At 75.8% G+C, this 41,800-nt stretch carries 32 protein-coding genes (1 of these 32 cut by a window edge); 17 read left to right on the top strand and 15 right to left on the bottom strand.

Going from position 1 to position 41,800, the window contains the following annotated elements:
- Positions 1–333 precede the first annotated feature (333 nt).
- Positions 334–780 (bottom strand): anthrone oxygenase family protein, encoded by a 447-nt coding sequence (locus tag ACFVVL_RS12690; RefSeq protein ID WP_380288198.1) that lies wholly within the window; start codon positions 778–780, stop codon positions 334–336.
- A gap of 92 nt (positions 781–872) precedes the next feature.
- Here ACFVVL_RS12690 and ACFVVL_RS12685 point away from each other — a divergent pair, with 92 nt between their 5' ends.
- From ACFVVL_RS12685 to ACFVVL_RS12670, 4 genes are all read left to right on the top strand, one after another.
- Positions 873–1,451 (top strand): TetR/AcrR family transcriptional regulator, encoded by a 579-nt coding sequence (locus tag ACFVVL_RS12685; protein ID WP_380288196.1) that lies wholly within the window; start codon positions 873–875, stop codon positions 1,449–1,451.
- Between the two features lie 385 nt (positions 1,452–1,836).
- Positions 1,837–2,679, top strand: coding sequence for an alpha/beta fold hydrolase (locus ACFVVL_RS12680; RefSeq protein WP_387674041.1), 843 nt, complete (start codon positions 1,837–1,839; stop codon positions 2,677–2,679).
- Between the two features lie 143 nt (positions 2,680–2,822).
- Complete coding sequence (locus ACFVVL_RS12675; protein WP_380422438.1) at positions 2,823–5,957, top strand: AMP-binding protein; 3,135 nt, start codon at positions 2,823–2,825, stop codon at positions 5,955–5,957.
- Positions 5,958–6,048: 91 nt separating this feature from the next.
- Positions 6,049–6,492: a DUF4259 domain-containing protein gene (locus ACFVVL_RS12670; RefSeq protein ID WP_387674038.1), complete on the top strand. Its 444-nt coding sequence runs from the start codon at positions 6,049–6,051 to the stop codon at positions 6,490–6,492.
- Between the two features lie 229 nt (positions 6,493–6,721).
- On the opposite strand, the gene ACFVVL_RS12665 is transcribed toward ACFVVL_RS12670, so the two are convergent.
- The 3 genes from ACFVVL_RS12665 to ACFVVL_RS12655 form a co-directional block, all read right to left on the bottom strand.
- Entirely contained in the window at positions 6,722–6,850 is a 129-nt protein-coding gene (locus tag ACFVVL_RS12665; RefSeq protein ID WP_387674035.1) for a hypothetical protein, read from the bottom strand.
- A 58-nt stretch (positions 6,851–6,908) separates the two neighbouring features.
- Positions 6,909–7,274: a hypothetical protein gene (locus tag ACFVVL_RS12660; RefSeq protein ID WP_387674032.1), complete on the bottom strand. Its 366-nt coding sequence runs from the start codon at positions 7,272–7,274 to the stop codon at positions 6,909–6,911.
- 79 nt (positions 7,275–7,353) lie between these two features.
- A complete protein-coding gene (locus ACFVVL_RS12655; protein WP_387674029.1) occupies positions 7,354–8,271 on the bottom strand; it encodes an NmrA family NAD(P)-binding protein in 918 nt (305 codons plus the stop codon).
- A gap of 111 nt (positions 8,272–8,382) precedes the next feature.
- On the opposite strand from ACFVVL_RS12655, the gene ACFVVL_RS12650 reads away from it, so the two are divergent.
- A complete protein-coding gene (locus ACFVVL_RS12650; protein WP_387674026.1) occupies positions 8,383–9,102 on the top strand; it encodes a TetR/AcrR family transcriptional regulator in 720 nt (239 codons plus the stop codon).
- A 140-nt stretch (positions 9,103–9,242) separates the two neighbouring features.
- Positions 9,243–9,506 carry a hypothetical protein gene (locus ACFVVL_RS12645; protein WP_387674023.1) on the top strand — a complete coding sequence of 88 codons (264 nt, stop codon included), beginning with the start codon at positions 9,243–9,245 and terminating at the stop codon, positions 9,504–9,506.
- A gap of 42 nt (positions 9,507–9,548) precedes the next feature.
- On the opposite strand, the gene ACFVVL_RS12640 is transcribed toward ACFVVL_RS12645, so the two are convergent.
- Positions 9,549–10,295: a hypothetical protein gene (locus tag ACFVVL_RS12640; protein ID WP_387674020.1), complete on the bottom strand. Its 747-nt coding sequence runs from the start codon at positions 10,293–10,295 to the stop codon at positions 9,549–9,551.
- Positions 10,296–10,461: 166 nt separating this feature from the next.
- The gene (locus tag ACFVVL_RS12635; protein ID WP_387674017.1) at positions 10,462–11,109 is read right to left on the bottom strand and encodes a TetR/AcrR family transcriptional regulator; all 648 of its coding nucleotides are present in this window, start codon (positions 11,107–11,109) and stop codon (positions 10,462–10,464) included.
- Positions 11,110–11,201: 92 nt separating this feature from the next.
- Between ACFVVL_RS12635 and ACFVVL_RS12630 the strand changes: the two genes are divergently transcribed.
- On the top strand, positions 11,202–11,828 hold the full coding sequence (locus ACFVVL_RS12630) for an SRPBCC family protein (protein WP_387674014.1): 627 nt from the start codon (positions 11,202–11,204) through the stop codon (positions 11,826–11,828).
- Here ACFVVL_RS12630 and ACFVVL_RS12625 read toward each other — a convergent pair whose 3' ends face one another.
- The 3 genes from ACFVVL_RS12625 to ACFVVL_RS12615 all read right to left on the bottom strand — a co-directional run bounded on the left by ACFVVL_RS12625 (position 11,829) and on the right by ACFVVL_RS12615 (position 24,040).
- On the bottom strand, positions 11,829–14,993 hold the full coding sequence (locus tag ACFVVL_RS12625) for an amino acid adenylation domain-containing protein (RefSeq protein WP_387674011.1): 3,165 nt from the start codon (positions 14,991–14,993) through the stop codon (positions 11,829–11,831).
- Positions 14,990–20,674 carry an amino acid adenylation domain-containing protein gene (locus ACFVVL_RS12620; protein WP_387674008.1) on the bottom strand — a complete coding sequence of 1,895 codons (5,685 nt, stop codon included), beginning with the start codon at positions 20,672–20,674 and terminating at the stop codon, positions 14,990–14,992. The genes ACFVVL_RS12625 and ACFVVL_RS12620 overlap by 4 nt, the downstream gene beginning before the upstream one ends.
- 150 nt (positions 20,675–20,824) lie before the next feature.
- Positions 20,825–24,040 carry an amino acid adenylation domain-containing protein gene (locus ACFVVL_RS12615; RefSeq protein ID WP_387674005.1) on the bottom strand — a complete coding sequence of 1,072 codons (3,216 nt, stop codon included), beginning with the start codon at positions 24,038–24,040 and terminating at the stop codon, positions 20,825–20,827.
- Positions 24,041–24,593: 553 nt separating this feature from the next.
- Here ACFVVL_RS12615 and ACFVVL_RS12610 point away from each other — a divergent pair.
- From ACFVVL_RS12610 to ACFVVL_RS12585, 6 genes are all read left to right on the top strand, one after another.
- The gene (locus tag ACFVVL_RS12610) at positions 24,594–27,716 is read left to right on the top strand and encodes a phosphocholine-specific phospholipase C (RefSeq protein ID WP_387674002.1); all 3,123 of its coding nucleotides are present in this window, start codon (positions 24,594–24,596) and stop codon (positions 27,714–27,716) included.
- A gap of 186 nt (positions 27,717–27,902) precedes the next feature.
- A complete protein-coding gene (locus ACFVVL_RS12605; protein ID WP_387673999.1) occupies positions 27,903–28,268 on the top strand; it encodes a hypothetical protein in 366 nt (121 codons plus the stop codon).
- 250 nt (positions 28,269–28,518) lie between these two features.
- Positions 28,519–28,884, top strand: a complete 366-nt coding sequence (locus ACFVVL_RS12600) for a hypothetical protein (RefSeq protein ID WP_387673996.1) — start codon at positions 28,519–28,521, stop codon at positions 28,882–28,884.
- A gap of 132 nt (positions 28,885–29,016) precedes the next feature.
- Positions 29,017–29,409, top strand: a complete 393-nt coding sequence (locus ACFVVL_RS12595) for a hypothetical protein (protein ID WP_380288164.1) — start codon at positions 29,017–29,019, stop codon at positions 29,407–29,409.
- 61 nt (positions 29,410–29,470) lie between these two features.
- Positions 29,471–31,648, top strand: coding sequence for an MMPL family transporter (locus ACFVVL_RS12590; protein WP_387673993.1), 2,178 nt, complete (start codon positions 29,471–29,473; stop codon positions 31,646–31,648).
- A gap of 114 nt (positions 31,649–31,762) precedes the next feature.
- The gene (locus tag ACFVVL_RS12585; RefSeq protein WP_380288160.1) at positions 31,763–32,248 is read left to right on the top strand and encodes a MarR family winged helix-turn-helix transcriptional regulator; all 486 of its coding nucleotides are present in this window, start codon (positions 31,763–31,765) and stop codon (positions 32,246–32,248) included.
- On the opposite strand, the gene ACFVVL_RS12580 is transcribed toward ACFVVL_RS12585, so the two are convergent.
- A complete protein-coding gene (locus ACFVVL_RS12580; RefSeq protein WP_387673989.1) occupies positions 32,240–33,772 on the bottom strand; it encodes an SDR family oxidoreductase in 1,533 nt (510 codons plus the stop codon). The genes ACFVVL_RS12585 and ACFVVL_RS12580 overlap by 9 nt on opposite strands.
- A 624-nt stretch (positions 33,773–34,396) precedes the next feature.
- Between ACFVVL_RS12580 and ACFVVL_RS12575 the strand changes: the two genes are divergently transcribed.
- Together ACFVVL_RS12575 and ACFVVL_RS12570 are read left to right on the top strand one after the other, a co-directional pair.
- Positions 34,397–35,149 (top strand): CBS domain-containing protein, encoded by a 753-nt coding sequence (locus ACFVVL_RS12575; protein WP_387673986.1) that lies wholly within the window; start codon positions 34,397–34,399, stop codon positions 35,147–35,149.
- 190 nt (positions 35,150–35,339) lie between these two features.
- Positions 35,340–36,023, top strand: coding sequence for a beta-glucanase (locus ACFVVL_RS12570; RefSeq protein WP_387673983.1), 684 nt, complete (start codon positions 35,340–35,342; stop codon positions 36,021–36,023).
- A gap of 29 nt (positions 36,024–36,052) precedes the next feature.
- Here ACFVVL_RS12570 and ACFVVL_RS12565 read toward each other — a convergent pair whose 3' ends face one another.
- Complete coding sequence (locus tag ACFVVL_RS12565) at positions 36,053–36,424, bottom strand: hypothetical protein (RefSeq protein ID WP_380288152.1); 372 nt, start codon at positions 36,422–36,424, stop codon at positions 36,053–36,055.
- Positions 36,425–36,704: 280 nt separating this feature from the next.
- On the opposite strand from ACFVVL_RS12565, the gene ACFVVL_RS12560 reads away from it, so the two are divergent.
- The gene (locus ACFVVL_RS12560) at positions 36,705–37,109 is read left to right on the top strand and encodes an SHOCT domain-containing protein (protein WP_387673980.1); all 405 of its coding nucleotides are present in this window, start codon (positions 36,705–36,707) and stop codon (positions 37,107–37,109) included.
- Positions 37,110–37,212: 103 nt separating this feature from the next.
- Here ACFVVL_RS12560 and ACFVVL_RS12555 read toward each other — a convergent pair whose 3' ends face one another.
- Entirely contained in the window at positions 37,213–37,623 is a 411-nt protein-coding gene (locus ACFVVL_RS12555; protein WP_387673977.1) for an organic hydroperoxide resistance protein, read from the bottom strand.
- Between the two features lie 133 nt (positions 37,624–37,756).
- On the opposite strand from ACFVVL_RS12555, the gene ACFVVL_RS12550 reads away from it, so the two are divergent.
- Positions 37,757–38,257 (top strand): MarR family winged helix-turn-helix transcriptional regulator, encoded by a 501-nt coding sequence (locus tag ACFVVL_RS12550; RefSeq protein ID WP_387673974.1) that lies wholly within the window; start codon positions 37,757–37,759, stop codon positions 38,255–38,257.
- 99 nt (positions 38,258–38,356) lie between these two features.
- Here ACFVVL_RS12550 and ACFVVL_RS12545 read toward each other — a convergent pair whose 3' ends face one another.
- The 3 genes from ACFVVL_RS12545 to ACFVVL_RS12535 form a co-directional block, all read right to left on the bottom strand.
- On the bottom strand, positions 38,357–40,399 hold the full coding sequence (locus ACFVVL_RS12545) for a hypothetical protein (RefSeq protein ID WP_387673971.1): 2,043 nt from the start codon (positions 40,397–40,399) through the stop codon (positions 38,357–38,359).
- A gap of 422 nt (positions 40,400–40,821) precedes the next feature.
- Complete coding sequence (locus ACFVVL_RS12540; protein ID WP_380288143.1) at positions 40,822–41,205, bottom strand: VOC family protein; 384 nt, start codon at positions 41,203–41,205, stop codon at positions 40,822–40,824.
- A gap of 221 nt (positions 41,206–41,426) precedes the next feature.
- Positions 41,427–41,800: the 3' end of a DUF6183 family protein gene (locus ACFVVL_RS12535; protein WP_387673968.1), read on the bottom strand. The gene runs 745 nt beyond the window's last position; 374 of the gene's 1,119 nt are visible here — the last part of the coding sequence; the start codon falls outside the window, past its right edge — the gene reads right to left on this strand; it ends in the stop codon at positions 41,427–41,429.

Here is a 41,800-nt window from a genome sequence, read left to right as displayed (position 1 = left end):
GCGGGGGGGGCGGCTGGGGGCGGGTGAGCGCCCTGCGGTCCGCCGCCCCGCCCGCCACCGGTGTCAGTGCCGAGCCGGAGCTCCTACCAGCACCACTCGAACCAGAGCCGGCGGGCATCGCCGGTCAGGGCGACGGTGCCGGACTTACGGATCGTCATCTTCCGCATGTCTGTCTCCTTCGGTGTGCGTGGGGGACGGTCGGCCGGGAGTTGCGGCGACCAGTGCTCATGGTGGTGATAATTCGTATGAACTGTCAAGGAATTGGATCCTCCGCTCATCGGCCCGGGCCGGCCTGCACCGCCCGGCGTCGGGTGGGCGGGCCGGCGGCCGGACTCAGGTGAGAGCAGTGGCCAGCAGCGCGAAGGCGGCGATGAGGACGGCGACGCGGGCGTAGTGGAAGCGGTCCCAGCGGTTCGCCTGCTGCTTCCAGTCGGCGGGCCGGTTCTCCGGGGTCCAGGTCTTGCCCCGGTTGTTGATCGGGACGAGCAGCAGGACCGACATGATCACGCTGAGCAGCAGCAGTGCGCCGGAGGCGGCGAGGATGCCGGTGTCGTGCTGGTGGCGTCCGGCGACGGCGAGGGCCGTGACGAGGGCGAGCGAGGTGAGGTACCAGACCGGCATCACGGCGCCGAGCATCCGGCCCCCGTGGGCGCGACCGCTCAGGGTGCTGTCGTCCGGGAGGGCGTTGAGGATCGGATTGATGACGAAGGCGACCGAGAACTCCACCCCCACCATCACGCCGACGACCACGGTGGTGCAGATGTCGAGTGCGTTGAGCATGATGACCCCTTCCGGGACCTAGCGCTGCTAGATGTCGCTGCCGATGCTAGTTCTGCTGTCGCTCGATTGTCTAGCAGTGCTAGGGTTCGGTTATGTCGGTACAACAGCGCAAAGAACGCGAACGGATGGACCGCGAGCGCCTCATCGTGGCCACGGCCCGTGAACTCGCCGAGCAACAGGGCTGGGACGCGGTCACCACCCGGCGGCTCGCCGAGCGCATCGAATACAGCCAGCCCGTCCTCTACAGCCACTTCCGCGGCAAGCGCGAGATCATCGGCGCCGTCGCCCTCGAAGGCGCCGCCGAGATGGCCGTGTTGCTGCGGGCCGCGGCCTCCGCCGCGGACGGCCCGCGCGCCCGGGTCACCGCGCTCGCCCGCGCCTACCTCGACTTCGCCGCGCGCAACCCGGCGGTCTACGACGCCATGTTCCAGCTCGACGGCGGACTGGCGTTCGCGCAGGAGGACACCCCGGAGCCCCTGAAGGACGCCTTCGCCGCCCTGCTGGAGAACCTCGGAGAGGTCGCCGGTGACGGCGTCCACCCCGGGCTGTTCACCGAGCTGTTCTGGTCGGCCCTGCACGGGCTGGCGACCCTGACCAGGGCGGGGAGGCTGCCGCCGGAGCACACCGAGTGGCGGGTGGAGACGCTGGTGGACCGCCTCGCCATGTTCTGACGCCGCGGGCGTTCCCGACGTCGGCGCAGGGGACCGGCCGGGAGGGCGCGCAGGCGTTCGCCCCTTCGGCGCCCTCGGCCTCGATGCCCTGGCGCACGATCCTGCGGTCGCCCCCGGCGAGGTCGGCCACGCGGCCGCGCCGGGGGGGGGGGGGGCGTCCACGGCGGCGGGACCGAGCGCGTCCCGGGCGTCGCCGCCGCCCGGGCGGTGGAGCGGCCCACGGGCGCGAGCCCGGCAGGTGCCGCTGCTCGCCGCCGCACCGGCGCCGCCGTCCGCCCCGGAATCCGCCGGGCACGCCCCGCTTCCGCCACCGCGGCGGCGCTGCGCGGCGTAGGGTCGGCATCGACCGCCACGCACCTGACCTACGACGCCTTCCGGTGAGCCGATGACCACTGTCAACGCCCAGGGGACCGCCCTGGGCATCGAGTCGTTCGGGGACGACGACGCGCCGCTCGTCCTGCTCGCGGGAGGGACCACGATGCTCTCCTGGCCCGACGCCCTGTGCGAGCGGCTGGCCGCCGGCGGACGCCGGGTGGTGCGCTACGACCTGCGCGACAGCGGGGAGTCGACGACGATCGACCCGCAGGCGCCCGCCTACACCCTGCGCGACCTCGCCGCCGACGCCGCGGCCCTGGTCGGCGTGCTCGGCGGGGGACCCGCGCACCTCGCGGGGATCGGCGTGGGCGGGATGGTCGCCCAGGTGGCCGCGCTCGACCATCCGGACGCGTTCTCGGCACTCACCCTGGTCGGCACCCGCGCGGTCGCCCCCGGCCCCGTCGACGACGACCTCCCGGACCACGACGGGGCGGCGATGGGCCGGCTGTTCGCGCGGCCGCTGCCCGACTGGGCCGACCGGGAGGCGGTCGCGGAGTTCGCCGCCGCCGGCGCCGAGATCCTCGGCGACGACCCCGCCACCGCCCGCACCCTCGCCGCGCGCATCTGGGACCGCACGCCCGGCACCGCGCCCCCGGTCCACCTGGCCAACGAGCTGGGCACGGTGTTCGCCGGGCTCGACTGCGCACCCCGCTGGCGCGAGCGCCTGGCCACGATCGGACTCCCCACGCTGGTCGTCCACGGCCGCCGCAACCGGTTCTTCCCCGTCGGCAACGGCGAGGCCGTCGCACGCGCGATCCCCGGAGCACGCCTGCTCGTCCTCGAAGCGGCCGCGACCGCGATCCCCGACGCGGCGGCCGCCGAGGTCGCCGAGGCGATGCTCGCCCTCGGCTGACGAGCGCCCACCCGGCCGGGCCGGCGGACCGCCGCGGCCACGGCCCGTCGTCGGCCCGGTGGCCGGACGACTCTGGCGGGCGACGGCGCGGAGCCGCTACGGTCTGGACCAGCCACCCGCCCTGGCCTCTACCGGGAGTCGTCATCAGCACCCGAACCACCGTCAGCGCCGTTCCCGCCAACGCCGTTTCGGCGCCGGACGCCGCGCCCGCGCTCACCCTGACCGATCTGCTCGACGACCGGGCGCGGCGCCACCCCGACCGCCCCGCCCTGCTCGTCCCCGGCCGCCCCGTGCTCGACTACCGCACGTGGCGCGCGCGGGCGGTGCGGGCCGCCCACGGGCTGGCCCGGGCCGGGGTGCGGCCGGGGGACCGGGTGCTGCTGCTCTTCCCCAACCGGGCCTGGGACGACTACGCGGTGGCGTTCCTCGCCGCGCACTACGCGGGCGCGGCGGGCGTCGTCGTCCGCGAGGACCTCGGTGCCGAGGACACCGCGCGGCTGGCCGGCGACAGCGCGGCGGCCCTGGCCGTCGCCCGGTCCGCCGAGGACGCGCGCGCGAGCGCCGCCGGACTGCGCACCCTGCCGCTCGCGGACCTGGAGGCGGACGGCGGCCACCACGACGCCGACGGGGAGCCGCCGCACCGCCCCGCCCCCGGCGACCTCGCCCAGGTCATCGGCACCTCCGGCACCACCGGCACGCCCAAGGGCGTGCACGCCGCCCACGCCAGCCTCACCGCCGGTCAGCGGCTCGACCCGCGCCCGCGCCCCTACGCCCACTCCGCGTACGCGGTGCACGCCTTCCCGATCGGCACCAACGCCGCCCAGGTGGTGCTGGTCAACGCCCTGGTCGCCGCGCCCGCCACGATCTGCCTGCCGCGCTTCGACGCCGAGGAGTTCGGCGCGGCCGTCGCCGAGCACCGCGCGGGCACCGTCTTCCTGGTGCCGTCGATGGCCGTCGAACTGCTCAACTCGGGCGTCGCCGCACGGCACGACCTCAGCAGCGTGCTGCTGATCAGCTCCTCCGCCGCCGCGCTGCCCGCCCCCGTCGCCGCCGCCCTGCGCGCGGCCCTGCCGACCGCGACCCTGGTCAACACCTACACCTCCGCCGAGGCGTCCCCCGCCCAGATATCCGCCGTCGTCGACGCCCGCCGCCCCGGCTCCGTCGGCCGTCCCGCCAACCCCGCCGACCTGCGGCTGCTCGGCGAGGACGGGCGCCCCGTCGAGCCGGGCGCCGTCGGCGAGGTCTGGCTGCGCCAGCCCGGCCCGCCGCGCGGCTACACCGCCGGAGCCGACGCCTCGGCCGCCGTCTTCCGGGACGGCTGGGTGCGGATGGGCGACCTCGGCCGGCTCGACGCCGACGGCTACCTGTACCTGGTCGACCGGGAGAGCGACGTCATCAAGTCCGGCGCCCTCAAGGTCTCCACCCTGCGCATCGAGGACGTCCTGCACGCCCACCCGCGGGTCGCCGACGCCGCCGCGCTCGGCCTGCCGCACCCCGTCATGGGCGCCGTCCCGGTGGCCGCCGTCGTCCCCGCCGCCGACGGCCTGGACCTCGACGAACTGCGGCTCTTCCTCGCCGAACGGCTCGGCCGGGCCGAACTCCCGGTCCGCATCCTGGTCACCGACCGGCTGCCCCGCAACCCCAGCGGCAAGGTCGTCAAACACCAGCTACGCGCCCGCTTCGAGGTGCCCGCCGACGACGCGGCCCCCGGCACCCCGCCCGCCACCGCACCGGAACTCGCCCTCGCCGCCCTGTGGCGCAGGATCCTCGGCCGGCCCGTCCGCGCGGTCGAGGACGAGTTCTTCGCCCTCGGCGGCGACTCCTTCCGCGCCGTCCAGCTCGCCGCCGCCGTCTCCGCCGAGTTCGGCGTCACCGCCGGCACCGCCCTCGTCTTCGAACGCCCCTCGCTGCGCGCCCAGGCCGCCTGGCTCGCCGACGCCCCGAGGACGGCCGGCGACCCGCTCCCCGCCGCCGACTCCGAACTCTCCCCCTTCCTGCGCGAACTGCGCGCCCAGCCGCACGACATCCCGCTCACCTCCCAGCAGGAGAACTTCCTGCGCTGGATGGCCGAGGCCGAGGGTCGCAACGTCGGCTCGGTCGCCGTCATGTTCCGCGTCACCGAGGCGCTGCGCCCCGACCTGCTGACCGAGGCCCTCCACGAGGCGGTGCGCCGCCACCCGGCGCTGCGCACCCGGTTCGTGCCGGTGCCCGGCGCCGCCCCGGGGATCCGGCGCGCCGTGGTCGACGCGGAGCCGGAGGTCGAGGCGATCCTGGTCGACGCCCCCGGCGAGAGCGACGACCAGGTGTCGGCTCGGCTGATCGCCGTCCGGGACCGGCTCACCGACGTCGGCAAGGGCCCGATGACCGGGCTCGCCGTGGTCAGCCGCGGCGCCGACGACCACGCCGTCCTGCTGGCCGTCCACCACATCGTCGGTGACGGCTGGTCGGTCGGCGTGCTGCTGCGCGACCTCGGCGTCATCTACTCGGCGCTGCGCCGGGGCCGCCCCGCGCCGCCGCCCCGGCCGATGCCGACGCTCGGCGAACTGGTCACCCGCGCCAACGCCCACTGGCCGGTCTCCCGCGCCCACTTCGCCCGCACCCTGGCCGGCGCGCCCGAGGCCGTGCACCCCTTCCCCGGGCGCGCCGACACCGAGACGGTCCTCAGCGCCGCCCACCGCCTCACCGTCCCCGCCGCCCGCGCCGCCGCGCTGCGCGAACGGGCCGCCGAGGCCGGGGCGACCCCGTTCCAGGCCCTCGCCACCGTCTGGCTGGGCCTGCTGGCGGAGCGCAGCGGCCAGGACGACCTCGTCCTGATGACCCCCGTGCCCGGCCGCACCACCCCCGAGGCCGAACAGGCCGTCGGCTGCTTCGTGCAGTCGCTGCTGCTGCGGGTCGACGCCTCCGGTTCGCCCGGCTTCGCCGAACTCCTCGCCCGGGTGCGCGACACCGCCACCGCGGCGCTGGACCACCAGCTGTACCCCTTCGCGGAGTTCAGTCCGCTGGCACCGTTCGCCGCGTGGCTGCGCTACGAGAGCTGGAACGCGCCCGCCCAGCTTCCCGGCCTCAGCTGCACGGCCTGGGAGGTGCCGCGCAGCGCCACCGTCCCCTACCCGCTGCCCGGCGGCGACCGGCACGTCCCCGAGCTCGCCGCCACCGAACAGCCGGACGGCTCCCTGGTCTGCTGGCTGCGCTACAACGAGCACGCCTTCACCCCGGCCGCCGTCGAGTCGCTGGCCGCCGCCCTGGCGGCGCGGATCGCCGGGGCCGCCGGGGGCTGACCGGGGCGGCCGGGCACCCGGCCGGGGCCGCGGGTGCCCGATTGTCAGTGGCCGATGCCAGGATCCTCCTGACCGACTTGAGGAGAGCACTGTGGGTACCTGGGACATCGGCCACTTCGACAACGACACCGCCGCGGACTTCTCCGGCACGCTGGACGAGGCGGCACCGGAAGAGCGGGAGGGGCTGGTCCGCAGCGTCCTGACCGCCGCCGCCGAGACCGCGGCCGAGGACTACCTCGACTCCTACGAGGCGGCGCAGGCCGTGGCCGCCGCCGCGCTCGTCGCCGCCCAGTGCCCCGGCGGCGAGCCGGTCACCACCGCCTACGGCCCCGACGAGCCGCTCCCGGTCTTCCCCGCCGACCTCCGTCCGCTCGCCGTCCGGGCGCTCGACCGCGTGGTCGCCGACGAGTCCGAGCTCGCCGAGCTCTGGGACGAGTCCGAGGAGAGCCCGGACTGGCGTCGCGCCGTCAAGACCCTCCGTGCCGTCCTCGACCCCGAGCCGGAGCCGGCCGCGGAGGCACGGTCCGAGGTCTAGACACGCCCCGGGCCCGAGGGTCGTCGGCAACGGTGTCGAGGAGGACGCGGCCGGGGCCGGCGACCGGCCGGTGCCGGTCGCCGGCCCCCGGGTGTCAGAGGGTTCCGGTGATGCCGGCGGCGTAGTGGTTGCCGACGACGCCGGTCAGGTCGATCGGGGGTGGCGTGCTGCCAGCTGCCGTCGGTGCGGCGGATGGCGTGCAGGATGCGGTCGTCCGTCGTTACGAACGTCAGTTGCGGCTGATCCCGTAGTACCGGCAGGTCTGCGAGACATTCCCGCTGGCCTCCTCGGCGTGTCTCAGGACCGCCAGGCGCCGCTGGGCCTGGCGGTCCTGCTGCTGTTGCTGCGAAGGGGGCATGACAGGACTCCGTCGTAGTCGGAGATCCATGTGTCACCAACGTCCGGCAGTTCTCTACCTAGCCCGGGGTCAGCCGGTCCTCGTCGAGACCGTCGAGGACGAACCCGTTGTCGAAGCGCACCTTGTACGTGCTGCGGGCGCCGGCCCCGGGGCCGTGCGCGCTCATCCGGATGACCTGCTGGCGGAGGTCGTCGACCAGACCGGCGGCGAAGCCCGAGAGGTGGCTGCCGCGCACCTGGTGGTCGAAGGCGGCGAGATGGTCCTGGGCGACGCCGCCGACCCCCTTCCCGACCTCGATGACGACGCCCGTCAGCCCCTCGGCCAGGAACAGGGCCCCCGGGAAACCGCCCGCGGTCGCCGTGCCGTGGGCGGTGAGCTGCACCTCCCTGGTCAACTTCACCCGTGCGCCGGTGTCGTACGGCATGGCGGTACCCCCTGGTTCGATCCTGCCCCGACCCGGCCGAGCGTAGCCGAGGGGCCCGCGGAGCGACGAGGCCAGGGGGCTACGGGGCGCCGAGCACCTGGGCGCGGATGGCTGCGGCGCCGCCCTGCGCGAGCCAGTCCGCCAGGGTGCGCAGTCCGGGGTGGATCACCCGCAGCGCCTCGATGTCGGCGCGCCAGCGGTGGCCGTCGTCCCACTGCTGCCGGACCTCGGCGAACTCCGGGTTCAGCGCGGCCGCCTGGTCGTGGGTCACCTGCTCGTAGCGCACCGTCGTTCCGGTCGCGGCGCTGATCGCGGCGGCGGCCTCGACCGGGGTCAGGTCGTCACCGGCCAGCTCCAGGGTCCGTCCGGCGAACCGTTCCGGCTGCTCGAAGGCCAGGGCCGCGAACTCGGCGATGTCCTCCAGTGCGATGACCTGGAGCGGCGCGTCCGGGGTGAACAGGTGCCGGTGGACGCCGTCGACGATCCCGTCCAGGCCGATGCCGTTCGTCCCGAGGTAGTTCGTCATGAACCGCACCGGGCGCAGCACGGTCACGAGCGGGAACCAGTCGTGCAGGTACTGTTCGGTGCGCCGCTTTCCCGGGGCCGCGAACGCCCGGCCGGTGGTCGAGGCGACGCCGGTGAACACCACCTGGCGGATCCCTGTGGCGGCTGCCGCGTCGGCCAGGGCCCGGCCGCGGGTGAACTCCAGCTCCGCGCCGCTGTTCGTCGGCCCGTAGGCGACCGGCGGCACGGCGAACAGGGCGGTGGCGCCGGCCAGCGCCGGTTCGAGGCTCGCCGGGTCGTCGAAGTCCGCGACGGCCAGCTCGGCCCCGGCGGCCGCGAGTGCCGCGGCGGCGGGGGTGGTCGTGTCCCGGACCAGTGCGCGCACGCGCCGGCCTCCGGCCAGCAGCCGGCGGGCCGTCGCACCGCCCTGCTTGCCGGTGGCGCCGGTCACGGCGATGGTCGCGGACCAGGCGGTGTCCTTGCCGGTGGTCATGACGGTTCCTCCTTCTCCCCGGGCTCCAGGGGGCATCGGACTGATGCGGTGGACCCGGGGTATCTGGAACACTGCAACCCGGTTGAGTCGAGGCACAAGGGGTTTCGTGACATGACGACAGCGATGGCCGGAGACCGGGCCGACGCCCGCCGCAACCGGGCGAAGGTGCTGGCCGCCGCCGCCGACGCGATGGCGGAGCAGGGGCTCGACGTCCCGCTCGGGGAGATCGCGCGCCGGGCGGGTGTCGGTGCCGGCACCGTGTACCGGCACTTCCCGAGCAAGCAGGCGCTCCTGGAGGCGGTGTTCGCCCGGCACCTGGAGGACCTGGTCGCCTCCGGTGAGCGTCTGGCCGCCCGGTGCGCGCCGACCGAGGCCTTCTTCGGGTTCCTGCTGGACATCGTCGAACTGTCCAGCAGGCGCGGGCACATCTGCGACGTGGTGGTCGCCGACACCAGCTGGCCGCGGCCGGGGCTCACCGCCGCCCGGCTGCGCTTCCGCCAGGTGCTGGCCGCGCTGCTCCAAGCCGCGCAGCGGGCCGGCGGGGTGCGTGCCGATGTCGCTCCGGAGGACGTCGCGGCCCTCGCTGCCGGGTGCGTCTCGATGCTCGGCGCCCGCCGTGACCGCCCGGCCGGCCTCAAGCTCGTCCGGCTGACCCTGGACGGGCTGCGCCCTTCCGCGTCCGTCACGGAAGGGCGTTCCTTCCGTGACAGCCCGGACGTCCGCTGCGAGGAGTGCGGGAGCGCGCTCACCGTCCGTCCCACCGGCCGCCCGGTCCGCTACTGCGGTGCCACCTGCCGTCAGCGGGCCCACCGCCGGCGGCTCGCGGGCTGAGCCCCGGCCGGAGGAGCCCCGGCAGGACGGGCCCCGGCCGGACGGGCTACTCCGCCGGGTGCGGGCCGCCGGGGGCCTCGATACTGACGGTCCCGGGCCCCGACGGCGGGGCGCCGCGGCGAAGACGAAGGAGTGCGGACATGAACGCTCCACCGACCGAGGAGTCCGGCTGCGAGCTGCTGAAGCGCACCGCTCGGGACCTCAGGAAGGACATCGACCGGAGCGTGCAACGCGCGGCGGAGATCAGGGCCAGGATCACCGCGCTCCAGGCGCAGGCCGATCCGGACCAGGCCCAGATCGACACCCTCCGGCAGGCGCTGGAGGTCCTGGAGAAGAAGATCGAGGACGAGCGCGCGTCCCTGTCGAACCTGAACGACGTGATCAGCGAGAACTGCGGGCCGTGAGAGCCGGCCGGCCGGTGTGATCCGGCGCGGGCCGGCGCCGGGTCAGCTCGCGGAGCGCCGCCGCGTCGTGGCGCCGAAGTCGGGGCGGGCCGCTCCCGTGCGCAAGGGAAGCGGGTCGCGCAGCCGGGCCGTCTGGCGCCGGTACGCCCGGGCCTCGGGGGTGGCGGCGTCGACGCCGGTGAGGTGGTCGGGGAACAGCACTCCTCCGGCGTGGAGCAGGGCGTGCGTCCCGAACCGGTTGCCGTGCAGCCGCCCGGTGATCAGCCGGCCCCGGGCGCCGGGGACCGGCCGGGACCGGCCGGACGCCACCGGAGCGCGGTTGGCCTGGAACCAGATCTCGCGCCGGTTGCCGAACAGCACGATGCTCTCGCGCAGATCGCGCACGTCGGTGTACACGTCGAAGTCCCAGTCGCCCGGCGCTCCGTCCGAGCCGTAGCGGCCGCGGAGGTGGTGCAGGAACCGGGGCAGGGCGATGGGGGCGCCGAACGGGATCACCGCGTCGGCGTAGCGCTCACCGGCGATGAAGTGGAACCGGAACTCCAGGCCGTACAGCCGCCCGTGGACCTTCCTCCGGACGGAGAGCGAGAACGTGTCCGCGTCGTCGTGGCTGGAGCGGTCCTCGGCGCGGACGTGCCGGCTCAGGTGCTCGAACGACAGCGCCTCCGGACCGGCGGCCAGACCGGGGATCCGTTCGACCGAGCCGTGCAGCAGGTAGCGGCACATCAGGTCCACCGGATGGGTGTCGTGGGCCAGCCGCGTGAGGAATCCGTCGGAGAAGCCGTCCCGCAAGGTACCTCCAGCCGTCGAGCCCTCCAGCCGTCCCGCCCCGCGCCGCATCATCGGCGCGGGCACCGGTGCGGGCGCGGGTACGGGTACGGGCGCGGGTGCGGGGTCAATCTACGGGAGCCGGGTCCACGACAGCACGGGCGCAGCGGTAGCGGGCCGGGGGACTGCCTCAGGGGAGCAGGGTGGCGAGTTCGGCGTCGAATAGGGTCCCGGGGTCGAACTGCATGCCGGTGAAGTGGCCGGAGAGCTCCAGGGACAGGACGCCGTGGAGGCGGGTCCAGAGGGTGAGGAAGAGGGCGAGGGCCTCGGGCGGGGCGGGGTGGCCGGCGGCCCAGGTGCGGTGGGCGGCGAGGTGGGTGCCGAGGGGGGAGGCGGGGGTGGCCGGGGGGAGGGCGGCGGCGCAGGCGTCCAGGAGGGTGGTGGCGATCTCCTGGGAGATGGCGGTGGTGTCCTCCGGGGCCCGGTAGCCGGGGACCGGGGTGCCGTAGACCAGCAGGTAGCGCTGGGGGTCGGCGAGGGCCCAGGTGCGCAGGGCGCGGGCGAGGCCGGCCAGGTCGGCGCCGTCGGCGGCGGCCGCCGCGAGGGTGTCGGCGAGGCTGCGGTAGGCCTCGCGGACGAGTTCGGTGATCAGCTCGTCGCGGTTGGCGAAGTAGCGGTAGAGGGCCGGGCCGCTCATGCCCATCTGCTTGGCGATCGCGTTGAGGGAGAGCGCGGAGGCGCCGGCGGTGGCGATCTGCTCCCAGGCGCGTTCCATGACCTCGGCGCGGACCTGGGTGCGGTAGCGCTCGCGGGGGGTGGTGGGGTCGCTCTTCGCCATGGTGAGAACCTATCACGGTAGCTATTGACTGTCGGGACAGTGAGGGGTTAGAACTTCTAACGAAAGGGATGGCCTCTAGGGAAGGAAATGCCATGGTGGGAATCCGGGCCGCTGTGATCACGATTCCGCTGGTCGTCGGGGTGCTCGGCGCGCCCGCGGTGCCCGCGGTGCCCGCGGCGGCCGAGGGGCTGACCTGCCGGGGTGCGGGTGTCGACCCCGCCGCGCAGGTGCGGTACCGGACGGAGACCGTGATCGACGCACCGCTGGGCGTGATCTGGAGGCTCCAGACCGACGTGGACCGCTGGCCGTCCTGGCAGCAGCCCGTCACCAGTGCCGAGCGCCTCGACCACGGCCGCTTCCGCGCCGGGTCGGCGTTCCGCTGGACGACGCCGGTGCCGCCCGGGACCGGGATCCCGGCGACCGCTCTGGACATCACCTCGACCGTGCGGCAGGTCGAGCAGGGCGCCTGCATCCGCTGGACCGGTCCGGCGGTGGGGGAGGGCGTGCACATCGACGGCGTGCACGTCTGGCGCTTCGCCGCGGTCAAGGGGGGAGGGGTGAAGGTCAGCACCGAGGAGACCCACACCGGCCCGCAGGTGGACGCCGACGTGCCGGTGGCGACCGCGATCCTCAAGGCGGGCCTGGACGGCTGGCTGACCGCCCTCAAGGCCGCCGCCGAGGCGCAGGCGTCCGGGCGGACGCCTGCGCCCCGGTCGTGATCAGTCGGACAGCCGCTCCGCCGCCTCGTCCTCGCTCAGGGCCTCGATCTCCGCGACAAGGAGTTCCTCGACGCGGGCCGCGAGCGCGGCGGCGGTGGAGAGTTCGAAGGCGTCCCGGATCGGAACCTCCAGACCGACGCCCGCCCGGATCCGGGCGACGACCCGGGTGACCAGCAGTGAGTCCCCGCCGAGTTCGAAGAAGTCGTCGAGGGCCCCCACCCGGGGCACCCCCAGGACCTCCTGCCACAGCTGGGTGACCAACTGCTCGGCGTCGGTGCGCGGCGCCACGTACGGGCGCGCGGAGGCCTGGTCCGGTTCGGGGAGGGCCGCCGTGTCCAGCTTCCCGTTGAGGGTCAGCGGCAGGGTGTCGAGCAGGACGACCGTGTCGGGGACCAGGTACGCGGGCAGCCGTACGGCGAGGTGCTCGCGCAGGGCGGCGGGGTCGGGCTCGGCGCCGGGCGCCGGGACGGCGTAGGCCACCAGGCGGCGGCCGCCGAGCACCACCGCGGCGGCCCGCAGGACGTCCGGACGGCCGGTCAGGGCCGCCTCGATCTCGGCCGGTTCGATCCGGTAGCCGCGCAGCTTGATCTGCTCGTCGGCCCGCCCGAGGTAGTCGAGGGTGCCGTCGGTGCGCCAGCGGGCGCGGTCGCCGGTGCGGTACATCGCCCCGTCCGCGAACGGGTCGTCGAGGAAGGCGGCGGCCGTCAGGTCGGGGCGGCCGAGGTAGCCGCGGGCCAGGCCGGTGCCGGCGATGTGCAGCTCGCCCTCGGAACCGCGGGGCAGCAGGGCGCCGCGCTCGTCCAGCACGTACAGCCGCACGCCCGGCAGCGGGCGGCCGAGCGGCGGGCGGCGTCGGGTGTCCGGGGCGCCGAGGTCGGCGGCGGTGACGATGACGGTCGCCTCGGTCGGGCCGTAGGTGTTGACCAGCCGGACGGTGTCGCCGTGCCGCTCCCGCCAGCGGGCGACGGCGTCGGCGCGGACCTCGGAGCCGCCGAGCACCACCAGCCGCAGGGCGGCCGGCCAGGGGGTGCGGCCGTCGTGCGAGACCAGCTCCTCCCAGTAGGCGGTCGGCAGGTCGAGCACGGTGACGTCCGCGCCCCGCGGGCCGCGCAGCAGCTCGGGCAGGGTCCGGCCGCCGCCGGGGAGCAGGACGACGCGGGCGCCGGCGGCGAGGGCGGGCCAGAGCTCCTCGGCGTGGGTGTCGAAGCCGATCGAGGCGAACTGGACGATCCGGTCCCCGGGCGTGAGGGCGTAGCCGTCCGGGCCGGCCATCCAGTCGACGCGGGCGGCCAGCGCGGCGTGGTCGACGGCGACGGCCTTGGGGGTGCCGGTGGAACCGGAGGTGTAGAGGACGTAGGCGAGGCCGGAGCGGTCGTCGCCGGGAGCCGGGTCCGCGCCGGGAAGGACGCGCAGGCCCTCGCCGCCCTCGTCCGTCAGCAGCAGGACGGCGCCGGACTCGCGGACCATCAGCCGCCGCCGCTCCTCCGGGTGGGCCGGGTCGAGCGGCAGGTAACCGGCGCCGGCCTTCCAGATCGCCAGCAGGGCCGTCACCAGTGCGAAGGACGGGGCCAGCCGGACGGCCACCAGCTGCCCGGCGACCGGGCCGAGCCGTGCGGCCAGCTCGGTGGAGCGGCGGTCGAGTTCACCGTAGGAGAGGACCTCGCCGTCGCACTCCAGCGCCGGGGCGTCCGGCGTGGCGGCGGCCCGCCCGGCGAAGCGGGCGAGCACCGGCCGGGCGTCGGAAGGGGCCGCGGGACCGGTGCCCAGGGCCAGCAGCTCCGCGCGCTCCTCGGCCCCGATCAGCCAGTCGCCGTGCAGCGGCACCGTGGCGTCCTCGACGGCGGCGGCGAGCAGTGCGCGGCAGCGGGTGCCGAGCGCGGCCACCGTCTGCGGGTCCAGCACCTCCCGGTCGAAGCAGAAGGAGAGCGTCAGACCGCCGTCGGGGGTGCGCCAGCTGTCCAGCAGCAGATCGGTCTTGGCGCGCTCGAAGCCGGAGTCCATGGAGGCCGTGCGCACCCCGGCGGGCAGCGGGGCGCCGCCGCCCTCGCCGGCCAGGTCGTACTGGCTCTGGTGGACGAACACCGCCTGGTAGAGCGGCGCCGCCCCGGCCTCGGCGGGCAGGTCCAGGTGGACGGCGAGGCGTTCCAGCGGGACGTCCTGGTGGCCGAGCGCGCCGAGGGTGGCGGTGCGCACGCGGTGCAGCACGGTGCGGAAGCCGGGCTCGCCGGTGAGGTCGGCACGGAGCACGCCGGTGCGGGCGAAGTAGCCGGCCAGCGCCTCGTGTGCCGCCTCGGTGCGGCCGGCGAGCGGGGTGCCGACCACGAAGTCGTGGCTGCCGGTCCAGCGGGCGAGCACGCACTGGTAGGCGGCGAGCAGCACCATGAACGGGGTGCAGCGCTCGCGCCGGGCCAGCGCGTCCAGGGCCGCCGTCAGCTCCGGGTCCAGCGCCACCGTGGCGAAGCCCGCCGGGTGCTGCGGCTCGGCCGGGCGGGGGCGGTCCAGCGGCAGCCGCAGCCGGCCGGTGCCGGCCAGCTTCTCCGCCCAGTAGCGGAACGCGGCCTCGGCGCCGCCCGCCGCCGCGCGCTCCTGCTCGGCGCGCGCGACGTCGCCGTAGCTCAGGGCGAGCGGCGCGAGATCGGCCGGGGCCTCGCCGGTCGCCTCCCGGTACAGCGCGAGCAGCTCGCGCCAGAGGATCCCGAACGACCAGCCGTCCGAGACGATGTGGTGCACCACCAGCGCGAACGCGTGCTCGTCGGGGCCGGCGGAGACCAGGACGGCGCGCAGCGGCGGGCGCCCGGCGAGCTCGAACGGCGCGTTGACGGCCGGGCGGCAGGCCTCGGTGAAGTCCTGCTCGGCGGCGCCGGGGGCGAGCGCGAGCAGGTCGAGCGGGACGGCCGCGGGCGGTTCGACCAGCTGCACCGGGGCCTCGCCGTCCAGGGCGAAGCGGGTGCGCAGCGGCTCGTGCCGGGCCGTCAGCCGCTCCAGGGCGGTGCGCAGCGCGGCGACGTCCAGCGGGCCGCTCCAGCGGCGGCACAGGTACATGTTGAAGCCGGCGTCGGCGGGGTGGAGCTGCTGGAGGAACCAGAGCCGGCGCTGTTCCTCGGTGAGCGGGTGGACGGCCTCGGCGGGGCGGGCGCCGCCCGCGGTCCGGTCGGTGGTGGTCATCGGGCGGCGGCCTCGGTTCCGGTACGGCGCGCGGATGCGGCGGATGCGGCGGGTTCGGCAGGTGAAGCGGGGACGGCGGGCACGGACACGGGCGCGGACGCCGAAGCGGGGACGGCGGACACGGGCGCGGGTCCGGACGCGGGCGCCGGCGCGGCCCCGGTGCGGGCCGAGAGGGTGGCCAGGCCGACCAGGTCGTCGGGCTCGGCGTCGGGCACGTCGCGGTCGAAGTGGCGCAGCGCCGGGACGGCCAGGCAGACGGCCACCAGCAGCGCCATGGCGAGGCCGAACAGCAGGTAGAGCAGGCCGATGCCGCGGCCCTCGCCGGTGCCGATCAGCCGGCCGACGGTGCCGGCCAGCGCGCCGTTCTCCTCGATCCACGGCTGGACCAGGCGCGGCCCGAGCGGTGCGACCACGGCGAAACCGATCGGAAGGGTGGACCAGGCCACCATGGTGTTGACGGCGATCACCCGGCCGTGGAAGCGCAACGGCACCTTGGTCTGCACGATCGTCGCGTAGACGCCGTTGACCAGCCCCAGCCCGTACGCCATGCCGAAGGCGCCGAGCGCCACCGGCCAGACACTCGGGCGCAGGCCGGTCACCAGGCAGGCGGCCGCCAGGCCGAGGGTGGCGAACAGCACGCCGCGCAGCCGCAGCCGGCGCGGCCCGCCCCAGACCAGCAGGGTCAGCCCGCCGAGCACGGCGCCGAGCCCGGCCGCGACCGAGACCCAGCCGGCCGCCGCCAGCGGGGCGAAGGAGAGCACCAGCGGGGTGGTGAGCAGGAACAGCGGCGACAGGAAGATGTTGAGGGCGGCGAAGAACAGCAGCATCGCCCGGAAGTGCCGGCTGCCGAGCGCCCGCCGGAACCCGGCCCGGATCTCGGCGGCGACGCTCTCGCGCCGCCGCGCGGCCATCACGTCGGGGAAGCGCACGGCCAGGGTGACACCGGTGGCGACCACGTAGCTGGCGACGTCCATCACGAGGATGCCGCCGAGGCCGAGCGCCGACAGCAGGCCGACGGCGAACAGCGGGACCAGGAACTGGGCGAGGCCGAAGGCCATCTGCACGACGCCGTTGGCGCGGCCGAGGAAACGTTTCGGGACCAGCTGGGGCACCGCCGAGTTCCAGGCCAGCCGCTGGAAGGTCAGCGCCGTCGACAGCACCGCGATCAGGACGTAGGCGTGCCAGACCTGCAAGGAGTCGGTGAGGTACAGCAGCAGCATCACCGCCTGGGTCAGGCCCGCCGCCACGTCGCCGTACAGCATGATCCGGCGCCGGTCGCCGCGGTCCACCAGGGCGCCCGCGAGTGGCGCGGTGAGGATGCCGGGCACCAGGCCGCAGGCGGCCAGCAGGCCGAACTGGGCGAGCGAGCCGGTGGACAGGTAGATCCACACCGGCAGGGCGAACTCGGTGAGCGCCGAGCCGATCATCGAGATCTGCTGGCCCGCCGCGACGCCGAGGAAGCGGCGCATGGTCGGCCGCACGGGCCGCGCGGCCGGGGCCTGCTCGGGGGCGTCCCCGGGCCGGGAGAGCCCGGCCAGCCACCAGGTGGCGCCCTCGGCGCGCCGGTGCCGCTCCTCGGTGCCGTCCGCCACCGAGCGGTGCACGGTGGTGAGGATCTCGGCGAGCTCGGCGGCCCGGTACTTGAGGTAGAAGTGGCCGGCCTCGTCCAGCACCACCACGCCGGTGGTGTCGCTGAGCCGGTGCCACTCGCGGTACCGCTCCTCGTAGAACTCGGTGGCCGGGTCCCGGTCGCCGCAGACCGCGTACACCGGGGCGGAGATCCGGCCGTCCGCGATCCGGCCGTCCTCGATGCCCTCGAACAGCCGGGTGAAGTACTGCTCGGCCTCCCGGGTGCCGATCCGCCGGTTGGCGACCATCAGCCGCAGCTGCTCGGTGCCGACCTCGTCCGTCTCCAGGCCCGCCGCCGCCAGGGCGTTGATCATGCCCTGGTCGCTGCGCAGCCGGTCGGCGGTGCGGGCCCACCACTCGCCGACGGCGGCGCCGCGTCCGCGCGGCCGGGCGAAGGGGAAGATGCCGCCGAGGTGGACGGCCTCGATCTCGCGGCCCGCCGCCTCCACCCGCCGGGCGATCTCCACCGCCAGCCGGACGCCGACGCCGCAGTGGCCGTACAGGACGACGCGCCCCTCGACGTTGTCGAGGATCTCCTGGGCGCAGCCCGCGGCGACCTCGTCGACGTCCATCGCCTCCTCGCCCAGCTCGTGGCCGGGGACGGCGAGCGAGTGCAGCGCCCAGTCGTCGGGCAGGGCGTCGGCGAGCGGCTTGTAGATGAGCGCGCTGCCGCCGCCGTACGGCGCGCAGACCAGGCTCGCGGTGGCCTTGCGGCCGGGCGGGGTGAGCAGGTGCAGCAGGCTGCGCGGGCCGCGGTCGGCGTGCGGGTCGCTGACCAGGGCGGCCAGCCGGCGCACGGTGGGGTACTTGAAGAGGTCCATCACCCCGACGGGGGTGGGGAGGTCGGGGTAGGCGCGGCGCAGCTTGGCGACCACCTGGGTGGCCAGCAGGGAGTGCCCGCCGAGCTCGAAGAAGTCGTCCAGGGCGCCGACCCGCGGGACGCCCAGCAGCTCCGCCCACAGGTTGGCGACGAACTCCTCGGCCTCGCCCTCGGGTTCGACGAACTCGCCGCTCGCGGCGGGCTCCTCGGGCTCGGGCAGGCTGCGCCGGTCGACCTTGCCGTGGGCCAGCAGCGGCAGCCGCTCCAGCACCACGAAGCGGGCCGGGACCATGTAGTCCGGCAGCACCTCGGACAGGGCCTCGCGCAGCTCGGCCGCGGCCGGGGCGGGGCCGTCTCCCGGGTGCTCCAGGTAGCCGACCAGGGTCTGCCGCAGCCCCTCGCCGCGGGCCAGCACGACGGCCTGGGTGATGCCGGGCAGGGCGGTGAGGGCGGCCTCGACCTCGCCGGGCTCGACCCGGTAGCCGCGCACCTTGATCTGGTCGTCGGCCCGGCCCAGGTAGTCGAGCGTGCCGTCGGTGCGCCAGCGGGCCAGGTCGCCGGTGCGGTAGAGGCGGTCGCCGTCCGCGCCGAACGGGTCGTCGACGAAGCGCTCGGCGGTGAGGTCCGGGCGGCCCAGGTAGCCGCGGGCCAGCCGGTCGCCGCCCAGGTACAGCTCGCCGGTGACGCCCGGCGGCACCGGCTGCATCGCCTCGTCCAGGACGTGGCAGCGGGCCCCGGCGAGCGGGGTGCCGATCGGGGTGCTGCCGGGCCCGGCGGCCTCGGCGGTGACCTCGTGGACGGTCACGCCGACGGTGGCCTCGGTCGGCCCGTAGTGGTTGAAGACCGCGCACCGGCCGAGGGCGGCGAGTTCGGCGGCCCACGGCCAGGCCGAGGCCTCGCCGCCGAGCACCAGCGCCCGGCGGGGCAGCAGCCGCTCCATCGGGGCGTCGGCGCCGAGCGCCGCCAGGTGGGAGGGCGTCATCTTCAGGTAGTCGAGCCGCAACGCCTCGATGCGCTCGGCCAGTTCGGCTCCGGCGATGCGGCGCGGCAGCAGGTGGACCTGCCCGCCGGTGCTCAGCGCGAGGTAGAGCATGGTGATGCTGAAGTCGAAGGAGAGCGACTGCAGCAGCCCGTAGCCGGCGCCCGGCTCGATCCGCAGCCGTTCCCGCACCCCGGCCAGGTAGTTGAGGATCTGCCGGTGTTGGACGGCGACGCCCTTGGGGGTGCCGGTGGAGCCCGAGGTGTAGATGACGTAGGCCAGGTGGTCCGGCCCGGAGACCTCCTCCAGGGGCTCGGGGTCGCGCTGCGCCGGATCGACGTCCAGCAGCAGCGCGGCGCCCTCGTGGCCGGGGAAGCGCTCGCGCAGCGCCGAGTCGGTGAGCAGCACCCGCACACCGGCGTCGGCGACCAGCTGGGCGAGGCGGGCGGGCGGCTGCTCCGGGTCCAGCGGCAGGTAGGCGCCGCCGGCCTTGAGCACGCCGACCAGGGCGACCGCGAGTTCGGGCGACTGCTCCAGGCAGACCGCGACCCGGTCGTCCGGTCCGACGCCGAGCGCCCGCAGCCGCCGGGCGAGGCCGTTGGAACGCTCGTCCAGCTCCCGGTAGTCGACGGTGCGGCCCTCGAACTCCAGCGCCGGGCGGTCCGGGTGGGCGCGCGCGGTGCCGGTGAGCAGGGCGGTGAGGGTGTGCGGGCCGTCGGCCGGGTCGGGCAGTGCCGGGCCGGCGGCCCACCGCTCCAGGACGTCCTGCCGCTCGCCGGGGGTGAGCAGCGGCAGCCGGGAGACGGGCCGCTGCGGGTCGGCCACCGCGGCCGTGACCAGCAGCTCGAAGCGCTCGACCAGCTGCCGCACGGTGGCGGCGTCGAACAGGTCGGTGCGGTAGGTGAGCAGCCCGTACAGGCCGCCGTCGGACTTCTCGCGCAGGTAGAAGGCGAGGTCGGTGCGGGTGGTGGCGGCCTCGTGCCCGAAGCTCTCGGCGCTCGGCGCGCCGGGGGAGCCCGGGTCGCCGGCGGCGCCGCGGTCCCCGTAGTTCTGGAAGGCGAAGCTGACCTGGAAGACGGCGGAGCGGCTGACGTCGCGCTCGATGTCGAGGTCGGCCACCATCTGCTCGAACGGCACCTCCTGGTGGGTGTACGCGTCGAGCGTCGTGCCGCGCACCCGGCGGAGCAGTTCGCCGAAGGTCGGGTCGCCCTCCAGTCGCGCCCGGATCGGCAGCATGTTGACGAAGAGCCCGACCACGCCCTCCAGTTCGCGGTGCAGGCGGCCGGCGACGGCCGAGCCGATCGCGAAGTCCCGCTGACCGGCGTGGCGCCCGAGCAGGGCCTGCAGGGCGGCCATCAGCACCATGTAGCCGGAGGCGTTCGAGGCGCGCGCCAACGCGGCGACGCCCCGGCCGAGTTCGGGGCTCCAGTGGAACTCGGTGGCGGCCCCCTCGAAGGTCAGCACCGGCGGCCGGGGCCGGTCGGTGGGCAGCTCCAGGGCCGGGACGTCGCGCAGTTCCTCGCGCCAGTGCGCCCGGGAGGCGGACAGCGCCTCGCCGGCCAGGCGCTCGCGCTGCCAGCGGGCGTAGTCGCCGAACTGTACCGGGAGGTCGGGAAGCCGGTCCGGGGTGCCGTGGGCGTGCCGGGCGTACAGGGCGTCGAGCTCGCGGTGCAGCAGGTCGAGCGACCAGCCGTCGCTGACGATGTGGTGCATGACCAGGGCGAGCACGTGCTCGTCCGGGCCGGTGCGCACCAGCAGGGCGCGCAGCAGCGGCCCGGCGCCGAGGTCGAAGGGCTGCGCCACCCGGGCGCCGAGCTCCCGCGCGGCGCGGGCGGCCGGGTCGGGGTCGTCGGTGGCGTCGACGAACTCGGCCGTGCACGGCCCGGGTTCGGCGATCCGGACCGACGCGGTGCCCTCGGGGCCGGCGGGGAAGGACATCCGCAGGGCCTCGTGCCGGGCGATCAGGTCGGCGAGGGCGGCGTCCAGGGCGGCGCGGTCGAGCGGGCCGCGCAGCCGGCGGGCCGGGGCGAGCGCCCAGGCGGTGGAGCCGGGGGCGAACTGGTCCATGAACCAGAGCCGTTCCTGGCCGCTGGAGAGCGGCACCTCGGCGCCCGGGGGCCGGGCGGGGACGGTGCTCGCGGGGGCGGGGCCGGGGGCGTCCGCGGGGCCGGCCGCGGCGGCGCGCAGCCGCTGGGCGAGCAGGGCGCGTTTGGTCGCGGACAGCCCGGAGGCGGGGTCCTGGAGGTCGGTCATCGGGTGTTCCATTCGGCGCACGTCGGGGCGGTGGCGGGGCGGGCCCGGGGCGGGATCGCCGGGGCCGGGCCACCGCGGGGGAGGGGGGCGAGGGCGCAGGGAGGGAGGCGCGGGAGCGGGTGCGGGAGGCCCGGGCGGGCCTCCCGCGGGTCAGCGGAGTTCGCGGACGGCCGCGGCGATGCCGAGCGGGGTCGGGGTGGCGAAGAAGACGTCGAAGTCCAGCTCGACGCCGAGCAGGTCGCGGATCCTGGCGGTGATCTGAATGATCGTCAGGGAGTGTCCGCCGAGCTCGAAGAGGTCCTCCTCGGGGCCGAGGTCGGGCAGCCGCAGCACCTCGGACCAGACGCCGAGGACGGTGGTGAGCACCTCGTCGTGCTCCGGTCCGCCGGCCGGCCCGGCGGGCGCCTCGACGGGCACCGGCGGGACGGGCAGCGCGCGCCGGTCCAGCTTGCCGTTGGGCGTCAGCGGCAGCCGGTCGAGCACCAGGAAGCGCTGCGGGACGGCGGCGCCGGGCAGCGACTGCTGGAGGAAGGCCCGCAGGTCGGCGGGGGAGGGCACGGCGCTCCCGGCGGCGGTGCTCCCGGCGGCGTCCTCGGCGGCGGCGCTCCCGTCGGTGCCGCTCCCGGCGGCCGGGACGAGGTAGCCGGCGACGAACGGCTCCCCGTCCTCCCCCTCCCGGTGCACCGCGGCGGCGGCCTCGGCGACGGCCGGGTGGGCGAGCAGCGCGGACTCGATCTCGCCCAGCTCGATCCGGTGGCCGCGGATCTTGACCTGGTCGTCGAGCCGGCCGAGGAACTCCAGGTCCCCCTCCGGGCTCCAGGCGACCAGGTCGCCGGTGCGGTAGAGGCGGTCGCCGTCCGCGCCGAACGGGTCGTCGACGAAGCGCTCGGCGGTCAGTTCGGGCCGTCCGAGGTAGCCCTCGGCGAGCCCGTCGCCGCCCAGGTACAGCTCGCCCGGCACCCCGACGGGCAGCGGCCGGCGCCGGGCGTCCAGCACGTACGCGCGGGTGTTGGCGATCGGCCGGCCGATCCGGACGGTCTCCGGGGCGGGCGGCAGTTCGGCGCAGGTGGACCAGATGGTGGTCTCGGTCGGCCCGTAGACGTTGAGCAGCCGGACGGTGGCGGCCCGCAGCTCGCGGGCCAGCGGCAGCGGCAGGGCCTCGCCGCCGACCAGGCCGGTGAGGCCGGCGGGCAGCGGCCCGGCGCCGAGCAGGACCCGCCAGCCCGAGGGGGTGGCCTGGACGTGGGTGACGCCCTCGCGCTCGACCAGGGCACGCAGCCCGGGCCCGTCGACGGCCAGGCCGTCCGGGGCCAGCACCAGCCGGCCGCCGGTGGTCAGCGGCAGCAGCAGTTCGAGGGCGGAGATGTCGAAGGAGAGCGAGGTGAGGCCGAGCCAGACGTCCCGGGGGCCGGAGCCGAGCCGCTCGGCGAACGCGCCCAGCAGGTTGACCAGCGCCCGGTGGCCGATCTCCACGCCCTTGGGGCGGCCGGTGGAGCCGGAGGTGTAGAGCACGTAGGCGAGCGGGCCGGGGGCGTCCGCGGCGGGGGCGGCCGCGGCCGGTGCGGGGGCGTCGCCGTTCCCGGGGAGGCGGAGCACCGCCGGGGCGGCGGCGGCCACCTCGGGCGCCGGTTCGCGGTCGGCCAGCAGCAGGGCGGCGCCGGAGTCGGCGAGCACGAAGGCCAGCCGCTCGGCCGGGTAGCCGGGGTCCAGCGGCAGGTAGCCGGCGCCGACGGTGTGCACGGCGAGCAGTGCGGCCGGCAGGTCGGCGGTGCGGGCGAGGTGCAGGCCGACCAGGTCGCCCCGGCCGATGCCGGCCGCGCCGAGCGCGCCGGCCAGCCGTTCGGCGCGCCGCAGCAGCGCCCGGTAGGTCAGCCGCTGCTCGCCGGCGACCACGGCGAGGGCGTCCGGGGCGGCCTCGGCCTGCTCCCGGACCAGGTCGAGCACGGTCCGCTCCCGGGGGTAGGCCCGGGCGGTGGCGTTCCAGTCGGTGGTGACCTGCCGCTGCTCGGCCGCGTCCAGCAGCGGCAGGTCGCCGAGCGCCGTGCCGGGGTCGGCCGCGGCGGCGGCGAGCAGGGTGGCGTAGTGACCGGCGATCCGGCGGGCGGCGCCCGGGGCGAGGACGGCCGGGTCGTACTGGAGGGAGAACTCGACCGCCTGCGGGTCCGCCACGGCCTGGAGGTGCAGGGTGTTGCGGGCCGCGTGGTGGAAGACCGTCCAGTCGACCCGGGTGGTGCTGCCGGGGAAGACCGGGTCGGCGGTGGTGCGGCGGCGGTAGCCGAAGGAGACCGGGGCGAGCCCGGCGCGGGGGGTGAGCCCGGCCACGGCGGTGCCGAAGGGGACGGTGCGGTGCTCCGCGAGGTGCCGGACCTCGGCGCGCACGGCCCGGACCCACTGCGCGAACGGGGCGTCCGCGTCGGTGCCGGCCGGCGCGTACACGGGCAGCTCGTTGACGAACAGACCGATGGCGCCGCGCTGTTCGGGGCGGCGGGTGGAGACCGGGACGGAGACCGGGACGGCCTCGCCGCCGTAGCGGCGCAGCAGGCCGTGCAGGGCGGCGAGCAGGAACTCGAAGACGGTCACCCCGGTCTGCCGGGCGGCGGCGTCGAGGGCGGCCCGGGCGGGGCCGTCCAGTCGCCAGGTGACGGCCTCGCCCGGGCCGGCGTCGGTGGTGGCCCGGGCGCCGCCGGGTAGCACGGGGTCGGTGGCGGCGGCCCAGCGCGGGCCGTGGAACGCGGCGGCGGCCTCGGCCGCGGCGGGATCGGCGGGCCCGGCCGGCCCGGCGGGGTCGGTGACGGGCTGCGGTGCTTCCGCGGCGACGGCCCCGGCGGGCGTCCCGTCCGCGAGGGCGGCGGCGTACCCGGCGGCCAGGTCGGCGGCGAGCACGTCCTTCGAGGCGCCGTCGAACACCGCGTGGTGGGCCACCACCAGCAGTTCGGCGCCGCCGTCCGGCTGCTGGTGCAGGGTGAACCGGGCGAGCGGCCCGGCGGCCAGGTCGAAGGGGAGGGCGAGCTCCTCGGTGAGCCGCTTGGCGAGCGCCTCGCCGCTGTCGGCGGCCGTGTCGAGGACGGTGAGCGCGGGCGCCCGCCCGGCGGGGACCAGGTGGAGCGTGCCGCCCCGTTCCACCAGGGCCGAGGTGAGGGCGGGGTGCCGGGCGACGGTCGCGGTGACGGCGCGGGCCAGCGCGTCGGTGTCGATCCGGTCGAAGGCCAGCCGCAGCGCGAGGTGGAAGACCTCGGGCACGTGGGTGAGCCTGCTGGTCAGCCAGATCCCGTGCTGGGCGGGGGAGGCGGGCCCGGTGGCGTCCGTCGCTCTCGCGGGGTCCCCGGCGGCGGAGGAGGGGCCGGGCCGGTTGGGGGAGTCGGACATGCTGCGCTCGATTCGGGAGTCGGAGACGATGCTGCGGGGCACCCGTCCGAGCGGTGGCCGTGGCGGCGCGGACGCGGCACGGCGCGGTCGGACGGCGCGGCTGCCGAAGGGTGGCCGGCCCGCCCCGCGGACCGGTCGGCAGGACGCCGAGGCAGGGCCGGACCCGACTCCCAGGTGTCCCCCCTGATGCGTCGGACGCTCCGATCCTCTCCCCCGTTCGAAGATCATTGGCCTGGACCTGCCGTGAGATTTCCACAGACCACATGCCTCGTCAAGGGTTGTCCACGACCTGGCCGGTGCCTGCCGACGGTTCGTCAACTACCTTCCGTGTCCGGGCGGCTGGTCCGCCTTGAGGGGTCCCGGTCAAGGGCGGGGCGGGCGGTCGCGGCGAGGGGTGCCGGATGGGGCCAAGTTGTCTGTACAGCTCGGGGTTCACTGTCCGTCATCGACGCGCCATCGAACCCCCCGTTCCCGTCCATCTGGGACCCGTACACATAACGGGTCTGGACCAAAGCGTCCGACCACCCCCGCTGTGTACAAGGAGCCACCCCCGATGAGTCCGAAGCCCGAACTGTCGCGCCGCACCCTGCTCGGCGGCGCGACGGCGGCCGCCGTGCTGTCCGCCCTCCCGCTCAGCGTGCGCGAGGCGCTCGCCGCGCCGGCCCGCCCCGGCCGGCTGGCGGACATCCAGCACGTCGTGGTGTTCATGCAGGAGAACCGCGCCTTCGACCACTACTTCGGCACCCTGCCCGGCGTCCGCGGCTTCGGCGACCGCGCGGCGGTGCGCGGCGTCAACGGCCGCTCGGTCTTCCACCAGCCCGACCCCAGCCGCAAGGAGGGCTACCTGCTGCCCTTCGCGATGAACGCCGCCCACACCAACGCCTACCAGCAGGGAGCCCCCGCGTTCGGCTTCGTCGACTCGATGAAGGCCTGGAACGACGGCCTCGCCGACGGCTCGGTCACCCGCCGCTCCGGCGGCTGGCTCGGCCAGGGCTACTACGAGAGCGCCGACATGCCCTTCTACCACGCGCTCGCCTCGGTGTTCACCGCCTGTGACGCCTACTACGCGTCGGTGCAGTGCAACACCAACACCAACCGCGACCACTTCATGACGGGCACCAGCGGCGGCACCGTCCGGGACACCCCGGTCACCGACAACACCGAGATCCCCGGCGGCTACGAGTGGACCACCTACGCCGAGCGCCTGGAGAAGGCGGGCGTCAGCTGGAAGACCTACCAGGCGCTGGACAACTTCGACGACAACGCGCTCGCCTGGTTCACCCCCTTCGTCAAGGCCAAGCCCGGTGAGCCGCTCCACGAGCGCGGCATGCGCGCCGTCGGCGACCCGGCCAAGAAGAACGACCCCTTCGCGATGGGCGACGCCCTGGTCGAGGCCTTCGCCGCCGACGTCCGGGCCGACAGCCTCCCGCAGGTCTCCTGGATCGTCGCCCCCGCCGCGCTCTCCGAGCACGCCAACTACGCGCCGCCGAACGGCGAGCACCTCACCGCCCGGCTGCTGGCCGCCCTCGCGGCCAAGCCCGAGGTGTGGCAGAAGACCGTCTTCATCCTCAACTACGACGAGCACGGCGGCTTCTTCGACCACAACCTGCCGCCCGTCCCGCCGCTGGCCACCGGACGCGGCAAGTCCACCGTGCCGGTCGACGGCGAGGTGGTCGTGCGGGTCGGCAAGGGCGGCTCCACCTACCACCGGGTGGTCGGCCAGGACGGCAGGTACCGGGTGAAGGCCGCCGACGGCTCGCTCACCTGGTCCGACACCCTGCCCGCCGGTGAGAGCGTGGTCTCCGGCCCCTACCCGATGGGCCTGGGCGTGCGGGTGCCGATGATCGTCGTCTCGCCGTGGACGCGCGGCGGCGTCATCGACTCCACCGTCTACGACCACACCTCGGTGCTGCGCTTCCTGGAGCAGCGCTTCGGCGTCCAGGAGCCCAACATCAGCCCCTGGCGGCGCTCGGTCTGCGGCGACCTCACCAACGTCTTCGACTTCTCCGGCCGCGACCCGCGCTGGCCCGAACTGCCGGACACCAGCGGCAACCGGCAGAAGGTCGTCGACACCGGCAAGCTGCCCGCGCCCACCGTGCCCGACCCGCAGGTCTTCCCGCAGCAGCAGCGCGGCACCCGCGCCGCCCGCCCGGCCCCCTACGACCTGATCGTCAAGCCGCGCCTCAAGGGCGACCAGCTGACCATCGACCTCATCAACCAGGGCAAGCAGGGCGCCGTCCTCGCCGTCTACCCCGAGCCCGGCACCCCGCCGCGCCACTACACCGTCGGCGCCAAGTCCCGGCTCTCCGACGTCTGGACGGTCGGCCCGGACGGCTACGACCTGCGGGTGCACGGCCCCAACGGCGCGCTCTGGCACCTGCGCGGCACCGTCGACGCGCCCTACGAGATCTCGCTGTCCGAGGAGAAGAACGGCAAGGTGCTGGAGGTCGACGTGATCAACCGCTCGCGCACCGCCCAGACCTTCCTGGTCGGCGACCTCGCCTACGGCGACGGCCTGCGCGAGGTCCGGGTCGCGGCCGGCGACGACAGGACCGTCAACGTCAAGGTCGGCCCCGAGGGCTGGTACGACGTCGCCGTCGGCGTCCGCGGCGAACTGGGCTTCCGCCGCCGGATCGCCGGCCGCTTCCCCTGGGACGGCGAGCACCTGCTCACCGACCCGGCGATGGGCCTGGCCGACCCGCTGGCCGTGGACGTCGCGCTCAAGGCCGCCTCCACCACCATCGACGAGGCGATCCTGCTGCCCGGCCGCCCGGCCCGGGTGACCGCCCGCTTCACCGCCACCACCGCGCTCACCGCGCTGGAGGCGCAGCCGGTCGTCCCGGCCGGCTGGACGGTCACCGCCGTCACCGCCGCGCCCGCCTCGCTCGCCGCCGGGGCCACCGCCACCGCCGAGTGGGACGTCACCCCGCCCGCCCGGCTGCCGGACGGCGCCACCCACCGGGTGCTGGTCACCGCCCGGGCGCAGGCCGGCGACCGCTTCGCCGTCGCCGACGGCGAACTCGCTGCCCGCACCGCCCCGGTGATGACCGGCCACCTGCTCGGCGAGGACTTCGAGTCGCTGGCCGGCGCGCTCCAGCCGGTCGGCGGGGTGCTCGGCTGGACGGCGCAGGCGCCGCAGGGCTGGTCGGTGGTCAACGCCCCGGGCATGCCGCAGGGCACCACCCGCCTCCAGGGCTGGACCTTCCACACCAAGCGCGAGTGGTCCAACCCGGCCGGCCAGGACCGCGGCAACTTCACCCGGGGCCTGGGCATCCTGGCCGTCGCCGACCCGGACGACTGGGACGACACCGGCTCGCCGTCCAAGAAGGGCGTCTTCGACTCGACCCTGGTCTCGCCCGCCGTGCCCGTCCCGGCCGGCGCCACCACCCTGTACCTGGGCTTCGACTCGCACTACCGGCAGGAGGCCCCGCAGAAGGCCGCGGTCACCGCGGTCTTCGACAACGGCGCCGAGACCCGCCTGGTGTTCTACAGCTCCGACGCCACCGGCAACGACAACGCCGGCAAGGACGTCCAGAACACCTTCGTCGCCAAGCAGTTCGCCGTCCCGGCGGGCGCCCGCAGCGTGACGCTCAAGTTCCGGATGTACGACGCCGGGAACAACTGGTTCTGGGCCGTCGACCACATCCGCCTGGACGTCGCGCCGATCACCGGCTGACACCCCGCCGCCCCGCCCGGCCCGCCCGTGTCCCCGGATCCCGGGGCGCGGGCGGGCCTTCGGTTGCCGCCGACGCGATGGGTGCCCCGGCGGCCGGACCGGAAAGTCACTGTCCGTGCCGATGGGTGCGCCGGTAGGAATGGGTGGCCGGCGCGGACCGTCCGCGCCGTGGAGAGGAGCCGCTCCGTGTCCCGTCTTCGTGCCGCCGCCCTGGCCGTCGGCTGCGCCGCCGCCGCGCTGACCCTGACCGCCACCACCGCGCACGCCGCCCCCGGTGACATCCAGACCGTGTGCGGCAGCCAGCTCACCCCCTCCGGCTGGGTCGACGTGCAGTGGTGGAACGACTTCAGCTGCGGCTCGACCTTCAGCCCCAACACGAAGAAGATCGAGCAGGTCGACGGCCTGCCGATCGGCACCACGCTCAACGTCTGCGCGTCGGCGCTGCCGCCGGCCGGCTGGGTGCAACTGTCCGAGTTCTACAGCAGCAGCTGCCGGTACTCGGTCAGCCCGAGCTTCAACAACAACTCCTGGCAGATCAAGCGCGTCTCCTGACGCCCCGCGGGCAGCGTGCCGACGGCCCACCGGCCCACCACCGGTGGGCCGTCGGCGTGTCCGGGCCCGGCCGGGGTGCCGACGGGGCGTGCATATGCCGCAAACAAGTGCGCCGGCGCACTGTCAACCGTCGCGAACGCGACGCGTGCGCGGGCGCACCGGGCCGGAAAGCCACTGTCCGTGTCATGTTCCCGCCGATAGGAATGGGTGGCCGGCGCGGACCGTCCGCGCCGTGGAGAGGAGCCGCTCCGTGTCCCGTCTTCGTGTCGCCGCCCTGGCCGTCGGCTGCGCCGCCGCCGCGCTGACTCTGACCGCCACCACCGCGCACGCCGCCCCCGGCGACATCCAGACCGTGTGCGGCAGCCAGCTCACCCCCTCCGGCTGGGTCGACGTGCAGTGGTGGAACGACTTCAGCTGCGGCTCGACCTTCAGCCCCAACACGAAGAAGATCAAGCAGGCCTCCGGGCTGCCGATCGGCACCACGCTGAACGTCTGTTCCTCCACGCTCCCGCCGGCCGGCTGGGTGCAGCTGTCCGCGTTCTACAACAGCAGCTGCCAGTACGCCGCCGTCCCGAGCTTCAACAACAACTCCTGGCAGATCAAGCGCGTCTCCTGACGCCCCCGCCGCCTCCCGGGCGGCCGCCGACGGCCCGCCGGTCCCGCACCGGTGGGCCGTCGGCGCGTCCCGCGCCCCGGGTCGGCACACTGGTCGCACCCCGTCCGCCGCCCGTCCCGGGAGACCACCGCCATGCACCAGCGCCTGCTGCGCCTCACCGGCGCCGCCACCGCCGTCTACGGACTCGCCGTCGCCCGCCGCCCCGCCCTGCTCGCCCGCCCCTCCGGCCTCACCGCGCCCGACGGCTCGGTGCCGGCCGAGGTCGCCGCCTGCCTGCGCCCGCTCGCCCTGCGCGACGCCGCCTGCGGCCTCGCCATGGCCCTCGCCCCGAACGACGCCGCGCTGCGCACCGCCACCGCCGTCCGGATCGCCTCCGACCTCGGCGACGCCGCCCTGCTCGCCACCGCCCTCCCGGCCCGGCGGCACCGGGTGATGGCGGTCGCGGTCTCGGTCGGCTGGGGAGCGCTCTCGGTGGCCGGACTCCTGGCGCGGCCGCGAGGTCTCTCCGCCCGTCAAGTCTCTTGACGGTCGAGAGATATGATCCGGGCTGTCCGCCACCCCGCCGCATCCCGGAGGGCGCCCCGCCATGCCCGCTGACCGTCCCGCCGCCTCCGCCGACCCGGCCGCACCCCCCGCCCGGCCGCGCCGCGCCCGGCTGCTCGTCCCGCTCGCCCTGCTGATCGTCTGGCTCGGCCTCGGCGGCGCCTTCGGCTCCTACGCCGGCCGGCTCGGCGAGGTCGCCACCAACGACCGGGCCGCCTTCCTGCCCCGCAGCGCCGAATCCACCGAGGCCGCCCGGCTCGGCGCGGACTTCCGGGCCGGGGACGCCCTGCCCGTCATCGTCGTCTGGGAGAGCCGCACCGGCCCCCTCGACGACACCCGGCGCGCCGCCGCCGCCCAGGCCCTGCAGGACGCCGCCGCGCTGCCCGGCGCCACCGGACGCGTCTCGCCCGCCCTCCCCTCCGCCGACGGCCTCGCCGTGCAGGGCGTCGTCCAGCTGCGCGCCGACCTCGGCCGCGAGACCGGTGACACCGTGCGCGCCGTCCGCGCACTCGCCGAACGCGTCCCCGGCACCACCGTCGGCGTGGCCGGGCCCGCCGCCATCCTGGCCGACCTCGGCGGCGCCTTCGCCGGCATCGACGGCCTGCTGCTCGGGGTCGCGCTCGGCGTGGTCCTGCTGATCCTGCTCGCCGTCTACCGCGCCGTCCTGCTGCCCCTGCTGGTCATCCTCGGCGCCGTCTTCGCCCTCGGCATCGCCTGCGCGCTGGTCTACCTGCTCGCCGACCACGGCCTGGTCACCGTCGACGGCCAGGTCCAGGGCCTGCTGTCGATCCTGGTCATCGGCGCCGCCACCGACTACGGCCTGCTGCTCTCCGCCCGCTTCCGCGAGGAGCTGCACCTGCACGGCGACCGGTTCGCCGCCATGCGCACCGCCTGGCGGCAGTCCGTCGAGCCGGTCACCGCCTCCGGCGCCACCGTCGCGCTCGGCCTGCTGGTACTGCTGCTCTCCGACCTCACCAACAACCGGGCGCTCGGCCCGGTCGGCGCCATCGGCATCGGCTGCGCCGTGCTCTCCGCGCTCACCTTCCTGCCCGCCGCCCTGGTGCTGGCCGGGCGCGCCGCCTACTGGCCGGCCCGCCCGGCCGCCGACGGCCGGGCCCCGGTGCACCCGGTCTGGACCCGGGTCGCGGCGCTGGTCGCCCGCCGCCCGCGCGCCCTGTGGGCGGCGAGCCTCGCCGTGCTGACCGCGCTGGCCGCCCTCGCCCCCACCCTGGACGCCGGCGGCGTGCCGCAGAGCGAACTCTTCGTCAAGGCCCAGCCCTCGGTGGCCGGCCAGCGGCTGCTCTCCGCACACTTCCCCGGCGGCAGCGGCAACCCGGCCGTGGTGATCGCCGCCGCCGACCGCGCGGAGGCCGTCACCGCCGCGGCCGCCGCCGTTCCCGGGGTGGCCGGCGTCCGCGCCACCACCGCCGGTGCGCCGGGCGGCGCACCGCTGGTCGTCGACGGCCGGGTCCGGCTGGAGGCCACGCTCACCGACCCGGCCGACAGCGACGAGGCGATCGCCACCGTGCACCGGCTGCGGCAGGCGGTGCACGCCGTCCCCGACGCGCGGGCGCTGGTCGGCGGCTACACCGCGCAGCAGGACGACACCCGCACCACCGCCGCGCACGACCGCACCCTCATCACCCCGGTCGTGCTGCTGTGCGTGCTCGCCGTCCTCGTCCTGCTGCTGCGCTCGCTGCTCGCGCCGGTGCTGCTGGCCGCGACGGTCGCGCTCTCCTACCTGGCGACGCTCGGCGTGAGCGCGGTGGTCTTCCCGCACGTGTTCGGCTTCTCCGCCGTGGACCCCTCGGTGCCGCTCTACGGGTACGTGTTCCTGGTCGCGCTCGGCGTCGACTACAACATCTTCCTGATGACCCGGGTCCGCGAGGAGGCGCTGCGCTCCGGCACCCGGGAGGGGGTGCTGCGCGGGCTCACCGCGACCGGCGGGGTGATCACCTCGGCGGGCGTGGTGCTGGCCGCGACCTTCGCCGCGCTCGGGGTGATCCCGCTGGCCTTCCTCGCCCAGATCGCCTTCATCGTGGCCTTCGGCGTGCTGCTGGACACCCTGCTGGTGCGCTCGCTGCTGGTGCCGGCCCTGGTCCGGGACCTCGGTGACCGGGTCTGGTGGCCGGCCCGTACCGGCCGCGCGGCGGCCGGCCCGGCGGCTCCCGCCCCGGCGGACCCGCGGCCGTCGGGTGAACGGGTCGGCCCGGGGGTGTGAGCCGCGCGCGCGACGAGGCGGGCCCCGGCACCCCGGGGGCCGCTCTCCGCGCCGCGGCGGCACCGTTAGGCTGAACGGGTCGGCCCGACGTCGTACGCAACCGGAGAACACGCCTTGGCGGAGCAGGGGGAGCAGCAGAGCTCGCACGGCACACCGGAGCTCGGCCGGCTGCTGCAGGACCTCGCCTCCGAGATGAACCTGCTCGGCCACGGTTTCGCCGCCGCCAGCGGCCTGCACACCACCGACGTGCAGGCCCTGCTCGCGATCATGCGGGCCGGGGACCCCACCGCGGCGTCCCCGGGCATCACCCCCGGGCGGCTCGGCGAGGAGCTCAACCTCTCCTCGGGCGCCGTCACCGCGGTGCTGGACCGCCTGGAGCGGGCCGGGCACATCCGCCGCACCCGTGACGCGGCGGACCGCCGGCTGGTCCTGGTGCACTACCTCCCCGGCGCCGGCCGGATGGCGGCCGAGTGGTTCGCCCCGGTCGCCCGCCGCACCGAGGCGGTCCGCGCCGAGTTCACGCCCGGTGAGCTCGCCGCCGTGGCCCGTTTCCTCGGCCGGATGACCGGCGAGCTGGAGGAGCTGCGCCACTCACGCTGAGCCGCCCGCCGGCCCGTCCCGGGGCTCGCGGAGGGCCTGCTCGGTGATCCGCCGGGCCATCCCGCCGAACACCACGGCGTGGAACGGCGCCACCGCCCACCAGTACGCGTGCCCGGCCAGCCCGCGCGGGTGGAACAGCGCCCGCTGCCGGTAGCGGCTGCCGCCCGCGCCGTCCGGCGCGACCGTGAGCTCCAGCCAGGCCGGCCCCGGCAGCCGCATCTCCGCGCGCAACCGCAGCAGCCGCCCCGGTTCGATCTCCTCCACCCGCCAGAAGTCGAGCGACTCGCCGACCCGCAGCCGCGCCGGGTCCCGCCGCCCCCGGCGCAGCCCCACCCCGCCGACCAGCCGGTCGACCCAGCCGCGCACGGCCCAGCCGAGCGGGAAGGAGTACCAGCCGTTCTCCCCGCCGATCCCCTCCACGACCCGCCACAGCGCCGCCGGAGCGGCGTCCACCCGCAGCTCCCTGACGTCCTGGTAGAGGCTTCCGCCGGCCCAGTCCGGGTCGGTCGGCAGCGGGTCGCTCGGGGCGCCGGGCAGCGAGGCGGAGGACCAGCGGGTGGCGACGTCCGCGTCCCGGATCCGGCGCAGCGCGAGCCCGACCGCCGCGTCGAAGCCGACCATGCCGCCCGGGGGCGGCGGCAGGTACCGGTCGAGGTCGTGCTCGCCGCGGACCACCTCGTGACGCAGCGACTCCACCAGCGGCCGGGCGATCGAGCTCGGCACCGGCGTCACCAGGCCGACCCAGAGGCTGGAGAGCCGGGGGGTGAGGACGGGGACGGCGAGGATCAGCCGGCGCGGCAGCCCGGCCACCGCCGCGTAGCGCTCCATCATCCGCCGGTAGGTCAGCACCTGGGGCCCGCCGATGTCGAAGGCGCGGTTCACCTCGGGCGGCAGCCCGGCGGCCCCGACCAGCAGCCGCAGCACGTCCCGCACGGCGATCGGCTGGATCCGGGTGTCCACCCAGCGCGGGGTCACCATCACCGGGAGGCGCTCGGTGAGGTACCGGAGCATCTCGAAGGAGGCCGAGCCCGAGCCGATGATCACCGCGGCCCGCAGTTCGGCGGTCGGCACGCCGCCGGCCCGCAGCACCCGCCCGACCTCGACCCGCGAGCGCAGGTGCGGCGAGAGCTTGCCGGCCGGCACCCCGGCGGGCGCGAGTCCGCCCAGGTAGACGATCCGCCGCACCCCGGCCGCGGCCGCCGCCCGCCCGAAGGCCTCGGCGGCGGCCCGGTCGGTGGCCTCGAAGCCGGGGCCGGTGCCGAGCGCGTGCACCAGGTAGTAGGCGACGTCGATCCCGGCGAACGCGCCGGCCAGGCTCTGCGGGCGGGTGACGTCCCCGGCGACGGCCTCGACCCGCCCGCGCCAGGGGTGGTCCCGCAGCCGGTCCGGGTCGCGGACCAGGCACCGCACGGTGTGCCCGGCGTCCAGCAGCTCCGGCACCAGCCGGCCGCCGATGTAGCCGGTGGCCCCGGTGACCAGGCAGCGCAGCGGGCCGGCGGGGACGAGGGGGGCGGGGTCGGTCACGGTGGCTCCCGGGCAGCGGTCTGCGGCTGGTCGCCACGATGATCTCCGCAGCGCGGCCGGCCCGCACCGGGGCGGCCGGGGACTCGCCCGTCCGGCCCAGGGCGGTCCGGGCCGCCGGGGCACCGGAGGCGGACCCTCGGCGGCTGCGCAGCGCGTCCACGGTCTCCGAGTCCGGGCCCGGCAACGGCGGGTTCGTCGCCCGGTGCGGCAACGTGGCCGTGGCGTGCGTCGTCGGGCCTCGGCCGGTCCGGCCCTCCTGAGGGCGGGCCGGGTGGTGCCTCTCCGCCGTCACGCGGGCCCACCGCACGGGGCCGCCCGCGCGTCGCCCGTTCGGCGCAACGCGGTCCGGCCTGGTGGCGGGGTGCGGTGGGGCGCGGGCGGGGCGGCCCGATGCCGTCCGGTGCCGTCCGGAGCTGTCCGGGGGAGGCGGCGGCCAGGTGGCGGGTAGGCGACGGGTAGGGCCGGAGGGGCCCTTGGTCCCGCCGGTTCAGCCCCTTGGCCCCTGGCGGAGCGCCCGGCCGGGGGAGATGCTCCTGGTACAGCCGATCGGACGACAGGGGTCCGGTCGGACCACGCCTGCGGACGAGGTGAACCGGCGTGCGGCATGCCACCGTCGAATCAGTGATGACCAGTCCCGTGGTCCAGGTCGCCCCCCAGACCGGCTTCCGGGAGATCGTCGCGCTGCTGGCCGAGTACGACATCACCGCCGTGCCGGTGGTGGACGGCGACGGCCGGCCGCTCGGCATCGTCTCGGAGGCGGACCTGCTGCTCACCCTGGCCGCCCAGGAGGACCAGGGGAGCCACATGCCGCCGCCGGAGCTCCCCCGGACCGGCCCGGGCGGCGCGGTGACCGCCGCGGACCTGATGACCGGCCCGGTGGTGTGCACCACCCCGGACGCCAGTGTGGTCGTGGCGGCCCGGATGATGAGCCGGCACGGCGTGAAGCGGCTGCCGGTGCTGGACCCGGACGGCCGGGTGTTCGGCATGGTCAGCCGGGGCGACCTGCTGCGGGTCTTCCTGCGCGAGGACCGGGTGATCCGCCGGGAGATCGTGGAGGAGGTGCTCGGCCGGATCGAGGGGGTGAGCCCCGCCGAGGTGGGCGTCGAGGTCGACCAGGGGCGGGTGGTGCTCAGCGGTACCGTGCCCGAGCCGTATCTCGTCCCGATCGTGCTGAACCTCTGCCGTTCGGTGGACGGCGTCGTCTCGGTGACCGACCGGATGAGCGCCGACAGCTTCGGTGACCTGGGCCCGGCGAGCGGTTCCCCGATCGGACCGGGGGAGGCGCGCGACGGCGACGCGCGCGACGGTGGCATACGCGACGGCGATGCGCGCGACGGTGACGCGCGCGGGAACGACACGCCCGCGCCGATCGGCTGATCCCGCGCGCCGCGCGCGCCGCGCGCGCCGCGCCGGCTCCCGCGCGTCGGGTCGGCGTCCGCGCCGTTCGGCCGGGTGTCCGGCCGGACTCGGAGCGTCCGCTTCGAATATTGCGCTGCGTACCGGGTATCTCACTCGGCGTGTGCGGCGGTAGCGGGCCGCCGCGCCGCCGGGTACCGGGGAGGCAGCCGTGGCCGTCGTGTTCGACGCGGACTTCACATCGACCAGCCAGTGGGTCGCGGGGCGCAGCAGCGCCTATCCGCGGATGGGGCCGACCAACCGGGGTGACCACAAACTCGACTTCCTCAGCCGCGCCTACTGCCCCGGCGGCCTGTTCACCGCGACCCGGCGGCAGGGCGGCGAGCTGTGGACGTGCAGCCTGCTCACCACCGAGGGCAGCCCGGAGGGCTTCCAGGTCCGCACCGGCGACACCCTCAGCGCACGGGTCACCCTGCCCGTCGAGGTGGGCGCCTGGCCGGCGATCTGGACGTGGCGGGACGGCGGCAACGAGATCGACGTGTTCGAGTACCACCCCGACAACCCGGACCTGCTGGAGATCTCCAACCACGTCCGGGGCGGCTACCGGTACTGGCACGGGGCCGACGCGGGCATAGCCCCCGGCGCCACCTTCGGCCTGCGGACCGTCTTCGGCGCGCACTCGGTGGACTGGTTCGTCGACGACACCCTCGTGCACGCCGACCGTCGCGGCGTCGGCAGCGGCTGGCACGCGTACCTGATCGTCAACCTCTCGGTCTCGGACGGCACCTACCACGCCCGGCCGCCGGCCTTCGGGCCGGACCGGCTCGGCTGGACCTGCCACAGCCTGCGGGTCGAGCGCGGCGGCGCGGGCACCGGGGCGCTGCGGCATCCGTGAGGCGGTGCTCGCTCGTGCGGCGCCCGTGATCAGGATTCGGGCGGGAACATCGCGGTGATCAGACGGCGCGGCCCCGAGCGCTGGAACCAGACCACCCGGCGGTACGGGCCGATGTGGGCGGGGTGCGTGACGTAGAGGTCGTCGCGCGGCGCGGACTCGTTGCCGGGCGCGAGCGCGGCGTCCAGGGCGTCGGCGGCGATGGAGCGCAGCAGCGCGTGCGCGGTCGCCGCCGCCGCGGCGGGCACGATGGCCAGTGCGGTGAGTTCGAACCAGAGCGCCGTGGAGACGTAGGCGATGGGGGAGTGGCCGAGGGCGGGGTGGGGGCGGTGGTCCTGGTAGCGGAGCAGTACCCCGGCCGCGACGAGGCGCTCGCGGTCGTCGGCCGGCGGGTGGTGGTTCATGGGGCGAACGCTACCCGGCCCGGTCCGGGTGGGGCCGGTGCCCGGGGGTTTCCCGGCCCGGCGGGCGTCGGGCGGCGTAGGCTCGCGGGTTCCGCGTGCCCTGCCGCGGCCCGCTTCGCGGCGGCGCCGGTTTCCCGGTGCTGCCGGCTCCCGGTGCGGTTCGCTTCCTGACGCCGCTCCGACGGGCACGGGCGCACGATGGTGGTGGGGCGCCGATCGCCGCGGTGCGGGCCGGCCGTCACGGCCGTTGCCTGCTCACCGGGGTGGTGAGGAGGTCGTGATGACGCACTGGAACGGCCATGGCTACGGCCATGGGTTCGGAGGGTGGGGCCTCGGGCTGATGGCGCTGGGGCTGCTGCTGGTGCTGCTGGCGCTGGTGGCCGTCGCGGTGGTCCTGGTCCGGCAGTCGCGGTCGGCCGCGCCGCCGTCCAGGGGCCCGTGGGCCGCCGGTCCGTCGGGCCCGGCCGGGCCGGTGGGCGGGGCGCCGCCGGTGCCGGTGCCCGAGCAGGTCCTCGCGGAGCGGTTCGCGCGCGGTGAGATCGACGCGGAGGAGTACCGGCACCGCCTGGCGGTCCTGCGGGAGGCTCACGGCGGGCCTGGCGGTGGGTCGGGCGATGGGCCCGGTGGCGGTCCACCGCCGGTTCCGCCCGCGCCGCCCCAGCCGCCCGAGAGGCCGGCCGGCTGACGCCCGGGGCCCCGCCGCGCACCTGCGCGACGGGGCCCCGGCGGGCGCCCGAAGGTCGACAAGTCGACCAGTCGTCCCTCGACCGCCCGTTGACGGCTTCCGCCTACTCGACGACGAGCTCGACCGGGATGTTGCCCCGGGTGGCGTTGGAGTACGGGCACACCTCGTGCGCCTTCTTGACCAGCAGCTCGCCGGTCTCGCCCGCGAGGGCGTCGGGCAGCTCCACCCGCAGCACCACGGCGAGGCCGAAGCCCTCGCCGTCCCGGCCGATGGACACCTCGGCGGTCACCGACACGTCGCCGGTGTCCACCTTCGCCTGTCGGCCGACCAGGCCCAGCGCGCTGGCGAAACAGGCGGCGTAGCCGGCCGCGAAGAGCTGCTCCGGGTTGGTGCCCTCCCCGCTGCCGCCGAGGCCGGGGGGCATCGCCAGGGCGAGGTCCAGCCGGCCGTCGGAGCTGACGGCCCGGCCCTCCCGGCCGTTGGCGGTGGCGACTGCGGTGTAGAGCGCGTCCATGTCCGTTCCCTTCCGTCCTGCGGTTCGAAGTCTCGGTGCGGCGGTCCGGCGGGCCGCCTGCCGAGGACAAGTAGAGCACGCAATTCAATTGCGCACAACTCAATGGCGCGTGCGGTGTCGCTACCATGGAGCCATGAGCGCCACGACCGAGCTGCCCGAGCTGCCCGACCTGCCCGACGACGCCGATCTGCTCCGCCTGGACCGGCAGATCTGCTTCTCGCTGAACGCCGCCTCCCGTGCCTTCGGGAGCGTCTACCGGGTGCTGCTGAAGGACCTCGGCCTGACCTACCCGCAGTACCTGGTCATGCTGGTCCTCTGGGAGCACGGCGACCTGCCGGTCAAGCGGATCGGCGAGCACCTCCGGCTCGACTCGGGCACCCTTTCCCCGCTCCTCAAGCGGCTGGAGGCGGCAGGTCTGGTGCGCCGCGAGCGCAGCCCCGAGGACGAGCGCTCGGTCACCGTCGGCCTCACCGGCGAGGGCTCCGCCCTGCGCGAGCGGGCCGGCCGGGTGCCCCGCCGGCTGCTCGCCGCCACCGGGCTGCCCGTCGAGGAGATGGCCGCGCTGCGCGGCCTGCTGGACCAGGTCACCCTCGCGCTCGACACCGCCGTGCCCGGGCTCGCCGCGGAGGGCTGAGCGGCCGCGGGGGTCGGGGGGTCGCCGGACGGGTCCGGCCCCCGGCCGCCCGGGCGTGCGGTTCGCCGGTCACCGCTCGGCCCCCGGCCCGCCGGTCGTTCAGTCCCCGGCCTGCTGCCAGGGGCCGAAGGGGCTGTCGGCTCCGGGATCGGCCTGCCGCGCGGTGCGCAGGACGGCATCCGGCCCGAGCGTCAGGACGACGCGGCGGCCGGCGGCGTCGAGCGCCACGGCCGGCGCGCCGACGATCAGCCGGCCGAGGTCGGACCACTGCGTTCCCGAGCCCCGCTGGGCGGCCGGCCGTGACGCCAGGCTGACCCCGCCGGCGTCGTTGCGGATGACCACGGTCGTCCGGCCGTCGGTTCCGGTCACCGAGGCCACGCCCTCCAGGCCGGCCGGGCCGCCCATCGACTCGGGCGTGGTGGTCCAGGAACCGTTCGGCCGGACGGAGCGGGTGACGACCTGTCCGGTGCCGGCCTGGTGGAAGTAGAGCTCCAGCCGGCCGTCGGCGGTGCGGCCCGCGGTCACCGGCCCGGCCGGGGCCGGGCCGAGGAAGGCGGCGTCCCGGGCGAAGGGGCCGCCGGGCACCGACTGCCGCCAGTGCCCGATGCCGTCCGTGGTCGGCGCGAACAGCTCGACCCGGCCGTCGGCGGCGAGGACGGCGGCCAGGCCGTCCCGCACCCGGGTGCCGCCGAGGTCGGCCCAGTCGGCCGGCCAGCTGCCGTCCGGCAGTCGGGTCAGCGCGCTGACGCCGCCGCCCGCGTTGCGGACGAAGACGGTCAGCCGCCCGTCACCGCCGAGGACCGGGACGGGACTGCCGACGAATCCCGGGGTGGCGGGGTCCGGGTTGCCGAGCACCGTCCACTCGCCCCAGCTGCCCGGGGCGGTCTGGGCGACGGTGACGATCCGGTCGTCGTCCAGCCGGACGCCGAACAGGTGGAGCAGCCCGGCGGAGTCCCGCACCACGCCGAGCCCGGACGCGAGGCCCTCGCCGCCGGGGACGGGCACCGGCCCGCCCCACGCGCCGCCCGGCTCGGACTCGCGCCAGACCTGCACCCGGCTGTCGAGCACCGCGAAGGCGTTCAGCGCGCCGCTGCCGTCCTGCGCCGCCCAGGCGGTTCCGTTCGACCAGCGCGGATACTGACGGGCCGGGAAGTCCGCGTAGAAATGCGCCTCGTCCGGATCCGGCAGGGGATCGTGGGCGCCGGAATACCATCCGCCCCCACTCGCGGGGCGCTTCGGGCCCAGATAGGCGAGAAAGGTCTTCTTCTTCTCCTTCGCAGTGCTCGCGGGGAGATTCGGCGGGTCCATCCGGACGTTGTAGTCGCGGTAGTTCCGGAGCATCACCCGGCCGTTTCCGTCCGGTCCGTGATATCCGAGTGCGGCCTTTCCGGCGAATCGCGCGGCGGCGATGTGATCATTGTGATCGGCCGGATTGAGCGGGTCCCGGCTGTACCCGTACGGCACGCGCGGGTCCTGGGCGCGCAGCACGGTCGGGCGGAACCGCTCCATCAGTTCGGTGAGCGTGGCGACGAGTTCGTCGTGGGTGTAGTCCTGGTTCGCGTACGCGGGGTCGCACGCCCCGTCCGCCGGGAGGCTGCCCAGCGTGGCCTGGTGGGACGGCCCGCCGGGGCCCTCGTTGAACAGGGTGTCCAGGGTGGCCCGGTTGCCGCCGCCGGGGTAGTTCGCATCACCGCCCTCGTGCAGCCGGAGGAACACCAGCTTGATCTGCGGCGCCTGGTCCAGGGTGTCCACCTGGACGATCTTTCCGCTGCTCAGCCGTAGTGCGGCGGTGTTCCAGGTGGGCTCGCTCACGCCGGCCAGCCGCGCGTGCGCGGCCCGGGCGCCGGTGTCCCGGCTCGCCGAGTAGGCGCACGGGCCGGGGAACGGGGTGCCCGTCGTCTCGCCGCCGGTCAGGTAGACGGTGACGGACGGCGCCGCGTACTGCCGGCTGAGGTCCGGGTTCATGAAGAGGATGTCGTCGTCCTGGTGCGCGACGATCTGCAGGAACGATTCGGCACCCGTTGCGGCGGGCGCGACGGCTGCGGCCGGGTCGACGAGTGCCCTCGGGGCGGCACCGATGTGCATCTGGGGCGCGGCCAGCGCGGCCGACAGGACCGCCCCCACGGCTTTCGGAAATTGCATGCGCCCCCCGGTCTCCTCGCCCCCGAGCAGGAGATCGGTGGTATCGCCCGTCGGCCCGGAACGGACTATCCCCAAGGTGATCGGCCGACGTCAAATCCCTGCTCGCGACCCCCGCCGATCGTCGGGGGTACGGGTCGGGCGTGGGCCGACAAAAAGCCCCTCACTCCTCAAACGATGCAGAGCGCCCAAGACGTGGAATACCGTCGCAATCCGGACATTCGATCAAGGGGTCATTCCGCCGGGAGATCCGTGTGCGGACATTCCCGTTCGACCGGGGCGGTGATGCGTGGTGGAGGGGAATCGCTTTCCGCGGCCGGGGCGGGGCCCGGTGATCGGGCGGCCGTGGGCGTGCCGACGCCCGGCCGGGTTCGTCCCGGCCGGGCGTTCGGAGGGTGGAGCCGGCGGTCGCCGGCGGGCGGTCGTCAGCCGGCGGCCCGCTCGTTCAGGCAGAGGATGTTGCCCTCGCTGTCCTTGAACCAGGCGGCGCGCATGCCCTCGGCCTCCGCGACGCCGTCGACGGTCTTCAGCCCGGGCACGTCGTAGTCCTCGAACACCACGCCTCTGCCGCGCAGCGCGGCCATCTCGGCGTCCAGGTCCGGGACCTTGAAACTGGCCAGGGTGTGGGCGGCCTGGCCTCCGCTGGGAGTCTCGTAGATGCCGAACTCGGTGCCTCCGCACTCGAAGGTCAGGTCACCCTCCGGGCCGGTCTCGGTGAGCTTGAGGCCGAGGGTGTCGGTGTAGAAGGTCTTCGCCCGGGCCAGGTCTGCGGCAGGGATGATCGCCACCAGGGGTGCGTCTCCAAGCATGCTGATCGCCTCCTTGTCCCTCCAGCCTAGGTACGTCCGGCCGGGGGTGGCCATGCGGGACGACCGGCGGACGCCGGGCATGGCCCGGTGTGTCCGGCGGGCGACGGGGCGTCACGCCGGGGTGACGTCGCCGCCGCCGGGCGGGCCGCACGGAGCGGGATCGGCGGCCGGGGTGCCGGGCTGCGGGCGGTTTCGGCGTTGCCGGTCGGTGCCGGTCGGTGTCAGTCGGTATCGGTCGCGGCGAGCACGGCCAGGCGCCGACGGTCCGGGGCGAGCACGGCCAGACCGATGTCCCAGGCCACCTGCTCGAACCACCACGTGCCGGCGCCGAAGCCGCGCCAGACGCAGTCCAGTGCCCGTGCTTCGATCTCGGCGACGGTGGCGCCCGCCGGGCTTCCGGCCAGCGAGGCCAGCGACCGCCAGGCCGCCAGCCGGCCGTAGGCGCCGTAGGAGCCGTGGTTGTACGCCCCTCCCGTCGACGCCGCGGCGAAGAGCACGCGCCATGCCTGGGCGGGCGTCCGGACGGTCACCGACAGCGGGGCCTCCTTCCCCGCTCCGTGCAGACACTCCAGTCCCAGGGCCAGGAGCACGGTCG

The sequence above is a fragment of the Kitasatospora sp. NPDC058115 genome (assembly GCF_042884635.1).
GTDB lineage: Bacteria > Actinomycetota > Actinomycetes > Streptomycetales > Streptomycetaceae > Kitasatospora.
Note: the sequence above shows the minus strand (reverse complement) of the source record. Positions and strands in the feature narration are given on the sequence as shown.

What these genes read in the sequence shown, in the direction of transcription:
- ACFVVL_RS12560 (WP_387673980.1), top strand. Translation starts at nt 36,705, where the DNA reads ATGACGCACTGGAACGGCCATGGCTACGGCCATGGGTTCGGAGGGTGG.
- ACFVVL_RS12565 (WP_380288152.1), bottom strand. Translation starts at nt 36,424, where the DNA reads ATGAACCACCACCCGCCGGCCGACGACCGCGAGCGCCTCGTCGCGGCC.
- ACFVVL_RS12610 (WP_387674002.1), top strand. Translation starts at nt 24,594, where the DNA reads ATGAGTCCGAAGCCCGAACTGTCGCGCCGCACCCTGCTCGGCGGCGCG.
- ACFVVL_RS12635 (WP_387674017.1), bottom strand. Translation starts at nt 11,109, where the DNA reads ATGGCGAAGAGCGACCCCACCACCCCCCGCGAGCGCTACCGCACCCAG.
- ACFVVL_RS12660 (WP_387674032.1), bottom strand. Translation starts at nt 7,274, where the DNA reads ATGCCGTACGACACCGGCGCACGGGTGAAGTTGACCAGGGAGGTGCAG.
- ACFVVL_RS12680 (WP_387674041.1), top strand. Translation starts at nt 1,837, where the DNA reads ATGACCACTGTCAACGCCCAGGGGACCGCCCTGGGCATCGAGTCGTTC.
- ACFVVL_RS12650 (WP_387674026.1), top strand. Translation starts at nt 8,383, where the DNA reads ATGACGACAGCGATGGCCGGAGACCGGGCCGACGCCCGCCGCAACCGG.
- ACFVVL_RS12630 (WP_387674014.1), top strand. Translation starts at nt 11,202, where the DNA reads ATGGTGGGAATCCGGGCCGCTGTGATCACGATTCCGCTGGTCGTCGGG.
- ACFVVL_RS12540 (WP_380288143.1), bottom strand. Translation starts at nt 41,205, where the DNA reads ATGCTTGGAGACGCACCCCTGGTGGCGATCATCCCTGCCGCAGACCTG.
- ACFVVL_RS12625 (WP_387674011.1), bottom strand. Translation starts at nt 14,993, where the DNA reads ATGACCACCACCGACCGGACCGCGGGCGGCGCCCGCCCCGCCGAGGCC.
- ACFVVL_RS12690 (WP_380288198.1), bottom strand. Translation starts at nt 780, where the DNA reads ATGCTCAACGCACTCGACATCTGCACCACCGTGGTCGTCGGCGTGATG.
- ACFVVL_RS12575 (WP_387673986.1), top strand. Translation starts at nt 34,397, where the DNA reads ATGACCAGTCCCGTGGTCCAGGTCGCCCCCCAGACCGGCTTCCGGGAG.
- ACFVVL_RS12545 (WP_387673971.1), bottom strand. Translation starts at nt 40,399, where the DNA reads ATGCAATTTCCGAAAGCCGTGGGGGCGGTCCTGTCGGCCGCGCTGGCC.
- ACFVVL_RS12595 (WP_380288164.1), top strand. Translation starts at nt 29,017, where the DNA reads ATGCACCAGCGCCTGCTGCGCCTCACCGGCGCCGCCACCGCCGTCTAC.
- ACFVVL_RS12555 (WP_387673977.1), bottom strand. Translation starts at nt 37,623, where the DNA reads ATGGACGCGCTCTACACCGCAGTCGCCACCGCCAACGGCCGGGAGGGC.
- ACFVVL_RS12665 (WP_387674035.1), bottom strand. Translation starts at nt 6,850, where the DNA reads ATGCCCCCTTCGCAGCAACAGCAGCAGGACCGCCAGGCCCAGCGGCGC.
- ACFVVL_RS12685 (WP_380288196.1), top strand. Translation starts at nt 873, where the DNA reads ATGTCGGTACAACAGCGCAAAGAACGCGAACGGATGGACCGCGAGCGC.
- ACFVVL_RS12550 (WP_387673974.1), top strand. Translation starts at nt 37,757, where the DNA reads ATGAGCGCCACGACCGAGCTGCCCGAGCTGCCCGACCTGCCCGACGAC.
- ACFVVL_RS12615 (WP_387674005.1), bottom strand. Translation starts at nt 24,040, where the DNA reads ATGTCCGACTCCCCCAACCGGCCCGGCCCCTCCTCCGCCGCCGGGGAC.
- ACFVVL_RS12655 (WP_387674029.1), bottom strand. Translation starts at nt 8,271, where the DNA reads ATGACCACCGGCAAGGACACCGCCTGGTCCGCGACCATCGCCGTGACC.
- ACFVVL_RS12620 (WP_387674008.1), bottom strand. Translation starts at nt 20,674, where the DNA reads ATGACCGACCTCCAGGACCCCGCCTCCGGGCTGTCCGCGACCAAACGC.
- ACFVVL_RS12645 (WP_387674023.1), top strand. Translation starts at nt 9,243, where the DNA reads ATGAACGCTCCACCGACCGAGGAGTCCGGCTGCGAGCTGCTGAAGCGC.
- ACFVVL_RS12590 (WP_387673993.1), top strand. Translation starts at nt 29,471, where the DNA reads ATGCCCGCTGACCGTCCCGCCGCCTCCGCCGACCCGGCCGCACCCCCC.